This is a genomic window from Paenibacillus sp. Marseille-Q4541 (genome assembly GCF_018310695.1).
GTDB lineage: Bacteria > Bacillota > Bacilli > Paenibacillales > Paenibacillaceae > Paenibacillus.
In genome coordinates this window covers 57,672-115,342 of the sequence record NZ_JAGXCY010000011.1, presented here as the reverse complement: position 1 = coordinate 115,342, position 57,671 = coordinate 57,672, and the positions used below count along the sequence as shown (strand labels likewise).

Genomic DNA, 57,671 nt, shown 5'->3' with positions numbered 1-57,671 from the left:
GTGATAGCGATCTGCAATCGATTTTGGAGATACACCCTCTTTATTCGCTTGTAATGAAATGGGTGTTCCGTGACAGTCACTCCCCGATACGTAGAGTACCTTTTCTCCAGTTAAACGATAAAAACGTGCGATCACATCACCTGTCAGTAATCCTGAAACTCTTCCCAAGTGCAGTGAACCATTCGCATATGGCCAAGCGCCTCCGATGAAAACGTTCATGCTCCATTCCTCCTTCAATTTAATCTGCGCGCAGTAAATTACGATAAAACACAAAAAGCTCCCGTCCCCTAAAGGACGAGAGCATAGCTCACGTGTTTCCACCTCAATTTACCGCTTCCTCACGAAAAACGGCCTCCACAAGTACGTCATCTTTTTGATACATGTCATTAATAGATGATTATACCCTGGCACGATAACGGGCGCACCCGGTGCAGCCTACAATCTTCTCTGAAGAAGAGTTCGATGCACAGCTCTGAGACCATATTCGGTGGACGCTTCTTTACTCCTTTTCAGCTGCCGGAGCTCTCTGTTCAAAGAAGAGTGTCTTCCCTACTCTTTCTCGTCATTGCTTTTTGTTTTTACTGTTGTGACTATTATATCCACATTATCCCTAAATGCAACAACAAAAATAACACTACCTTTCAAACAATTCCTTTTTTTCTTCTTTTGATAATCCAGTAAAGAACTTTTTATGTAACCGTAGTTCTTTCTCTTTTTTAGGAAATACTTTTTCTAACCAAGTGACTGCCATTGGAGTATGTTCGGGTTGAGCATTAATTTTTTGTAAAAACCATTCATATTCTTTTACAATTTCATCAGTAAGAAGCTTTACATCTTTGTTTCTGCTTTTATAATCTAGCTCGGCAAGTTCATTTGCTGTGATATGATTATTTATCCTTTTGATCACACCAATTTCAGAGGGCATCCGTTGTTCATTTACTGACACAAAATAATGGATATAATTAGGCAATCTAAAACGCCCTTTTTTAGTATCTTTGTTATTTGAAATATATAGCCAGTCCCCTTTGTTTGAGTAACAATTCAAATCAGGTTCATGAATTGCAACTAACATTTTTTCATACTTTTTCATAATGCACCTCTTATACTGTATTGGTCGGTTGTGCAATCCCGTTCTGGTACTTCCTATCGCACAATCGTTCCTTGTGTTCTCTAACCTTATAAAAAAAAGGGACCCTCTTTACAAAAAAGAAGGTCCCTTTTAGGTAGAAGAAAATAGCTTGCGAATATCCTATAGTGCCATCAACTATGTTTTAGAAGGGCGAATCGTCAGCAGAGTGTCTTTCCCTTAGTACCTTCGCCAGGCCTTCCAAATCCAGTCCATCCACATAGAATGCCGTACGGACGAGCTGTGGTGAAACAAACTCATCATATTTACCGAGATAAGGAGCTTCATCCGGATCAAGCAGCGTACTTGCATCCTTGTTGTTCTCAAGTTCTGAAAGAATCGCATTTAGAACCGCTTTGTCATCTGTATTACCTGCTACGACCATATAGTACGGTTCCATCGGAACGAGGGAACGAAGTTCAAGACGACCTGCTAGATTATGCTTGAGCATTCGCTCTAATGTCCGAAACTGCTTACTGCCAGCCCACGGTAAAATAAAGAAAGAGTCTCCACCCGCAGGAATGACAACACTTTTCAGAAGACCACTTTCTCTAGCGAGTCTTCTAGCTCTTTCCAATCGATTTTCTGCACTGGGAGTAAGATATGGATATAGATCACTGCTCGCCAGAACCTCGCGCATTTTCTGAATAACAAGGGTGTGAATGTCCCCTCCTGCACCAAGCCACAACGTATCCACCTTGCCTTTAGCAGACTTTACATATAATGCTTTGTGCTTCGTGTCCACTTCTTCTACTTTCCAAAGCTTCCCTGCCAAAGAGAAACAATATCCTGGAGGCGGGACGGTCGTAATGGAGCCGATTTCTTCTGACCCGTTGTATACAACATGTTCTTCATCGTCTTTAAATACCGCATAGAATCGATAGTTATTTACGATCTTTTCCCCGCCAAGACCGATAATGAGACTTCCTTCGTCTGTACGCTGGATATGATCTATATCCAAAAGATATTGCAGGAACCGTTTGTATTCAGCTGGTTCAATCTCTCGAAAAGACGGTAACGTCAGCACCGCACGAGCAAGTTCCGCTGGTTCAGCCTCGCCCATACTTTTGAGTGTACTCATCGTTTGATGATAAAGTACACCTACTGGTTTCTTACGAATATAGACGGGTTCAACCCACTTATGCCGTACATACAATTCAGTTACTGCGATGGCGCGAAGCAAAGTCCACGGCATACGAGCCGGAAGCTCTGCTTCCTCGTCCTCTTCCTCAGGGCACAAAAATAACATCTCCGAAGCTTGGTCTCCCCGGCGACCTGATCTTCCAAGCCGCTGCACGAAGCTGGAACAGCTATAAGGTGCGCCTAATTGAATGACGCGTTCCAGCTCACCAAGATCAATCCCGAGTTCCAGTGTTAAGGTGGCCGCAGCTACGGCCGGACCTTGTCCAGTACGAAGCGCCGTTTCTGTCTCTTCACGCAGCATCGCAGAAATGCTGCCATGATGAACGTGGAACACATCGCGCTGTTCTCTTTTTGCGGCAATTCTTCTAAGTTCAAGCGTTGTTAATTCTGCATCGGTACGACTGTTCGTAAATACAAGCGCCTTTTTCAGGTGAGTCACATCGTATATATAATCGTAATAGGCTTTTTTAGCTAGCTCCAGTTGCTCAGCCTGTTTCTCATCTCTGGCATCCGGGAATGAAAAATGGTCAATGGAAATTCGCAATTTGCGTCTTCCCTGAGGAGACACGACCTCAACAGACTGCGGGGTTCCCGCTCCAAGCCATCCAGCTGCAGCATCATAGTCACTCAGTGTAGCAGATAACCCAATTCTTCTAGGAGAACAAGACGTCATTCGCTGAATCCGGCTCAGCTGTGAGAGGACCTGTATTCCGCGGTCAGCTCCCATAAAAGCATGAACTTCATCAATGATAATGTACCTGAGATCATGAAAAAGCGCAGGAATCGCATTTGGACGATTCATCAGTAACCCTTCTAGCGATTCAGGTGTAATCTGGAGCACCCCGGAAGGTTTTTGCATCAGTTTGGTCTTCTCCGCTTGACTGACATCTCCGTGCCAATGCCAGACCGGCACTTGTCCTTCTTTTAGCAGATCACTGACCCTTTCAAACTGATCATTGATCAGTGCTTTCAGAGGACCTATATATAAAATACCAACTGATTCTGATGGATCATTATAAAGTTCAGTTAACGCAGGAAAAAAGGCCGCCTCCGTTTTGCCCGAAGCCGTGCCTGATGCGATGAGCAGATGATGATCCGTATCAAACAGCACACGGCATGCCTCGCCTTGTGCTTCACGCAGCGTTTCCCATTTCTTCTTATAAATAAATTCTTGAATAAAAGGTGCCAATCTCACGAACGGCCCGCTGCTCATAGTTCAAACTCCGAAAATAGATCATCCAGATCGTCGCCTTTAGCAGAAGTACCCTCTGTTTTTCTGCTGCTAGCAGAAAGAGCTTCCTTCTCGCCTAACAAACCTTCAAAAGTCGATTGCGGATGCTGATGCAGTGTATGAAGAAGATCCATGAAGTCTCTAACTACTTCACGTGTCGTTAGCATTTCTTCAGCACCGAGTCGCCCTACAGCAGCTTGCATAAAAGCAATCATTTGTTCATCACGTAGCTGTGCTTCATATCCAAAATGCATAGCATGAATATCTCGTAGTTTTTGCAGCAAAATGAGAATCTCTTCATGGGATAACAAGTCCAGCTTCAAAATGGGGGATGTGTAGGTTTTGAGTGCTCCTCCTCCGTAACGTCCATCAATGAGTCTTGAACGAAGGGCATCATAACTAAACAGACCTCTTCGTTCATCCTCAACAAATTGTGGAGTCCCGCCCATGTAAATTCCTAAATGCTCGGCTTTGCCCTGCATCGTATCATTAAACATCGTGAGCAGTTTCTCATAATTACTCTGTCTTGATATGGTGTTCGTTATCTTGTAAAGGTTTACCCCTTCATCAATGAACAGCAGCAATCCTTTATAACCAATTTTTGCAGCAAATTCAGACCATAGTTTCATATAGTCGTACCAGTTATCATCATCAATAATAACGCCTACACCAAGCTCCTTGCGCGCTTCTGTCTTGGTAGGCACTTCCCCCCTGAGCCAACGGAGAGCAGCAGCTTTGCGGTCTTCATCAGCGAGTTTATATCCAGACCAGTAAGCTGCAAGAACCTTAGCAAAATCAAAACCATGAACGAGGTTTTGCATTTCATTCGTGACCGCATATATTTTCATTTCAACCGCTTCGTTCATTGCCGGATCGTCAGGGCGCAGACCACTACTGCTCATAATCTCCTGCTGAAGAGCAGCGATCCATTTTTGCAGCATGATCTCTAAAGCACCGCCATCTGGTCTTGTCTTCGTTGACAAATGTGTCATCAGTTCACGATAGGTTGCTAGACCCTGACCTTTCGTCCCCACTAGACGACGTTCCGGAGATAGATCCGCATCTGCCACTACAAAGTCACGGTCCATCGCATATCCTCGTATCATTTGCAGCAAAAAGCTTTTTCCGCTTCCGTATCTGCCTGTAATTAATCGGAAAGCAGCCCCTCCTTCTGCAATATTGTCCATATCTCGCAGGATCGATTCGACTTCAGGTTTACGCCCGACCGCAATATGTTCTAGTCCTACTCGCGGTACTACACCTGCAGTTAGAGAATTGACGAGAGCTGTCGTCAAACGCTTTGGTATTTTCAGTTGTTTCATGAAGCTGTTCACCTCTATTCTTCTATATATCGCAAAGTTTCTAGTACATGTACATATTCCTCTGTTATCTCTTCACCATCAATTAGAATATCACCAATGATCTCCATAGAAACTTCGTTAATTTCTTCTATAAGTAAAGCAGGCATAGAGCCGACCTGATTAGCGATAGCTTGTAGTGCGGCAGAACCTTTGTTTTCCCTTAGTGTATAAAGAGCTTCCAGGTGGTATGGTTTCAAGCGTTCAACGAATTCCTGCCACTCTTCATCTAAATCGTTTGTTTCCCACATGATAAGCGGGTCCTGTCCTTTTTCACGAATATCAGGAGTACTTTTCGTGCTAACAGTCTGACCGCTATCACTCTCATCCCTGTAATGATGGTTAGATAAGTCTACCTCATCAACATTAGATCTTGACGATAATCCGTTCTCTTCCGCACGGTTAAAACCAATATCAGCTATAGCATCAAAGTCCATTTCTGTTTGTATCGTTTGTAAATCTTGGACCTTTGATCTACTTTTTTGTTTTTCCCCATCTTTGTAGGTCCGCAGATTCGATGTAACTTCTACCTTCGCAGGATCACCGTGACTCTCTTCCCCTGAAGGAGCTTCCGTCATTTCATAATCCGTCATCAGCATATCACGAACTTCTTCCGACTCTTCCTGTAAACGTCTTAACTTCTTCGTGTTAATGGTTACTGCTGGACGAGCAGCCTTGGCTGTGTTTACTTCGCGTTCTTTTATTTCTTTTGTTAAATAGCGAGATATTAGCTCCTCTACCTCGGATTCTAGTTGTACTCCGCGAAGTCGCCCCTTAAAACCGGCAAATTCACGCAGCTTATTTTCCGTAAAACGAACAAGCTGCGTTAAATAAGCGCGGAGTGGAGCATACTCGCTGATCGGAGTCACCTTAACTTCCATGTGTCGTCCGTAAAAATCATGATCATATACTGCACTGCGGAACAACGCTCTCTTTCTTGTTACTATCTGAGGCTGGAATCTATCTATCAAGCGTGTCCCTTTCCTTTTCATCCAGTAACGGTCGACTAAAGCAATCACCTTAGGTGCATAAGATTTCATATCTTTACGGCCTTGTTCCTTGAAAAATCGGCTTTGTTCTGCATCGTAATCAATCAGCATAAACAGCAAATCCCATGTCAAAAGAACGGGATCAGCTGTAAACCTGCGCATCCACTCTCGCTCTTTCAACTCATCAGACATCTTCCGCGGAAGTTTGTCCATGAGCTCTGTATATGGCATTTCAAGCCCATGTACAAGACAGAAATCATATAACCATTCACGCATATAAACATCGATTTTTTTCTCTCGCTGTCCATAACCAAACCAGACTTCATCGAGCAAGGCGAGCCCTTCCTCAGGAGTAGACCAACCTACCCCATGAATCAGTTCATAAATGTATAGGAATAGATACGATAAATCAGTATCCGGATATCTGCCCAGTTTTACTTCCTTACGCCAGTAGAAATACCATTTCTTCTGAGCTGGAGACATTTGCTCATAAGTCGGCCAGTAAGCTCGGTATGAAACAAATGCCGCTTCTGAACAAGTCATGGATTCAAATTCTCTGGCTTGCTTCACAAACGTCTGCTCGCGTGTAAGGAACATAAATTGCTTCTCCCAATTGGCATCACGATCAAATGTTTGAGGAGCCACCACCCGATTTCCACTTAGCTTAGCATCTTCCTTAGGCATTTCCAGTGGTTTTACTTTATCTATATCAAAAGCAGGATCTATAGATCTGTCATATATAGGTGAAGGTGTAGTGATTCTTTTCCCTTTCTTTATCGAGAAAGAATCTTCACTAGATCCCTCATCCCAACTGTTCCAGTCTTCCACCTGCATATCATCCAGAAAATCAAGCCCGTCCCAATCCGAGTCAATCGGTACATACGAAAGATCTTGTATCTCCGTCTCGTGATCGGTGTTATTCCGAAGAGCATCTTCTCGCTTTGGTATATCCGCTTCCTTCTCTTCATCCGTCCACTCATACTCCGCAAACCGTATCTCCTTATCGGTTCGAATGGACTGTTTTGGATCTTTATTAGGTTGTTTCGTTATTCGTTCATTATCATTCGTATTATTATCCATACCGTCTGTACCTCCATCACGCTTCCATTATAACAAATCCCTTCCTATCAAAGGAGTGTTAAAATGTCTCCACTTCTGAAGGAACAGCGGATGAACTGCTCAAGGATTTATTTGCAAAACACGATATTTAAGTAACACTATCGGTCCTACCAACATCAAACCAGATCGTGTGTTCCCATATTATCATACAGATCTTTACTCAGTCTAGCTTAAGTAATGATAAAAAAACCATCAACCATTTTGAATGATTGACGGTCTATTATTGTTTATTCTGTTTTAATGTTCTCTCCTCGTTTCACATACCAGCTATAGAAATGACCTGCTGATTTTAGCGGCACATCCTTGATCTCTTGTGAAAGGGCCGGTCTATTTAATGTATGGATGGTAGCAACACCGTATAATCGTTGAACATATCCCCGAGTTACTTTTACTTCTATAATTTTGTCCCGCTTGGAGATGAACAGATGCGTCCCAAATCCACCACTTCTGAGCTGAATGAATTCCTCATCCATGACATATCTTGTGTTCCAGAAATCTAGTATACGCCACAAGTAGATCCATATAAGAAGCACGACAGAAAGAATCCACCAAGAAAGATCATATCCAAATAAGGAAGGATCAATGTAATACAGCGCGACCGTAACGATGATCCACAGCCAGCTTGGTCTAAACATTCGAATCCATAAAGACTTGCGGGGAAGTTTCTCCATTTCCTCAATCACTCTATAAGAAGGCAATAACTCAGAAATCAGGGAGTACGCTTCCTTGACAGGCAAAAAAGGATAAAGTGAATTCACTTCCTTAGAAGTATCCCCTGTTAGACTTACTGTTGTGAGCTTCACTTCAGCCAGTCCCATACACCTTTTCAAAAACGATTGTGAAATGTCAATTGCCTGCACCTTTTCTTTGGAGATAGAAAAAGTACTTTGCTCCACTAGGCCTTTGGAAATATAGATTCGATCTTCATCGGATGATATTTCATATTTACCATATTTAAGAAAAGTCGTTACAATACCAAGACCCGCTGATATCACAAGCAGACCCAGAATGACAATGGTTATTAGCCACCAAGATTGAATGACATTAGAGAAAACACTCTCCGCTTCCTCTTCGATATTAATCCAATCTTTTATAAACGAATAGATGGAACCTACGATAGGGATCAATACAAAGAAACTAAGGGAAATAAAAGAAGCCTTGAACAGTTCCTTTTTAGTTGATGTGTAGTGGATGGTTTTCTTTTTCCCGTGATCCACTTCTCCATGACTCATCAATCCTATATTTTCATGATGCTGTTCTTCTATTACATTCCCTGTTACATTCGCAGTCTGTTCATCCTGACCTAAGTTTGATTGTCCAGTCCACAATATTTCAGAGGAAGCTAAGTCTTGTGATGAGGGATCATCATGGTCTCGGACTGTTTTGCTTGTAAGACTTTGATGTAGATGCTGTTCAAGTGAGTTCGCTTCTGCTTTGGTAAGCACACGAAACACTACGGCTGCATCATCGCCTTTCATCCCGGTTTCAAATCGAATCGAAGTTACGTTAAAGATACGATGAAAATAGGAAGAATGACGCTGTACATTTTGAATTTTGGAGAATGGAATTGTTTTTTTCGTTTTTGTCAGCATTCCATGCTGGAGATGAAATGCCGCATCATCTAGCAGGTATTCACTTGTTAGCCATTTCCATAGGATGACAATGAGCGTAATAACAATTGCCGCATAGAAAGCATACCTTCCATAAGTAATGAAGTTAGAATTGGAATTGACTTGAATAATAAAGAGAAAAATGATAATAGAAATGGAACTTTTAAATACATTCCACAGTTCCAGTAGCATCGTAAGAGGATGATATCGCTGTGGTTTACTCATTCATCCACCTCTTTAATCTTAGCGAAATGCGCAATGTTATCTCTTAGCTCCAGAGCTACCTCTTTAGGCAATGCAGGAATCTTATGAGAAGAACCCATCGTTTCAATATCTATGGCGTATAGATCATATTTTCGCAATAGTGGACCTTGCCTTGTAGATACAGCTTGGATCTTCGTCATTGGCACCAGTTGATTGACTTCCGTCATCGTTCCAAACTTCAGCTGCAAAAATTCAGAAGATACATCATATCTCCACCGATGATAAAGAACATACGGTCTAATAAAAATAGACCAGATGGCAACTAGAATTGAAATACCCGCGAGTCCATATAAAATCCATCCAATCCATACAACCCAAGAGAACCTGATGTCCAGATATATCAAAATGCCTAGTATAATAAAAGCGATTATATTCTCTATCGTTTCTTTGATCATCCAAACCTTTATTGCATCTTTGGATAAAAGATTTTGCGGTTCTGGAATTGGTGTATGCATCATTTCACTCCTGACCTGTCGCACAATTTGGGATTATGTAATATCTACAATGTAACAGGTATACTTTTGTATTTCAATATAGTTTTATTGTTTATCGATAAATTTATATTGATTTACGAAATCCAAAAGTTTATCATATTTTATATTACATTTGATGCTTCAAAAGGAGATTTATTCAATGTTGAAATCGAAAAAATTATTTAAAGCAGGCTCCATTCTATGCATGATTTTATTTTACCTCACAGCCCTCGTTGGTATTTTTATTGTGGGAGAACATGTAGCTCATCTGTGGTTTCAGGATAGTTCTTTTACAACCTTTCTAGGTCCTTTTGAACCGATATTCAGCTATGCTGATCTTTACTTTTATGAGGAGCCTGAACTTTACAGCAGCACCTCTTTTCTTGCTCTGTCCTTTGCTTCCGGTATCTTATCCATTGGAACGGCGCTTCTTTTTCTCTGGTATTTGAGCAAATTTCTTAAGAACCTTAATAAGGACGGTTTATTCATGAAAGAGAATGTACCCATCCTTTATAAACTAGGTATGGTTAATCTGATCCTCGGAACCGCATTTGTTTATCTTGATGGCTATCTATTGAAACAAGCTTTACAAGAACTCGAGATTGTCAATGCGGATATGGTATTCACGGACTTCTCGTATTGGGATAGCCTTATAAGCGGATTCATACTTATCCTATTTGCCTCCGCTCTAAAAAGTGCCGTCCACGCTGTCGAAGAAAACAAAAATACAATCTAATGGTAAGTAGGCGATCACAATGATACGTGTTAAGTTAGATGTAGTCATGGCTGAACGAAAAATGTCTCTAAATCAACTTTCTCAGTTGGTTGGTATTACTCCGGCGAATTTATCGATTCTCAAAAATGAGAATGGGAAGGCCATTCGTTTCACTACACTAGATGCCTTATGTAAAGCACTCGATTGTCAGCCAGGTGATATTCTGGAATATATACCAGACATAGAACAAATTCAGAAATGAAACCAGCTATATGGCTGTAAATGCAACTCAAAAATAAAAGGAGTACTTCATCATGAAGTACTCCTTTTATCACTTTATGAAGACAGTTTCGTTGTATCAAATGCAGGGTCCGGAATCATATTTTTCTGTCGATAAATCGAGAGAATCAGTCCAATCGCTGCTGAATCAATGAATTGATTACTTCCTCCGTAACCGATAAAAGGGAGCTCCATGCTAACAAAAGGTAACCATCCAAATGCCATAAATACAGGCCAAATAAACCTCAAACTAAAAAAGAATACTACAACATAAACAAGTTGTTTTCCGTATGATTCTTGGATCTGAAATAGTAATTGAGCTACATATGCAAGAAACAAACCAATTAGAATGATGGTAATTAAACCAAAACTCCATCCAAAACAATAGATCAAATAAGGAAATAGAGAATCACTCTGTACATGGAGGAGATTAGGATTATTAGATGCAAATCCATGCCCAAACCAACCCGCCGAACGAATGACTTCCATCGTTTTCATCTGAAGGTAGGCGATCTCTCCTACTGGATCAAGATAAGTCAGGAATCTTTCCTTAAGTGTATTCAGATGAGGAATCATAAAATAAAACATAGCCAAGCTTGAAATCACCGTGAATACGATAAACTGCTTAGCATTCTTTTTGGTTAGCCACGTTATCATAATAAACCCAGCCAAGTACATTCCGCCGTAAAGAACAGAATTTCCTATGTAAGTGAATAACGAGAGAGGGATAACTCCTCTGTAACCAAGTTGGAATATGATGCCCTTCCATCCCATCTGCTTTATTGGCTTCATTCCTGCTAGGGCCAGCAAGAGCAATAATACAGAAACATATAGCATATTTATACTAATAGGACCTAATGCCAGGAAACCTTTTACACCATTAATCATTTCTCCTTGTGATAGCACTACAACATTCATGAATAATACGACCAGAAAAATATCATTGGAGTACTTTTGAAGCTTAATATAATCGAAGAAATAAAAACCAATAAGAAATAAGAAACTTATCACCATCTGAGTTGATTTTCTTGGTATAAGATCACTTATCATAGATGAACCAGAGACTTGAATGCTGCTTGCACCCAGAACCCCAATCAACGAAATGAATACTACAAGGAGTAGCAGTTTCCAATTGAGCAACGGTTTATGCGTGTCATTCAGACTTCTGCCTATAAGATCTGGAGATCCCATTTCATCGATAGCAGTCAGTGCCGAGGTTGCCTGAGAATTCCCTGAGAGTTGTAGTACTTCCATCCGCTCTTCAATATGATTCTTTAACTCCTCACGAATCTCTGGCCGCATCTTCTTTGCCTTGATATGACTACATACTTGATCCAAAAAATCATTAACTACTTCATTAGCATCACGGTTGTGCACGTTATCCTCCCTCCCCAATCACAGTATCTACTGCGGTACGGAACCGAACCCATTCTTTTGTCTTTTCCTGCAGTTGACTCTTACCCTCGTCTGTAATCTGATAATATTTGCGTTTACGACCATCCTGCTGACTCCAATAAGAGTTCAGTAAGCCTTCTGACTCGAGTGTGTGAAGTATGGGGTACAATGTGCCCTCTTTCATCACAAACACCTGATCAGACTTCTTCTCAATTTCTTTAATTAATTCATAACCATACATCTCTCGTTCATTTAATACGGTCAGCAATAAAATTACTGTGCTCCCTTTAAGGAGTTCCTTGTTCACAGACAAATTGCCATCTCCTTATCTCTATACATCGGATATCTATGTATCGTTTATCTATGTATAATGTAATACAAATTTTACCTTTAATCAAGAAAAAATACCCAGTAATGTAGATACCAGGTATTTTGTAACAACGAATCGCCTCCAATAAATAACATTGAATAGTATTGTCGATTTTGCTTCTGAAAAATAAGCTTATGTACAAAAAAAAGCGACCGGAACGGTACCGATCGCTTTTCATCTAGTATAGACTATGTTTATTTCATTTTCCGGTATATCTTCTCATCTTCATCAACAGCCTCATAATAACGAGTATGCTCATTGAAGAGCATCGATTCTTTATCTCCAAGGACCAATAACCCAAGCGGGGCTAGACTCTCATGAAAAAGAGTATGAACTCTGCTTTGTAAAAGCTTGTTGAAATAAATCATCACATTGCGGCAAAAAATAACATTGAATTCATTAAACGATTGGTCTGTCACTAAATTATGACGAGCAAACACAATATTTTTCATTAAGTCGGATTGAAATTTAACGGAATCATGCCTCGCTGTGTAATAATCGGAGAACTCTTTCGTTCCTCCTGCTTGTATATAGTTCTGCGTGTAGAGCTTCATATTTCGTAATGGAAAGATACCGTCTTGCGCCTTTTCTAAAGCTGCTTCATCTATATCGGTTGCATAGATTCGGGCTCTATCATAGAGCCCTTCCTCTTTCAGTAAGATCGCCATCGATAATACTTCTTCTCCAGTAGAACAACCCGCATGCCATATTCGAATATGGGGGTAAGTCTTCAAATAAGGAACTATTCTTTTTCGAAATGCGAGAAACATCGAAGGATCTCTAAACATCTCGGTTACATTCACGAAAAAGAAAGGGAGTAATTGTTGCATCCGTTCTGGGTGATGGATCACTTGTGCAATTAATGTAGATATTGATTCTTCACCTAAGGAATTCATTCCATGGCGGATTCTACGCGCTATCGAATCATAAGCATAATTTCGAAAATCATAACCGTACATTCGATAGATCGCTTGTAAAAGTAATTCGATCTCAACTTTCTCTCTCTCAAGCGAATTATGAACGAAAGGAGAATTTTTAATATTGTCATTCACGTTTGAGAACATTGCTTCCTCCTCTATGTGTATAGCCATACTTTCAGTAGGGAAAGCAGTTTCTCTACATCAATTGGTTTGCTAATATAATCGGAAGCACCTGCATCAATACAACGTTGACGGTCTTCTTTCATTGCTTTTGCGGTGAGAGCAATAATCGGAAGCGAATGGAATTCCTCCATAGAACGAATCGCCCTCATCGTCTCATAACCGTCCATTTCCGGCATCATAATATCGGTGAGTATCAGATCAAAATTCGGATCTTGTTTCAGTACTTCCAAAGCTTCCCGGCCGTTTTCCGCAAAAGTGACACTTAAATTGTATGATTCAAGTACACTCACAAGTGAGAAAATATTACGAATATCATCTTCAATAAGTAGAATTCGTTTTCCTTCTAATGCATCTTCATTATTATATAATTTTTTCAGAATATTGCGGCGATCTTCCGGCAAATTAGCTTCAACCCGGTGCAAGAACAAAGCAGTTTCATCAAATAGACGTTCTTGTGATTTTACATTTTTCACAATAATGCTCTCTGCATATTTTTTAAGTTCAATTTCTTCTCTCATGTCTAATTCTTTACCCGTATAGATAATAATCGGCAGCTGTTTCAAATTTTCATTCCGGCGAATTTGGTCAAGCAGATCAAAACCTGAAATATCGGATAGTCCCAAATCCATAACCATACAATCAAAATGCTCTCTGTCCAGCTCTCTCAAAGCTTCTGCCCCAGTCGATACCGCAGTGATAGCAACATCGTCATGTCCAATCAGTTCAACCATACTTTCCCTGAGCACATCATCATCTTCAATAATAAGCAGGCGTTTTAGATCCCGATTAATAAACGATTCAATCTGACTCAGAGCGTCTTCGATCTGGTCTTTGTTTACTGGTTTTTTCAGATAAGCCATTGCCCCCATTGTTAGGCCTTGCTTAGACTCATCAACTACCGATATGATGTGGACCGGTATATGGCGGAGTTCAGGATGTTGTTTTATTCTTTCCAGAATCGTCCAACCGTCTATAACAGGGAGCTGAATGTCTAACATAATGGCATCTGGTTTATAAGCATGTGCAAGAGCTAGCCCCTTATCTCCCTGCAATGCTACAATCCCTTTGAAATTGCGGGAACGCGCGATATCCAGCATAATTTCAGCGAAATTCTCATCATCTTCAATAATCAGAATGACTCGATCTCCTGGCGCAAGATGATGACGGTCGTCTTTCAAATCCTCATCGCTCAGTAAATCCGGATTGGAAATTTCAATATGAGGAACCAGCACATTTTCCGAAACCTTACTTTCCACCTGCACCGTATCTGACACAGCAATCTCCTGTGAAGTAACATGGCCTGCAGTCTGTAATTCTGGAACATACAAAGTGAATGTGCTCCCCTTGCCTTCCACACTATCGAATTCGATATAACCACCGATCAAGGAAGCGAGTTCTCTGCTAATGGTCAGACCGAGACCCGTGCCACCATATTTGCGGCTCGTTGATCCATCCGCCTGTTGAAACGCTTCGAAAATGGTGTCTCTTTTATCAAGTGGAATCCCAATTCCCGTGTCCTCAACAGTGAACGTAATCATATTACTTTGGGTGGAATGCTCAACAAAAGGAATTGTGTGATGGGTACGGCTCAAACTTAAAGTTACTGAACCGTTGCTAGTAAATTTAATCGCATTGGATAATAAGTTTTTTAATATCTGCTGTAAACGATGCGAATCAGTAATGATCGAATCAGGAAGATTTTCTTCCATATGAATATGGAATTCAATTTGCTTCTTAAGCGCCACAGGCTGGAAACTACGCCATAAGGTTTCTTTCAGATCGTCAAGAAGTACGGGTTCCATTTCTACTTTCATTTGACCAGCCTCAACTTTGGATAGATCAAGAATATCGTCAATGAGACGAAGCAGATCATTACCTGAGGAATGAATCGTCCGAGAAAAATCAACTTGTTTCGTCGTCAAATTCCCTTCCTTGTTGCTCATCAAAATTTCAGATAAAATAAGCAAACTATTAAGCGGTGTTCTCAGTTCATGTGACATATTGGCAAGGAATTCGGACTTATACTTGGAAGCTGTAATTAAATCCGAAGCCTGTTTCTCCAAAACATAATTTTGCTTCTCTATTTGTTCCTTAATTTCTTCGATTTTGCGCATATGTGCTTCTACTTGCTCTGTACGTTGTGTCAGATCCAGGTTATTTTGCTCCAGTTCTTCTTGCTGGCGTTGTAAACGTTCTTCTGAGCGCTTCAAGGAATCATTGGACGCCTTCATCTCATCTTGTTGTGAAATGAGCTCCTCTGACTGGGTCTTCAGTTCTTCAGTTTGAACTTGGAGTTCCTCTGACATCACCTGAGATTCCTCTAGTAGACGTTTCACTTCCATTTGAGATAGCACACTGTTAATGGCAATTCCTATCGTACTTCTGATCTGATCTACAAGTTTCAGTTGAAGATCAGAAAATGGATGTAACGAAGCGAATTCGATCACACCCTGAACTTCACCTTTGTACTCAATCGGGATGATCAAAATACTATTTGGCGCGGAATATCCAAGTCCAGTTGCAATTCTGACATGATCGTCAGGAACCGAATCCAGCGTTATTATTCTCTTCTCAAGAGCTGCTTGTCCTACTAACCCTTCACCCATCTGGAATTGTTCCGTACCCGCTTCTGGTCCAGAAGCTGCATAGGATGCAGTCTTTATTAAGTAATTCCCTGAACGAAGATAGAAGACCCCATAGGATGCCTCTAACAAGTGAGCAATTTTTGTTGTGAAAGCATGCGAAAGATCTGATAATTCAGATGCTCCCTGATAAGATACAGCTACTTCCCCAATGCTTGTCTGCAGCCAGTTTTCGTTCTCATGGCGTTCGAGCAATCGATTGGTTGCCTCACCCAGATCCCTTATCTCGTCTTTGCTTTTTACATTGATCCGTTTTGACTTTTGACTTCCTTCTGAAGAAGCAATATCCGTTATAGCGGATATAACTTGTTTAATAGTTTGTACAATCGATCTGGAGATGAAAGTAGACAACACTACAGATAGAACGATCAAAATAAATAAAGCTACGTATAGTACGATTCTAAATTCCGCATTCTTTTGATCTAAATCAGCTATACGAATCTTGGTTAGGTTTTTTTCTGTATTTCGAAAATCATCAAGTTGTAGCCGTAATTGATCTATTATTTGCTTACCTGGATCTGCTTCGTAAAATGCAATAACCTCTTGATTCTGGTTTTGTCTCTTCATTGTGATCACAGGTTGCCCAGCAGTCTCAATCCATTCTTTAATATTCTCTCTAATCTTATTGAGCTCATCTTGTTGACTTGGATTATCTGTGATCAGCTCATACAAATTTTTGTAATCTGATTCCCATGCAGACCTAGCCGATTCATATGGAATTAAATACTTCTCATCGCCTGTTAATGCAAACCCTCTTTGACCTGTTTCCATATCCAGCACGTTCTTCTCAATCTTATTGGTCAGATTATGTACCTCAATGTCATGATCAACAATAAAATTCATTTCGTATTGCATCGATGAAATCCGGTTGGCCAATAAAAAAATAGAGGTACCGAGGCATACGAGTATAATGAAATAACCAATCATAATTTTAGCGCCGATTGTAAATTTCGGTTTGTTAAACATCTTTCACTTCTCCTCCGTTTAATAAAGCGTTCTTACATAGTTCCAATAAAGTAAAAGAAATCTTACATACGGATCGCAAACAAACTCACAAAAAAAAGAATCCAAGAAATGTGTAAGGATTCTTCCTGTTAGAATAGAGAGACTTGAACGAATATTTTATATGACTACTAATTATTTTCTTCCTAACCACGCATTGTCATGTTGCCTCTCTTTTTAGTCTACTTTAAAAATTACCGTTATGTCTATATTTCTATAATGTTATCCTGCGGTTTAGATTCCCACCTCTGTTTAATTAGCCCGCTAACAATATAGGATATAACAATCGCTAAAGTGTAAGCAACTAGATCGGACACACCGAAGAAGCCATGACCTAAGATCAACTGGAGAAAAGCATCTTCACGAAGCATATTGATCCACGGTGCATGATATAACTGAGAGAACTCTATTACATAACAAAACAATAAAGGTATCCATAGTTTATAAAGACGGGGAACATGTAAGAAAACAAATGAGAACAAAAAGAAAATGAGTACAGCCCATAAAAAATCACCGATAAATGGTATTGAACGAAAAGTTAATCCTAACATAATAATTAGGATACAAGTCATTCCAATGATGATTCTTTTCATATGAAATGCCCCCCTCTATTCAATGATATAGAACGATATCTATCAAAAAAGTTGATATACCATTAAAACAAAAAAAAGAACCCTATATTCAGGATTCTCACATCATACCCTACTGATTACTTATTATAAAGAGCGTCTATCGCCATTTGCTCCATTTCTTTGGAACCAGAAAGCAGGGCATATTCCGCAATATCAATTGGATAACTGGCAACCAGTTCTATAATATGTTCCTTCATTAAAGCCCAGGTATAACCACCCGCTTCTTTATAATGCTTAATAAGCCTCTCAAGATCTTTCTCTCCAAAAGCCTTGTAATGAAAAATAAAGTCCCTTGAACAGTCCGTTACTTTCACTTCTGTCCAATCGATCAGACCTGTCACTTCTGCTTGAGCATTAATCAATGTATGACCAGCATGAATATCTCCATGAATAAGCCCTGTTTCTAACGGCCACATCTCTTTGTTATTAATCCAAGCTTGCCATCTATTCCAGAGCGAATCGACTACTCCGTATTGTTTCTTAACCACGTCCATTCGTTCCGCCATAAGTGACCTAACTTCTTCCGAAGTATGCACTGCCAACCCGGCTCCTGCCGCTTCTGTTCTGGGTATCTTGTGAAGTTTCGCTAGGATATGTCCTAGCGACCTATGATAGGCGTCTGGAACATGCTTTTCATCCATTTCCCAAATATAATCATGAATATGATGGTCAATGGTTCCAGCTGGTGTGCCCGACAGCTTTCGATATGCGATAAGATCATTCTCATAGACGGACCAGTTCGGAATCTCAAAATTCAGGTTTATGGATTGAAGGAGATCTAACGCTCTTTTCTCTACAACCGTTCTTGGCATGACGTCATCTCGTCTTGGAATCCGAAGCACCCATTCATTCCCTTGTTCATCCTGCCCGTATACGACTTGAAAATCCATCCCTGATTCATTAAATTTTAAAGTTTCGCGCTTCACTCGAATACCGTGCTTCTTAGCCAGTTCTTCGATTTGGATTCTTTTTCCATCTATACTTTCATTCACAGCAATCACTCCTTTACTACCCCTTACCCTTATTTTAAATATTGCTACTCATAAGGGAAAGGTAGAGACTTTTCTTAAAATAAACCTTACCAGACAGCCTCTTTCAGTAATGCGGAAGTATATGGATGAGTAATTCATCTTAGCTTTTCATAGAGAGGTTCGCTACAACGGGATAATGGTCGGATGGATACCGTCCTTCAAATGATCGTCTATCGACGAGCACGGAATGAACATCCCAATCTTGGCTCACGAAAATATAATCAATAAGTTCTCCATCTGTTCCTCCCTTGAAATCATGGAACGTGCCTCCGATATTTTCTTTACTGTGGGTTGAAAGGAACGTATCTTTTAACTGCGACCGCTCACCTGATAGATCTAGTTCTCCTCTCAAAAATTGAATGGTTTGATCATCAGGTGTACTGTTGAAATCTCCTGTTAAGATGATTGGAAGATACTTACCTTCCTGTTGCTGTTGAATCTCTTTCGTCAGAAGCTTCGCTCCTTGCATTCTTGCCTCATGACTAAGGTGATCCAAATGCGTATTGTAAAAAACAAATTCCGATCCCGTGTCCTTTTCACGAAAATGAACCCACGTACAAATCCGCGGACAACCACTATTCCAGCTGATAGATCCCGCTTGATCAGGGCTTTCAGACAACCAGAACTGTCCATCCTCTAGTGCTTCGAGCAGCAACGTGTTATACAAAACGGCACAATGCTCATCCTTTTCCCCACCCAATCTGCCGCTGCCCAGCCAAGCATATCCAGGTAAGTTGCTTTGAAGTTGATTTAGCATTTCATATAGCCCTTCTTGCGTACCAATGACGGATGCCTTATGGGATGAGATCACTTCCGCTACCTGGTTAACTCGATTTGGCCAGCTGTTGACTCCATCCCGTGGTTCGTTATACCGAAGGTTAAATGTCATCATTGTATGATTCATAAGTTAGCACCTCTATCTTAAGTTTGATCATCCAAAAAAATTTTAGCTGTAGCTACGTATAAATTGTCCGATTCTTCTTGCAGCTTCCTCTAAACGCTGCTGATCCTGTACAAGTGCAATACGTACATAACCTTCGCCTTCCGTACCGAACGCATCTCCAGGAATGACAGCTACCCCGCTATGGAGCAGTAGTTCCCTAGCAAAAGAACGCGAGTTCCATCGATTCGGTTGTTCACGAAATGGCCCCGGAAGTGCCGCCCATAAAAACATCGTTGCGCAAGGTTTCGGAATCTCCCAACCTTCATTAGCAAGAGAATCAATGAACACATTACGGCGTGCTTCGTATAGAGGGGCAACACCAACATAATCTTCTCCCTCGGATATGGCATGTTCTAAAGCCGTGATTGCCGCTTGTTGAACCGGTTCAAAAACGCCGTAATCGATATTTCCTTTTAAATCTCTTAGAGACTGAATAGCCTGTTCATTACCAACAAGGAAACCAATTCGGCAGCCTGCCATATTGAAACTTTTGGAGAAGGAATGGAACTCAACAGCGATGTCCATGGCTCCCGGTACACTTAAAATGCTCATCGGCTCATAACCATCAAACCCCATCTCCGAATAAGCCATATCGTGCACAATGAGTACATTCCACTTCTTCGCTTTGGCTATTAACTTCTCAAAGTAATGCTGATCTGCTGGGGCTGCAATGGGGTTGCCAGGAAAGCTTAGCAAAATAAATACAGCCTCATCCCATATTTCATCAGGAATAGATTCAAGGTCCGGCATAAAATCATTTTGTTCCCTAAGCGGAATTTCAAAGGGTCTTACCCCTGCAATAGCGAGTGAACCAGCATAAATGGGATACCCAGGGTTTGGAACCATAGCGAGATCCCCTGGATTACAGATTGCCTGAGCCAGATGAGCGAGTCCATCTTGTGAACCCATCAAGGATACGATTTCCGTATTCGGATTAACCTTTACCTGAAAGCGGTGGGACATCCACTTCGCTGCACTGTTTAGAAATGATTCACTTCCGCTTGATTTGGGGTAAGCGTAGTTCTCCTCTTTCAGGACTTCCCTGCTTAACGACTCTCGTATGATGAGAGACGGTCCTTGGTCAGGACTGCCTATACCTAAGTCAATAATATCCTTACCCTTTGTCTTTGCTTCCTCTTTCCAGCTTGCCACTTCTGCAAAAATGGATGAACCTAGATGGTCCAATTTTGTAGCGCGCCATGTGCGGTGAGTATGTTCAGTATGTATCGTCATGAGGACTCCACCTTTTATTTTTTTCCAATTATAACATGCAAAAAAGAGCCGGAGGTAAAATCATACAATTCCTCTGACTCTTACTATATCCTTACAACTCAAAATCTTCTATTCCCAAAAAATATGATGATTGCCTTTCAGCCTAGCGAGACCCTCTACAAAAAAATAATCCCCGTAGATTAAAGGAACATCTACATTTTGCTGATGAGGATAATGACTTGTACCGTGCATAATCAAACCTTCTTCCTCAGGATGATCAAATGTACTATAGCTGGTATAGAGTGACTCTAAGATACGCTCACCCGCACGCTGGTAAGTTGCCCCCTCCGATTCAGGAACTAGTGTGGATAAAAGTAACAGCCCGCAAGCGGCACATGCCCCTGCTGAAGAATCTTTGAGATGCCTGGACTCCTCTGGTGCACGGAAATCCCAGGCTGGAACAGCGTCTTCCAGAAGCTGTGAAAGAAAGAAGTGAGCCGTTTGTTTGGATGCGTTCAAGTATAAGGAATTTCCCGTATGATGATATGTAAGAGCAAGACCATATAGTGCCCATGCATTACCTCGTGACCAAGCTGATTCTGGTGCATATCCTTGGCCACCGATGTATTCAGCGACTTCCCCTGTATCTGGATCAAACCGCACAATATGACGAACAGATCCATCAGGCCGGATGAAATGATCTACCACTGTATTCATATGTGCATTAGCAACATGTGCATATCTTGGATCCCCACTTTCCCGAGAAGCCCAGTAGAGTAGAGGCACATTCATAGAGCAATCAATTATAGCTAGTCCCGTGTTAGACTCTTGCGGTGTCCACGGATTCCAAGCTCTTATGTAATTTCCTTTCAAATTAAACCTTGCCATTAAATAATTCGCAGCTTTGAATGCGCGCCGACGTGATACCTCACCACCTTGTAGCTTGTAGTTAGCCAGGCTGGTCAAGGTCCACATAAATCCGATATCATGGTCTAGACGATCATAACCATCCAGTACTTTGTCCAGCTGCTCCTCACATTGTTCTGCAATGTTGCGAAATGTTTCTTCCCCGCTTCCTTCATATAGAACCCACAATAAACCTGGCCAGAATCCAGCCGTCCACCATGCAGGATCTTCAAGTACATAGGTACCCTTTTGACTCGCATGAGGGAAGTTTGCACCAATTCGCTTTGTGGTAATGAGTGCTTTTTCAACCGTTTTTTGAAAGGCAGTATCAGCCCATACTTTAGCATTTGCAGAATTCATCTGATCCTTCATCGTTTTGGTCATTTTATATTACACTCCTTCTACTCTAAATTGAACATATGAGATGAATAATGTAACCGCTCTCTTTCCCTTCTAAATTCTAACATGAATAGTGAAAAAAGGGGGGGCGTTTCTGAAGGATATCAACCGAAAAAAATACCGTCACCTAAAGGGACGGTATTTTGCACTTTATTTTTCATACTACTTTTGACCCTCAAAGAGAACCTTCATCTTCTCATGTAACAATTGAATAGCTAACTGTACTTTATCACTCGGTGTCTCCAGATAACGATCGCCCATCGTCATTTCACAGGAGCACTCTTCCTCGTTTACTACCTTTAGATAAGGTACCAACCCGACACCGGATTGTTCGTAAACTTCCATAAGAAGAGGTTCCACCTTCTCCATTGGTTGAAGAAAATGAAGATGAAACATATTGGACACAGGGATTTCAGGCTTTGTTGTTACTCCTTTACAGGTTTGATACAAGCCAGCCAGTTCAACAGCAGCCTTATAATAAGATTCCATTTTGCCAATCCGCATATCAAAATAATAATCAGAACTAATAATATAAGGATAAAGACTAATCAAATCTCCGCCGTGCCTTCTTTTCCATACCTTCGATTGAATCGTGAATTCCGTTTCTCCTGCGAGGATCGCACCCGCAATGCCTCCGATTCCTTTATAAAAAGAGACATACACACTATCGAATAAAGAACAGATTTCAGCAGCTGTCTTCTGATAGTATGGCATTACTTCAAAAAGTCTTGCTCCATCAAGGTGTAGCTTTATCCCTTTGGATCTACAGTATGAGGAGATTGCCTCCAGTTCCTCGTAGGTCGGGAGCACTCCTCCTATTTCTCTTTGAGGAAGTTCAAGCAGCAAACAGGCTATATCATCAGGCATGTTATGTACATCTTCGAGTGTAATGATCCGGAGCTCATCGGCAAGGAGAATAGATTCAATATGATGAAGTTCCTTAAGTCCATCTTCCTCATGAATTTCAAGATGGCATAGCGGATGATAAGCTACCCTTTTGATCTGTTTTTCATCACACCATATGCGGAGTGCGATCTGCTGGGCCATCGTGCCGCTAGGAAAAAATACAGCAGATTCTTTTCCTAAATAATCTGCCATTTTCCGTTCAAAATCTTCAATGATTGGGCCACCGCCATACTTGTCACTTTGTATGCTTGCATCTATCTGTTTCAGTGCATCTGTAAGCATCTGTACACTTCTGCCAGAATGACCTCCCAAAGGGTACGTTGTCTCAGCATATGCTTCAGGTAGAGAAAGATGTTTAGTATTCATTTGACGAAACCTCCCTATAGTATTAGCGCAATGATCTATCGTCTCTTTCATAATAAATAAATTACATAGGAATAACTACCTGTTCTTCACAACCTATGATAAACGCTCAAACCCTCGAATTGTCAGATGCATAGAATAGGTTAGAAATAATGAAGGGGGTGAACTACATGAGCGAAGGTTACGGTGGTGGAGTTTGGACCAGCACAGCAGCTATTCTTGTTTTGTTCATTTTGCTTGTTATCATCTCTAAGGCTTTTTCGTGGTAATCAGTAAATAACCTCATTGCTATTAACCCAGAAGCTTGTGAACCAGTTCAATCGAAATTATCTTATTCTGGTTCTCGAAGCTTCTGGTGTTCTTTACTATAAAGTACATAAATAGAATTTAATCAATTATTTTATGATAGAATACCGTAGCATCCATATCGCCGTTTGCAGACTTCGCAAACTTAGGTATCATTCCCGAAGCAATATATCCAAGTGACAAGTAGAGGTCGTTCGACGGATCACCTTCTCTTGTATCGAGCACTAACAGAGATCTATTCTCTTTCAAAGCAAGTTCTTCAGCCTTCTTCATTAAGGTGCGGCCTATTCCTTGTCTTCGAGACAGCGGATGTGTCATCAGTTTAGCAATTTCTGCTCTATGTAACCTCTATCGTTAACGTAAGATTCATCTAAACGCCTCCTATCTTTTTCTAGCGTAATCATACTTCAAAGACTATAATTCGTATAACGAATCTTATGTATTACTCTCATTCATTTTATCGATTACAGGAGACAAAAGATGGATACAGGTCAATTAGAAGCATTTCTATGTATATGTAAAGCGGGGATATCCATCCTGCCTTATGCAGAGAGAATGCTGCACTAAACCAGCCCACCAGTGAACCATTTATACGCCTATTACCTACAGATCACAAAGAAAACGAAAATGTAAGACTAGCTCTTGAACTTCTTGGCGTTACCTCAAAATAAAACAAGCGTCTCCTCTGTAGTAAAGAGAACGCTTGTTTTTTGATACCTTTATTTTTTCGGCATTTGTGTAAACAGCAAATTGACAGGAAGGTTACTTCCCGGTGCAGCTGTCAACAAAATTTCTACTTTTTGCTCATAATCACCGGTACGATACAGAACCGCTTGCTCATTCGGAGCGCTGACTTGACCTTTGGAATAGATAGCAGTAATGTCTCCATTTACCATCGCATAACCAGAGTACTTTCCTCCACGTGGGTTAAAGGAGATTAATGTATTTGGTGCGACGCGATCCAGTGTAATTTTGTATAAGACACCAAAGTTACCTGCATTGGATGCTTCTACACCCATCATTGGATCCATTCCGGTAAGGTTTGGATCATCTTGATTATCACCCAAAGGAAGACGCTGCGAAATTGCTCCTACAGGTTCTGAATAACGAATAACACGTGTGGAATTCGGATACGTTCCGCGATTGTGAACGCCATCTCGATCAAGAATTGGCAACTTATCAAGAACAGCTAAAGGATCCAGCTTTTCATCAATCATAATGACATTGTATTGTATCGGATAATCACTGCTCATATCCGAGAATAACGAGATAACGCCACCTGGTTTCATCACAGATTGATTCAGTTCAGTCATAACAAGCTTGCTTTCGCCAGGTGCCAGCGTTACGGATGAACGTTTACTTCCATCTTGCATGGACTGGAAATAACGTTCAACAGAAGATTTACCCGCTGCAGTCGCGATTGGGCTCGGGCCCGCAAAACCAAGGTTTTCTGTTTTGATGGTGGCTGGTGTAAAGTTCGTGTTGGTAGCAACAACGTACATTTTTACATTTTTGCCTACATTGTTCACATGGTGAATCATGAATCGAGTGTTACCCACAGCTGTTTCTTGGTATACAATACCTTCTGTGTTGACTGTCTCTGGGCTGTTACTACGAATCAATGTGCTTGGCTCATCATTATAAGTGTAGGCAACTTTCGGCCATGAAGGAACTGCTGATCCATCAAATACAAATTTTTCGCCAGCCGGCAAAAACATACGGTTAAACTCATCTTGACTGTAGAGTGTATCGCTAGTAACAACAATCGTCTTTTCATAGGATGCAGTTTGGCCACTATCGTCGGTTACCGTAAGACTAATTGTTTTTGGACCCGGAGTGAAAAATGCATAAGCATTGTTATTCCAATCGTGTTTTACAATTTTTCCGTCATCTGTACTTTGATCCGTAATCGTAATGAATTCACCCATTTTGTACTCTTCTTTATCCGTTGTAAATATAGCGACTGGTGGAAGATTAGGCTGTTTCACTTCGATCGTTACTGTATATGGATCACTCCATGTACCGTTGGAATCCTGAACGGAATAAGAAACTGTGTACTTTCCTGCTGTTGCAAAAACATCCTGTTTCCCTTCCCATCGTTCATCTACAATGGGTAATCCTTGCGGAGAGGAGGATTCTGTGGTGTATGTAACTTCCGTTTGTCCTGCCATAATCTCACCAGGCTGAATTGTGAACTTGGCAACGGGCTTAGTCGCCAGATTCATTATGACTCTTTTGCCTACGTTATCGACTTTATATTTAATATCCAAAGCCGCTGTAATCGCGGTCAGAGGAACCATAAATGTATTTTTCGTCTGGTAGGAAGTACCTTTCATCGTTTTAGTAACGCCATTTACGGTGTATTTGCTGCTGTCTGTCTTGAAACGAAGTTCATTCACACCGCTAACAATGACCGTTTCCTTCGTTTTCTTGTCGTAGCTTACTTTGTAACCTACACGATCCACAAGGGCACGAATGGGAACGTAGGATACTCCTTTTTTTACTTGCATCGGCTGAGGAGCGTTATAAGTAACTCCACCTTGTTCCATTTTGGTACTGTTAAAATAAAGAATGAGATCGGTCGGTGCTGCTTGATTCGTTACCGTTGTTTCCTTTGTTTCTGTTGTCTCGGCTGTTTCTGCTGCATTATCCTCACTATATACTTCCTGTGATACAGTTGCGTTAGGATAGACAGTAGTACTTGCCTCTGCACTTACCGGAATCGCTGTTGCCACCTGGGACAAAGCTAAAACGGTCAGCATTGATAGTTTCTTCAGTTTCATGCTTAGACTCCTTTTGATTCTATTTTCTATTCTCTTCGAATGCATCTACTATTAGACGCTCATTACCGGAAAAAGTTTCTAATTAAATGGTATAAAAATAGGTTAGTCTACAATATGTTCCAAAAAACTCTCTATTTATTTATTTTATTCTCCTAAATTAAGCACTCAATAATAAAAAAGGAACAAACAAAAATCGTTCGTTCCTTTCAACGCTAACTGCTATACGTGTATCGTCCTTACTTCCTCTTGCGGCAATTTCATTAGTTTCTTCATACTTACATAATAAGCGATTCCTAGTGGAATAACGGCTCCTATCCAAGCAAGGGGATTGGCGAGACTTGCGCCAAGAAAACCAATTTGTGCGGTTAAGAATATGGCTGCAACTACTCTCATTGCAAGTTCCATAATTCCCGCCACAGTCGGAATCATGCTCTGACCAAGTCCTTGTAATGTAAACCGATATATGAACAGTAAGGAGAGCAGCAGATAGGCGCTTCCATTCGATATAAAATAAAGCCGTGATAAGGATAATATTTCTTCTTGATCAGCGCCTACAAATAGCCCTACACCCGCTGGTCCAAATAATATGACGAGTATGCCGACAACTACACTGAAACTCCCGGATACCCAAATACACTGTCTAACGCCAAGGCGTATTCGATCCAACTTGCCTGCTCCATAGTTTTGAGCTACGAAGGTTGCCATCGTAACACCAAATGAACTCATGGGAAGTGTGGCTAACATATCAATCTTCTGGGCTGCGGTATAAGCGGCAACTGACGCGGAACCCAGTCCATTTAGCGTAATTTGAAGTATAATGGCTCCAATTGCAATGATCGATGCTTGAAATCCCATGGGAAAACCAATCGTTAAATGCTCTTTAATTAATTTCTTGTTCATTTTCCAATCTGCATTCTTAAATTGAAGCAGAGGAATCCTTTTATGGATATAGTAAAGGCATAACACACTTGCGGTAAGCTGAGCGATGACCGTAGCAAGGCCTGCACCTGCTACACCCATGTTAAATACGAGAATAAAAAGAAAGTCGAGCGCAACATTCACCACACTAGCGATAACCAGGAAGAGAAGCGGTGTTCTGCTATCGCCAAGCGCACGCAATAAATTGGACAATAAATTAAACATGACGGCAGCACCTATCCCCCAATTGATGACAATGAGATATCGATAAGCATCGTCAATAATTTCTGGAGGAGTCTTCATCATGATCAACACTGGCTTCGTAAAGATAACACTTATAATCGTGAGAAAGATTGTAAATACAGCACTAATGATCATGCTGGCCCCCACACTTTTTCGTATCCCTGTAATGTCGTTTGCCCCATATCTCTGTGCTGTGACAATCGATAAACCAGCTGTCATCCCTTGTACGAACCCGATTACAAAGAACAGGATGCTTCCCGTAGAACCCACCGCTGCAAGTGCGTTCACACCGATCGTTCGACCTACAATAAACGTATCCGCCATATTATAAAACTGTTGGAAAAGATTACCGATGATTAGCGGAATGGTGAACGCGATGATCAATTTAATTGGATTGCCCTTCGTTAAATCTTTCATGGTTTCTCCTTAGCTATGTACTATGAATCTCTTGGTATCTCGTGGTATTCTAACACATATTTTTACAAATAAAAGCCCCCTAATGAAATCATTTCATTAAGAGGCTGTTGTAGTTTTCTTATATGCCAAATTGCACTCTTTTTTCACGATCTGGATCTTGCACCACTTTCGTCGCCGTATTGAAGATCATAGTAGACCTCTCCTCTTTCGTGTAGGGAGGCCACATCAGGTCCTTCAGGTCTGGTGATTCTCCTTTTGCAAAGGCAATCCAAGCATCCTGCATATGGTACGCCAGTTTTTGCATAGAGTCATTTGGGATGATCTTCATCGATTTAAGGAGGTGTAGATTGTTAAATACAAAGACGATTTCAGCTGCATGAATAGCCTTGTTCAATAGTGGATGACCATTTAGTGCCCAATCAAAACGATACATATACACTGGGGCATGTTCCGTCTGTGCCGCCGCAAACAGGACGGAAGAACGCCAGAAGTAAATATCCGTCATCAGCTGTGCCTGGCCATCGGTTGTTTTGGGATAGCGGTAAGCAATTCCTTGTTCATCCCTGATCCCAGTCATCAGTTCCATAGCTTTCACGATATCGTCATCATGAACGATAGGAGTGTCTGGACGGATAAACAAAGCTCCTTCGTCAAGATTCGTTCCGATAAGGAGCCGGACACCACCTGCATCCCCATCCTCGATCGCTTGAATAGGAGATTTCGGAAGTGTCGCTTGATCCACGACAGGCTCAAACAGCAAAGCAAGGCCTGCACCCGTCTGTTGTTTTAGCCGTTCTCCTGCAGCTAAAATTTGCTCAGCTGGTAAGGTTTTCAGTTGGTGTACCTCTGCAGAACTGACACCGAGGGTCTCCAGCATTCCAGCAGTGACCTGAGCCGCTTGTTCTGCGGATAAATGCTGCGAGGCACCGCTTTGCATGATTGTCTGTTTGAATAGTCCTTTTGCTTTTGGCATCGCTAGCAGAGCAGCGATGCTCATACTTCCTGCAGATTCACCGAAAATGGTAACTGCGTCCCCGTCGCCTCCAAAAACAGCAATATTGTCTTTCACCCATTCTAATGCTGCAATCTGGTCAAGTAGGCCAGCGTTGGATATAAAAGATTCACCAAGCGGTGATAAATGCATAAACCCAAAAGGTCCCAGACGGTAGTTAATCGTCACGACGATAACCTCTCCGCGCTTCACGAATTGTGTTGCATCATAGAACGGAGTACTGCCTGACCCGGTAACAAATGCCCCTCCGTGTATCCATACCATAACAGGCAGCTTCTTACCTGAATCATGTTCGGGTGCCCACACATTTAGATAAAGACAGTCTTCTGACTCCTCCGGTTTATAACCGGGAATACTGAATAAACCATCTTCCATTCTTGGCTGAATACTCTCTGGCCCAAATTGAAAAGCCTCTTTGACTCCTTCCCAAATATCAGGATGTTCAGGAGCTTCAAAACGCAGCTCGTTTACTGGAGGTTTGGCATAAGGTATTCCCTTCCAGACGGATACTCCATTTATATTTTGTCCTTTTAGCACACCATATTTAGTACTTACTTGAAGCTCTCTCATCTTCGTATTCATCCTTCCTGTCATAACAAAAAGCACTGTTCAATGAGATGTACAAATGGATTACGATGTAAATCATTAGTTACACCCTGTACTCTGAACTTGTGCCCTCGTCATATTGCCGTAATTTATTGATTTGCTTTACGTATTCTTTGCAATTGGCCAATATGTCTAATTTCATGATAGGCAATAAAATGTGCCCACTGATTGGCATTTAGTTCAAAGCCAGCAGGGTGAGGATATTTCAAATCGTTCGTGTTTCGTTCTCCAAGCTGATGAATGATTTGTTTCGATACAGCTCGAATCTCATTCAGCTTATTTATCGCCTGTTCATAGCTCAGCTGACCACTAGGTCTAGCAGGTGCTGGCGATTCTAACTTTTTTTCAATAATACCGCTCTCTTTAACAATATCCATAACATCCGTTTTCTTTTCGCTCAAAGGTTCAGACGGAAGAATCGGTTCAGCAACAAGGGCCTTTCCCAATTGATACTGGATCATTGCTTCAATCTTTCCAAGATGGTCGATTACTTCGGTAACACTCCAGCCTTCTTTTACTTCTCTAAGATCTTTCTCGTCAGGCCCGAAAGAATCTAACACTTCAAGCAATTGATTTCTTACCCCGTCCATATAAGGGATGATTTCGCTAAACTGTACCATACTTATTCCTCCGATTCATTTTCATATTCCGAATGAGAGCATTCATTGTAGCCGCTTGTTGAAAGGCGGTTCCATGATGACCAAGAAGAGTGAGCTGGCGTACGTAGGCAAAAGAAAGCTGAACCCACCTTTTTCACCCCAAATTTTTATACTCCGGTGTTTTCTTCAACTGCTCGAAAAAATGTTGTTTGGCTTTCCGGTAACTTTCCATGTCTTTTCCGTCAAAGGAAGCTTTCAACTGATCATATTGCTCTCGGTACCCTTCATTTATTAATAGTACGTCCCGGAACTTATGGAAAACATCAAATTCAGAATGACATACGGTCAGCTGAACTCCAAGTGGCAGAATCGTATCATTCGTATAGAAAGAACGAAAAGAGGAGGTCTGCACGCTTCCTTCATTCAATTGATATAAAGCATTCAGTACACAAACCGCTTCTTCAAATTCTTCCTTCTGTACTCGAACCTGAATATCAACGTCACCTTTAGTTAGCGTGCCAGGGATTGCCGAACTTCCTACATGCTGAATGTCTGCATGCGGAAGTCGTTCCTTCATCTTCTCATTTTCCTGCCAATATAGTTCTATGGCCTTATCGTTATATTCATTCCTTGCAAAACTCACAGTTTCCATAATGCTTCCTCCTCTGAAATAAAGAATAGCAATGAATTCTATCAATTTAAACGAATAGCCGGATAATCAAACATTCTAAGTAAGAGTGAGATACTCCTTCTAAATTGGTAAATAATGACGTTATATTCTATAATCTAGTAACCGACAAGAGGGGATCAGGGAAGGGAGTGTTAGAGTTAGATGTTTTTGAAAATAAAAAAAGTAGATGCACCGATCATCTGCATCCTTTGTTTTTTTATGATCTCCAGCATTCTTTTGATACATAGTGGAATTCAATATAAACTGGAAGAGTTTGCTGGATCAGAATTAAAAATGTTCTATTATTACCTGCTAGGTTTTGCAGCTTTAATCATCACTGCTTTATTTCCCTACAAATTAATCCTGAAATATTATTGGTATATTTATGGAGCAGGAATTTTATTGCTTATGTATGTTACATTCTTCGGCAAGGTCATCAATGGATCTAGAGGTTGGATCTCAATTCCTTATTTATTCAATGTTCAACCTGCTGAGGTATTTAAAATCATACTTATTATTAGTGTCGGCGGAATCCTCGCGAAGCAGAAACATGAACTGACCTTCTGGAAAAATATTATCCCCGTTTCGCTAGTAACGCTGCTGCCCTTTCTCTTGGTTCTAAAAACAAATGATATGGGGAATGCACTCAGTTATATTGTCATTTTGATCGGTATGTTATGGATGGGGAATATAAAAAATACGCACGCACTTATTATCTTTTTACTGATGGCAGCAATCATGGTAGGTGGACTGAAGTCTTATATTACGTTTCACGATCAAATTGCCGCCTACTTATCTGAAACAGAAAAAGGACACTGGCTTGATCGAATTGATCCATGGCTTATGCCAGAATCCGCAAGCAAAGATGCTTCTTATCATACGAATAATGCCAAACTTGCGATCGCTTCCGGAGGATTGCTTGGGAAAGGGTATATGCAAGGCTCAATGGTCCAAGCAGGTTATGTTCCGTATACCTACTCGGATTCCATTATTGTGGTAGCGGCGGAGGAGTTTGGATTTTTAGGTTTATCTCTGTTGTTATTTCTTTATTTCATTCTTATCTATCGACTCATATGTATTGCCTTGGAAAGTGTAAACAAAGAAGGTCCAATTCTGATTATTGGTGTTATCGCAATGTTCATCTATCAAATTTTCGAGAATGTTGGAATGTTTATCGGTCTTATGCCTTTAACAGGGATTACGTTACCTTTTCTTAGTTATGGAGGTTCCTCCCTCATTATTAATATGTTATGCATCGGCATTGTACTCAGTATTCGAGTAAATGATGGCGAATCAGACGAGGTATTTCAGCCCAGCAAAAACTTAAGTGCTACCGTAAACTGATTATTGAAAAGGAAGCTTAACCGAAACAGAAGGCCGAAAAGCCTCCTTATGGATTTCATCTATGATTATCATAATATTAGTAATTATATGGATGAGAAGCGCTTCAAACCAAGCAAACCCAATCATAGGTCTCTTGCTATCCACTTTTTATGGTTTCCGCACCTACAAGGAGTGGAAGTATAACCGGGCATCCAATAATCATGTAATATTCCTTATTTTGCTCGTAATTGCTATCATGTTTACGTTCATTATGTTTCTTTTTTGGCTGATGTATCGCACTATATATTAAAATTGACCTTAAAAGCATCCATCATAAAAGGGACACGTTCTACGTGTCCCTTCGTTCAGCTTATTAGCTTCAACTGTGCCAATTCCATAGTTCTACGTCTTCTACCAATTTCGTTATATCCGTGTTCCTGCAATGACTCGAACCTTCTCACTTGTTAAGTGGACGGTATTGATTAGCTAAACGATTTAGGAAAATCGATACCTGCTTCGGGATATTTCTCTTATTCGGCTGCACCCATCCCACATAAGAGGAAGACATCTCTGGAATCGCGAGAGGTAAGGTTACGATTTCAGTGCTAGAGAAATCTGCATGTTTGCTAAATGACAAGTCAAAACCAATCGTAATAGCAACATCTTCTCGAACAATTTTCTGGATGACAGAGGTCTGATTTGTTGAAAATAACAAATGACCTTTCCCATAAGTTTGCTGTAGATCCTCGTAAAATTTCTGCAGAAGTTCGTCTTTATATAATACAACCGGATACTTCAAAATTTCTTCTGGCGTAATGGAATTCTGTAGGGCGAGTGGAGATTGCCTACTTACTCCAACAACCATGTGCTGCTTAATAAGCTTACCAAAAAGTAAGGAACTATGCTGTTTGGTAAGCTCTTCTTCAAAAATAATAAGTCCCACGTCAAGACGATCCGCTTTAATCTCTTGAATGATATCATGTGTGCCCATCTCAAATAATTCAAGCGTGACATCAGGAAATTTTTTATTAAAATCAATAATTGCATCGGTATAGATCAACGTTGGAAGTGGAATCGTCGCAAGTCTAATTACACCTGTAAGCTGCTCAGAACGGTCCTGGGCTTCTTTCTTCAGTTCATCAAATGCATCGAGCACCCGGTATGCTTTGGATAAGATTCGTTTTCCATCCTCTGTTGGAACGGCTCCTGCACGAGATCTTTTGAACAAAGGAAAACCTAATTCGTTCTCCAGACTCGTAATCGACTGGCTGACTGCAGATAATGTAACATTACAAGATTCGGCTGCTTTTGTAAGAGAGCCTGTTTTGGCTGTCTCCGATATATATAAAAGTTGATCGAAATTCATAAATCCTCCCTTTGGATTAAACTTAAGTATAAATTAACTATGGTTCAAATACTTTAAATATGATTAACACTATAATGAGTATATACTGAATCTAAGCTAAACAAAAGCAATGATCTATTTCACAAACTATACCCATTGCAGGTGGTTATTAGGATGAGTAACGAAAAAAGAGTTGCCGTTATTACAGGTGGAGCGAGTGGAATCGGCCGTGAAACCAGTCTTGTTTTTGCTAAAAAAGGAGACCGTGTCGTTGTTGCCGACTTTAACGAGACTGGCGGTAAAGAAACCGTTGCAATGATAGAGAAAAACGGCGGTGAAGCTACATTTATTCAGGTTGATGTGTCCAATTACGAGAGCGTAGAATCCCTCATAGAACAAACGGTTGGGATGTACGGTCGTATTGATGTGATGTTCAACAATGCTGGGATTGGAACACCGACTCCTGTTGCTGACCTTGATTGGAACTCCTACCACCGTATCATTAATGTCAATCAACACGGGGTAGCACACGGTATTGTAGCAGCGAGCAAAAAAATGAGAGAACTTGGTTCCAAAGGTGTTATTATTAATACCGCTTCCGTATTTGGATTCCTTGCTTCTCCAGGTACGTTCGCTTATCATGCAACCAAAGGTGCCGTTATTATGATGAGTAAATCAGCTGCATTAGAACTTGCACAATTTGGTATTCGTGTCGTTGCCGTAGCTCCAGGCGCCGTTGACACTCCAATTATTCAAGGTTACAAAGATCAAGGCCTAGCTGATGAAATGGCTCGTAAAGTAATGGGCGGTCAATTGACTCAACCCGAAACTGTTGCTAAAACCGTATATCTCGTTTCCTTAGAAGACGCGGATTCAATTAACGGCAGCGTAGTAATGGCTGACCAAGGTTATGCTTCCTTTAAATAAAAGGGTTCCCCTCATTCGATTAAAAAAAGATGACTTTCGGTCTTCCGAAGGTCATCTTTTCATTTATCTTGCTAATGTATATTCGCTTTATACTGGGATGGGGTGACTCCAGTCCACTTTTAACGAGTTCATTCTTCCACTCAAATACAACCATTCGATGTTCTTTAGCAATACGCTGAAGACTCACCATAAACGGAGTTGCTCTAAGATGGACTTCTTGCTTACTAAGATAAGAGTTCATCTTAAACATGTCAAGCCAGCTATCAACCAAATCAAGTGCTTTTTCATAACTTCCATGTCGAAGATCATCAAATATATGTTGTTCTACTTCTTCAAACCACTCTATGTCAAGTAGAGCTTCTTTTGCAGGAATTATCCCTCGATTTTTCCTAGCTTTTGTCATGCTGAGTATGATTATTCCAATCCATGCGACACTGCTGCCTAACTTTATCCTGTTTAACAAACTGGATATGTTAAATAATCTATTTACATTGATCCTGCCGTACTCGGCATTTTCGGAGTGATATTTAAAATCATCTTCCCAATCACAAAACCTGCACTCGCTACAATCTGCGTGCTGAATTTTATTAGTACTTGGAATGAATTCATTATGGCGAACACGTTTCTGACAAGCGAGGATATAAAGACAATTCCATTCTCGATCATGAAATTTGCCGGAGAGTATTCTTCTAACTATGGAGCTCAGTTTGCTGTCATGACGATAATTGCGCTGCCGACCATTCTGATCTACCTCTTGTTCACAGAACAGATGACAAAAGGGATCACGGCGGGTGCAGTAAAAGGGTAATCCTTGCTCTAAAGACCACCTCATTCATCGAATGAGGTGGTCTTTTCTCTTCAAGTGCCTGATTCAACTCTTACTTCATTTGATGCCTTCGCACGATGGCTCCTATTGTTCTACTAAATCCTCCGAAACCTCAGCTTGATCTAAGATAGCTGCATTGATGCCGTTAATAAAAGCGATCGCACTTGCCTTAATGATATCCGTATCCATGGCTCGCCCGGTGTAAGTTTTCCCCTCATAGGTGAGCTGGAGATGCACACGCCCAACCGCTTCTTTTCCTCTGGATATACTATTTATTTTGTAATGAACTAGCTGAACATCGAGATTTGTTAATGTTTTAATGACGCTATATAACGCATCGATAGGTCCGTCACCGATTGAGCTTCCTCTCAGCACTTCTGCCCCTCTTTTAAGTTCAACACTGGCTGTTGGATACTGGTCATTCGTCACAACTTGGAAAGATGTCAGTTCATATAAATGTCCTCTAGTTTCCGGTTTGTTCAAATGTTCAGTAATCAGATAAAACACATCATGGTCATACACTTCTTTTTTAGCATCCGCCAGTGTAATGAACTGCTGGAACAAGAATTCAAATTCTTCAGAGTCGGATACGGAAAATCCCATGCGCTCCACCGCATTTTTAAACGCATGCCGCCCGGATCTCGCAGTGAGTATGAGCTCCATCTTCTCTCCGCCCACTTCCTCAGGTGACATAATCTCATATACATTTTTATCTTTCAACAAACCATCCTGATGAATGCCAGAGGAGTGAGCAAACGCATTATCACCCGTAATCGCCTTGTTCACTTGGACATCCAGCCCCGTTAAATGGGTTAACAATCTGGAAGTTTGCAAGATCTCTTTCGTATGAATTCGGGTCGAACAGCCATAAAAGTTTTCTCGCACTTTGAGTCCCATTACGACTTCTTCAAGAGATGTGTTACCGGCTCGTTCACCCAGCCCATTGATTGTACACTCCACTTTTTCCGCACCATTCTTAATTGCACTCAGCGTATTTGCCGTTGCCATACCCAAATCATTGTGGCAATGAACGCTTAGAATAACTTTATCGTTTAGATTCTTGAGACGTTCATTAATTCTTCTTACCAAATCACCAAATTGTTCAGGAACGGCATAACCAACCGTATCAGGGACGTTAATGATCGTCGCTCCTGCTTTGACCACTGCCTCAATCGTTCTCCATAAGTATTCAAAATCGGACCGTGAAGCATCCTCTGTCGAATATTGCACTTCTGGAAGCAGCGTCTTCGCATATTTCACCGCATCCACACCCATCTGCATGACAGCATCCTCTGAGCGGGCAAATTTCTTCTCTAGATGAATATTTGAGGTTCCAAGCACGATATGGATGAAAGGATTCTGTGCCAGTTTAATACTTTCATAGACTGCATCGATATCGCTTTTCACTGCACGTGCAAGTGCAGTGATGGAGATTTGATCTCCTACTTTTTTGGCAATTTGCTGAACCGCATGAAAGTCACCCTGGGATGAGGCAGGGAAACCTGCTTCGATCATGTCTACATTAAGACGTTTCAATTGCTGCGCAAATTCAATTTTCTGCAAAGTGTTCAGTTTCGCTCCAGGAACTTGTTCTCCATCTCTCAGGGTCGTATCCAGTACCAATACATTACGGTTTGTCATTAAGATTCCCTCCTCAAGGAAAATATGAATGTAATCCATTTTATGTGAACACGAGGTTTGCTAAACCCGGAATTTAGCAAACAAAAAAACCCCGTCTCTGTAATAGAGACGGGGTTACCCGCGGTACCACTCTAATTCATCTCATATCCATTACTTACGAACGGATATGAAACAATCTTTGTTCGATGGCTATAACCATCTATCCCTGTAACGGCGGAAACCCGGCATACCTTACTATATTCAGGCAGCTGTTCATAGACGAGTTCAAAGTGATCCCTGCTACCGTTTCGCACCTACCAACGGCTCTCTGAAAGAGTTCCTCACTTCTACTATTTCTAATCAGCACATTTGAATTTTCTATTGGTTAAATGGAAGTATATTGGTATTCATTTCCTTTGTCAACCCTGAATCACAGTAGCTGATTCCATAGTTAAAGCTTCAGATGGCTGTTTCTCCATCGTTTCTGCCTTACGCAAATACTTTTGACCTCTCCATCTCACATAAGATAAGATTCCCCTCAAATACTCATCAGCGATCATACAAGAATAGATTCCGATCAGGCCAAAGCCAAGATGAATTCCTACAAAATAGGACATTCCTGTCGCGATGATCCACATAGAACCGAGTGAAATATACATCGTAAATTTGGTGTCGCCGATTGCATTTAGCGAGTTTCCAAGAGCCATATTCAGCATTTTGCCTGGCTGTAGAATCAGGTTCATCCCAAGCAGGGAAGCACCAATCGCAATAATGGTTTGATCATTCGTAAATAGACCAAGAAGCTGTTTTCCAAAAATAAAAAGGATAAATGCGTTTACAACCACATAAATCGCTCCGACCCCTAACGCACGATATGCACTACGATAGGCTTCCCGAATTCGACCTGCCCCGAATAGATGGGCAATTTGGATCTGTGCAGCCATCGCGATGGAAGATCCAAGCAGGAAACAGAACGACTCCAGCGTATTCATATACGTACGGGCAGCAAGTTCTGCGGCACCGAGTGTCGCAATGAACGAGTAAATAATGAGCTGAGAGAATACCCAACAAGACATGTTCACACCAAGCGGCCAGCCAATTTTCAGTATTTCCCCGAATAAGGGCCGATTAAAAACGGCGAGCTCTCTCCATTTGATCCGGTAATCAAAAGATCGTAGGAACATCATTAGTAGTAAGATAACGGCGAGCAGGCGACTCGCGACGGTAGATATAGCCACACCCGTTAATCCCCACTGTGGAAAGCCAAATGCTCCAAAAATAAATGCATAATTCAAAAACACATGAAGGACATTCATCCCGAGAGCAACATACATAGGACCTTTCGTATTACCTGTGTTCCGAATGACCGTACTCATCGTTGCCATCATGGCAATCAGAACCATCCCACCACCAACAATAGAAATATAAATACCTGCAAGCGATAGCAAATGATCTGGTAATTGCAAAACAGTTGCAATGGACTCTGGCGCAGCAATTAAAACTACACTACATACGATACCTAGAAGGGTCGTGACGGTAAAAGCCATAATTCCAATTACGCGTGCATCCAACTTTTTATCTGAGCCTAGCTTCTGTGCTATCAGTATTCCTGCGCCACTAGCTACGGTGGTAAAGAGAACCGTCATCGCTTGAAATAGTTGATTGGAGAAACCGACGACAGCCACCGCATCATCCGAAATACGACTGACCATCAAGGTATCCACTGCACCCAGAAGGAACTGCAGAAATAACTCAATAAAGATCGGCCATGCAAGCACCCACAGGCTAAATTTTTTGTTATCCATATCTAGTATTCCAACCTCCGATGAAAAGTAACTATGCAAGTATAAATTCATTATAAAGCGCTTTAACTTTTCAAATTATAGTTGGTATAATGGATTTATAATATCATTTTCTGAACTCATAATTATAAATTTAAAACCTTCAATACATCGGAAAGGGCATACATATGACAATACTACATTTCACAGTGCCTCCCCTGCCAGAGTATATTATCAGCGGTCTTTGTAAAGCCCCTGATGCAGGTAACAGCCCAACCGAAAGAACATTGGTATTTTTGACCTTTTGGTTGTGATCCATGGTCAACTCGATGTGATGGAGAACGGTGAAAATTATGAAGTAGAATCAGGTATGTATCTTATTTTGAGACCTGACGCACATCACTATGGGACCAAGGAATGTTCTATAGATACTACCTATTACTGGCTGCACTTTCAAACGAGCGGGGAATGGAGTGCTGATAAGCTACAGATCCATCAGAAGGAAGACGTTAATGAACTTCAAATCATGACCCCTAATTATTTTACAATTGAAATCCCTCAATGTGGACGCTTGTCGCAAATGGAACGTACTGAAGAACTGCTGGAGACGTTAACAGGGCTCGTGCAAAGTGGGCATCAGTCGCAGGCGCTCTGGAAACAGCAGGTCCTTTTTCAAGAACTGATTGAGCTCCTTGCTGCTACCGGGGAAAAATCCAAGTCCTCTCCATCTTCTGCCTGTGCCGAGAAAGCTGCAAGTTACTTGCGCAAGCACTTCAGAGAAGAGTTCAAAGCACAAACTATGGGAGTTCAAATCAATTTTCATCCCGTCTATATTGCTCGCTGTATGCAAAAAGAGTATGGATGTTCTCCTGTTGAATACCTTTTGCGGTATCGAATTGAACAGGCCAAGCTTTTACTTGTACAGACGGATTACACTATTAGCCGTATTGCAGAGGAAGTAGGGTTTAACCAAGCCGCTTATTTTACCTTATGTTTTACCAAACAAGAAAAAATCTCCCCTCGAAAATATCGCCAACGATTTTTTATGGATTAAAAAAAGAGGCAATCTCTTACTCTATAAAATTAAAGACAAGGAAATAGATTAGAATACATTCATATCAAGAGATTGTCTTAAATGCCACTTATTATCTAAAACACGAATATTACTCTTCTCTTTTTTCATTAAAATACTAAATAATATAGAGAAACCAAAACTATAATCTCCATAAAAACGAACATTATAATAAATTTGTTATTTTATGTTCGTTTCCGCCTGATTTAACCTCTTGAAAATCATATTCCACATTTGATATATTTGATATCCTCGATAACACCGTTGTTATTGGGAAAATTAATGTTCATGAGGTGGCATAGTGAATTATTTGTGGGGTTCGTTAGGGATTTTATGTATTTTGGGCATATCGTTTCTTTTTTCCACCAACAAAAGAAAAATTAATTTCCGTACCATTGCAGTTGCTTTAGCCATTCAAATTTCATTTGCTTTTATTGTTTTAAAATGGCCATTAGGTAGAGCTTTTCTACAAAAGGTAACGGATGGGGTCAATGCAGTAATCGGATACGCTAACGAAGGAATTAACTTCTTGGTTGGTGGGATTTATACACCTGAATCAGGCATTACCCATGTTTTCTTATTTAATGTTCTAGGTATCATTATTTTCTTTTCTGCTTTAATATCCGTTTTATATTACTTAGGTATTATGCAATTTGTGATCAAATATGTTGGAGGCGGACTTTCTAAATTACTTGGGACTAAAAAAGCTGAATCTTTTTCCGCAACTGCAAATATCTTTGTAGGTTGTACAGAAGCTCCTCTCGTGATTAAACCTTTCATTGATAAATTAACTACTTCCGAATTATTCTCCGTTATGGTCTGTGGATTGGCTTCAGTATCGGGTAGTGTGTTAGTAGGTTATTCTTTGCTTGGTGTACCTTTAGAATACTTACTTGCCGCAAGTGTTATGTCTGCTCCAGCTGGATTAGTACTAGCTAAAATCATGATTCCTGAAACTGAACAAAGTCAAGAAGATGTTGAAGGATTTGAAATGGCAAAAGATGAAGAATCATCAAATGTGATTGATGCTGCTGCAAATGGTGCATCTACTGGTCTTCAACTTGCTCTTAACGTTGGGGCTATGCTGCTTGCTTTCATCGCTTTAATCGCTCTAGTTAATGGTATTTTAGGTTTTGTAGGAGGTTGGTTTGGATTTGACCAATTATCCATTGAGCTGATTTTGAGCTATCTATTTGCTCCTTTGGCATTTATCATTGGCGTTCCGTGGGATGAAGCTTTGATAGCAGGTAACTTTATCGGTCAAAAATTAGTAATTAATGAGTTTGTGGCATACAGCAATTTCGCTCCAATTATCGATACTTTATCTCCAAAAACAGTGGTGATTATAAGCTTTGCACTTTGTGGTTTCGCTAACATTTCTTCCCTAGGAATTTTACTCGGAGGACTTGGCAAACTGTCACCTAAACGCAGACCTGACATCGCTCGTTTAGGTGTAAAAGCCATCATGGCAGGCGCATTAGCTTCTTGTTTAAGCGCCGCTATTGCAGGTATGATTATCGGTTAATAGAAAAACGACATTACTTTCTCAAAGTAATGTCGTTTTTTCTTCTACTTATTCACTATCAAGTTCAATCGTATTTAAACTTGCGTATACATGAGGTTCAAAACCTTCTGAAGGTTCCCCTTCTGGGATCGTAACGTGAAAAACAAATCCATTACCATCCATTTCTTTTACAATATATTGATGTGACGTCCCATTCGCTTCTTCTTTTGCAGTAAGGAACAGTGTCGAATCCTTCATTGCTTCAGGTCTCTTCTCTTCTGTAAGTTCTTCAACGGTACCATACTCAGAGAGCTGGTTCGTTCCTTCTTCTTTAAGAGATTCAAGGTTAGCACCCGAAGAGAGTTTCTCTACTTTCACTGCATAATTGGGATCCACGTCCATCGTTAATAAACCTGTCTCTGGATTAAAAGTGAAACTATCAAACACATATAGGGAATATCCATCCGCCGCTGGAATCAGACTCGCTTCCTTCTTCTCCGTCATGCCTTCTAGAGTAAGCGTTAGTTCTTTCGTTTCAGGACGACTTTCCGAATCTGTGTTTCCTTCACTTGAGCCTGTGCCACTGTCTGAACCTGTCTTCGTAATCTCAGCAAGTACTAACTGTTTTACATTTTCTTCCCCTTCGATTGCCTTCTCTTCATATTTGATTGAAACGGTGTCGTTCTCTTGAAGACCAGCAACCGCCTCTTGCAAGGATTCGTCAAATTGGAACTCTGTCGGCTCCCCGTTATCAAGAACAATTTCTACGGTATGCGGATCTGCCAGTCCAGTAAATGTTCCACTTGCTTCCTTCAGATTCACTTCCGGCTCGGAAGGCCTATTACTCTCCTGATCTGAACCAGGGTCTGGTGAAGGACTGCTCCCACCATTCTGCCCACAGGCTGCCAGCATAAGTGCTAAGAGTGCAACAAGAACAGCTGACCCTCTTTTTGTGCCATTTCTCATAGTAACACCTCCTTATGTTAAATAAACGCGAGGAAGTACAAATGAGTTGCGTTTAGTACGTATAAATCTATATATGATGAGACAACTAGTAGCTCGCATACCTATTCGATGCCCAGCCTCCTTGAAAAATCAACCTTTTCTTTTTTGAACTGAATAAGCTATAATACCAAAAGAACCAAACATCCTACGTTTGTTTTGAAGGAGGGTGAATATGCTAAAGAAAACAAGCCGTCAGTCGCTGACAGAACAGATCGCTGATCAGATTGAACAATTGATTGAATCGGGTGAATGGCCTGTAGGGAAGCGAATTCCGCCTGAGCCTCAATTGATGGAAGAGCTGCAAGTTAGCCGCAATACGCTAAGAGAAGCCATTAAAGCGTTGACTCATGCAGGACTCTTAAAAACAAGACAAGGGGATGGAACCTATGTCTCTGCTTCCAGCGCTCTTGGTCCTGTTTTACATAAACGGGTTCGAAAAACGGATTTTATCCGTTCTCTAGAAGTACGTTATGCATTGGAACGGGAAGCGGCCTATCTTGCGGCAGACAGAAGAACAAAGCAAGACCTTGAACAAATTCGTTCCTGTCTCGATCATCGAAATGAAGCAATACGTAATGAGCAATACGAAGCTTTTGCCGAGTGGGATGTAGAATTTCACCGGGCAATTGTAGCCGCAACAAGAAACGACCTTCTTATGGATCTATATGAACATGTTACAGGTGCGCTCAAAGAAATTGTCACTGAGATCTCTGTTATCTCTGGTATCGATGATCACTTTCAGGATACGCATGAACAACTGATGAGAGCAATAGAAGAGCAAGATCAAGCACGAGCTGTAGATGCTGTCCATAATTACATCGAAGAATCTAAACTACATTTTATTAAACATGGAGGCAGCAGTAATGAAATCAACTGAAAAAACCGCTTCAACGCGGCTGGAATGGAGAATGAGCGAAAGTTTCATTCTTGTATTAGCACTTATTCTAGTAGGAGCTAATCTAAGGGCTCCCATTACTTCCATAGGACCTTTACTCGGTTCAATTAAGGAATCCACCGGAATTTCTAACACCTTAGCAGGCATGATTACAACGGTCCCTCTGCTAGCCTTCGCTATTCTTTCCCCGTTTGCATCGAAACTGGCACGCAAGTTTGGCATGGAAAAGGTTATTTTATGTGCGTTACTATTTATAGCTTTTGGAGCAATTGGTCGAACCTTTTTCGGTGCGGGATCTCTTTTTTTAGGCACACTACTCGTCGGACTTGGTATTGCGGTATGTAATGTTCTTTTACCCGGCTTAGTCAAACAAGAATTCCCTGATAAAGTGGGGGTGATGACCGGTGCTTATACCCTTTCTATGAATATATGTGGTGCTCTCGCCTCGGGAATCAGCATTCCTCTGGCAGTTGGGCTTGGAATTGGCTGGAAAGGTGCTCTCTCCTGTTGGGTAATCCTTACCCTTCTTGCCATTGTGAGCTGGTTACCGCGTATGAGATCAGTACGCCGTAGTGCAGCTGTTTCTGCATCTTATGAATCTCACGTGAACATGTGGAAGTCTCCTCTTGCTTGGCAGATCACGATCTTCATGGGACTTCAATCTTTTATTTTCTATAATATCGTTACTTGGTTGCCAGAAATTCTTATGGACCGGGGAATGGTGGCTGACACAGCGGGATGGATGTTGTCCCTCACTCAGTTTGCTATGTTGCCATTTACCTTCCTCGTACCGATCCTGGCAAGTCGGATGAAGAGTCAGCTTCCGCTCGTGTATGTCACTGCCCTGCTGTATACCGCAGGTATTCTGGGTCTAATCTTCGGAAATACGGCCCTCGTTCCTCTATGGGTTTCACTCATTGGAATTGCAGGCGCCTTTTCCTTTGGTCTCGTTATGATGTTCTTCAATCTTCGTACCAAAACGGCTGGGGAAGCAGCCGAATTATCAGGAATGGCCCAGTCCATTGGGTACCTCATGGCGGCAGTAGGTCCTATGATGTTTGGTTATTTGCACGATATAACGGCTAATTGGACAATTCCACTTTTACTATTGTTTGCAGCGAGTATGATCATATTCCTCTGCGGGCTAGGGGCTGCCAAAAACAGATTCGTTAGCGAAAATAAATAAATTGTAAGTTGTGAAATAAAAAGAGCGTATTCTCTTCGTACTCCTAGAGATACGCTCTTTTTTTATGTTTTAATCATTCACTTCAATAGCGATCCCAAAAACGTTGTTTTGCCATCGCTTCCGTAAATTCCTTAGAAAAAGAATCCGGAGAATGCTGAATGATAACGCCCGGTTTACCCACGACTCCAAGTTCCCTAAGCAATTTCTCTCCCGAAGGCGAACTGCCAATCGGCTTAAAATGATTATACGATTCCACAATAAATGCTCTTGCCCTATTGTTAAAATAGGGATCTGCGTTGTCACTGCCAACAAGGTAGAGCCCATCATACAAGAGCGGAGAACCGGTAAGAAAACTTGCATTTACTGTCCACTGCTCTCCTTTATCATCTCGAATCATCCCATTTCTAACACTGACAATTACTGGTTTTAATCCCGATCTTATTAACTGCTCGAGGATGCGTCTCGTCTCATCTCCTTTAAATCCTTCATCCACCATCACGCCTACTTTCAGTGTGTTTGGAAGGAAGCGAGTATTCGCCATACTAAGTGCTGGACTCGAATCCGTTACAGGAGACTCTGGAACATCCGCAGGTTGTAATGTCAAATTCTCACCAACACGTACAGCGAGCACCCTGTCAATATGAGCCAGCATATCCACGAGTTTCTGACGTACTTCGATCGAATTTACTTTGCCCAGTTCAAAGGAATAAGCATCAATGATATGGTGTTTCTCCACTTCGCTCATGCTGTTCCAGAACAATTTAGCTTGTGAATAGTGATCCTGAAAACTAGGGGCTGTTGCTCGTACTTTGTATCCATTAACTAAAGACGGATAAGTTACAAAACCTCCTTCCGTTCCGGGAACGGTGAATGGAGTATTATCAGCGAGTGAATTTTTATGATAAGCAACTTTTCCTTTGTCAATGACATATCTAGCGTCTCCATCCCTTTGGTTATTATGAACTGGACAGACAGGTCTATTAATGGGGAGTTGTTGGAAATTAGTTCCAACACGATAGACTTGAGTATCTGTGTAAGAGAATAATCTGCCTTGTAGTAATGGATCATTCGTAAAATCGATCCCTCTTACGATGTTACCCGGATGTAAGGCAACTTGCTCCGTCTCAGCAAAGACGTTATCCACATTTCGGTTAAGCGTCATCTTGCCAATGATACGAACAGGAACAATCTCCTCTGGCCACAGTTTAGTCGCATCTAGAATATCAAATGTAAATTTAAACTCTTCTTCTTCCTCAATGACCTGCACACCCAGTTCCCATTCGGGAAAGTTACCTGCTTCGATATTTTCCCAAAGGTCTCTTCGGTGAAAATCTGGATCTGCTCCTCCCAACTTCTGTGCCTCATCCCATACTAAGGAATGGAGTCCGAGTAGAGGCTTCCAATGAAATTTGACGAACCTCGATTTTCCATGCTTATTCACGAAACGGAAGGTATGTACGCCAAACCCTTCTATCATCCGGAAGCTGCGCGGGATCGTCCTGTCCGACATAATCCAGATGGACATAGCAGCGGACTCCTGGTTAGAAGTGATAAAATCCCAGAACGTATCATGTGCGGTCTGCCCTTGTGGAATTTCGTTATCCGGCTCCGGTTTCAGCGCATGAATCAGATCAGGAAATTTAATTCCGTCCTGAATAAAAAAGATGGGGATGTTATTACCTACTAAATCGAAAATCCCTTCCTCGGTATAGAATTTGGTTGCAAAGCCGCGTACATCCCGATTCGTTTCGTTGGCTCCCTTGGAACCTGCCACTTCGGAGAATCTAAGAAATACAGGGGTTTTCACGTTTGGATCTTGCAGAAAATGGGCCATTGTCAATTCTTCTTGAGATTCATATACTTGAAAAACACCGTGTGCTCCGTACCCCCGAGCATGAACCACTCGTTCCGGAATACGTTCTCGATCAAAATGAGTCATCTTCTCACGCATAAGAAAATCTTCAAGCAACGTAGGACCACGATCGCCTGCATTTAATGAATTTTCATCATCTGAGATTTTGACTCCCTCATTAGAACTAAGCGGTTTACCGAAATTTTCACGAACAAACGGCTGTAACTGTTCTGTTTTTTTGTTCTCATTTTTCCGATCTTCGCTCATGTAATCACCTCAACATTATATTTACGAAGACATAAGTAAGATCATTACTACTAATTCGATTTTATAAGCCTTTACTAATCCTAACCATTTATTGCTTGGACCTTGTGCAAATACAAAAAAACGAAGACCAATGTCTTCGTTTTGCTGCTTTTACTATTAAATTGCACCCTACCTTCTAACATCAGGAGAACAGTCCCACCATTGTAGCTGTCAATATCGAAACCATCGTAGCTGCAAGTAGCATTTTCAGTCCAAAAGTAGCTACGACTTTTGCCTTTTCTCCATTCAAAGCTTGAATGGAACCAGAGATGATCCCAATGGAACTAAAGTTTGCAAAAGAAACGAGGAATGAAGAAACGACAGCCACGGTCTTCGGGGAAAGCTGACCAATTAACGGTTGGAATTCAAGCATAGCTACAAATTCGTTGGTTGCAAGCTTGGTCCCCATAATGGTTCCTGCTGTTCTCACCTCTTCCCCAGGAATGCCCATCATATAAGCAATTGGACTGAATACATAGCCTAACAACTGAGTAAAAGACAGCCCGATAACTGAACTAAGTAACCCATCGACGAGAGCTATCAGACCAACATAAGCTACTAACATTGCAGCTACGATAAGCGCTATTCTCCCCCCATCAAGTGCCCCTACGGATACGGCTTCAAAAAATGATTTCGAAGTAGTGGCATCTTTAATGTCAATTACCTCTTCTTCTACTTCTTTTGTAGGGGCGATAATGGAAGTAATAATTAGCCCAGACAGTGCATTCAGCATCATAGCTACCAGAACATACTGCGGAGGAATCATGGTGATATATGCACCCATGATCGAAGCGGATACACTCCCCATCGCAACAGTGGATACTACAAACAATTTATTATCATTCATTTTATCCAGATGAGATTTAATGGCTAAGAACGATTCGGATTGTCCGAAAAAAATACTGTTTACACTGTTGAACGTAACTACTTTTGATAATCCAGTAATCTTAGCCAAAGCACCGCCTATGTATTTGATTGCTATTGGCAATATTCTGATATAGGTAAGGATCGAAAGAAGTGTGGATGTGAAAATGATCAGCATAAGAACGTTAATAAAAAACACGCTGCCATCATCCGGTACGAGTCCACCAAGTACAAATCGAATTCCTTCATATCCATACTCAAGAACGTTAGAAACACCATTCGAAATAGCTTCCACAATTGTGTTACCAAAAGTCGTTTTGAACATCAGCAAAGTTACCAAAAATTGAATGACAAACAATACGCCGATGGCCTTGTAGTTGATATTCTTTTTATCGTTGCTCATTAGATAGCTGAGCCCGAGTAATAACAGTATTCCAACGATACCGATGAGAACTGACATGAATAACAAGCCCCTTTTTCCAGAAGTTTTATTGTCTTTTCGGGTAATGGCACACAAAAAAGACCACCGCACGATTACATATCGTATGGTGGTCATATTGACTCTTATTTATTCTTTACTATAAAAATCAATTCATAGTTGAGTCCAATGAAGATGCCTATAATTTTGCACGAACCTTTTTAAATGATATCAAGCGGTACCTTGTTAGAAGGCGCTGGGAAAGCATGATCGAGTTGTTCAAGATCCTCTTTCGTCAGCATAACTTCATACGCTGCTGCGTTCTCTTTTACATGCTTTTCACTAGAAGATTTGGGTAAGGCAAGAACTTGTCCAGATCTTACACACCAAGCAAGTAGCAACTGAAATGGGCTGATGTTGTGCTTCGCCGCTACTTTTGTAACGATCTCATTTTGTACTAATTCCTTCCGCAAACTGCCTCCTTGTGCTAAAGGGGAATACGCCATGAGCGGGATGTTCCGTTCCTTATGCCAAGGCATGAGATCCACTTCAATCCCTCTAGAACCGAGGTGGTACAGCACTTGATTTACCATGCAATGATCTCCATTTTTTACTCGTAACAACTCCTCCATGTCCTTCGTATCGAAGTTCGATACGCCCCAGCGGGCAATTTTCCCATCTTCTACGAGGCGTTCCATTCCTTCAACCGTCTCTGCAAGTGGAATGTCACCTCTCCAGTGTAGCAAATACAGATCAAGGTGATCCGTTTTTAATCTTCTAAGACTCTGTTCACAGCTCGTAATCATCCGGTTTTTTCCCGCGTTATGCGGATATACTTTGGACACAAGGAATACTTCATCCCGTATCCCGTGAATGGCTTCACCCACTAATTCCTCAGACAGACCCTCACCGTACATTTCGGCTGTATCAATAACATGCATTCCGAGTTCAACACCCCGTCTGAGTGCTGCTATTTCTGTATTCCTTTTCGATGGATCATCTCCAATATGCCATGTCCCTTGCCCTATTGCCGGAAGCACTGTACCATCTGGAAGCTTTACCGTTTGTCTTTTGATCATGTTCATTCATCCTCTCTCATGTTTTCGTTATGCAGATCACGGCAGACTGATCTCTATGGTGATCTTGCTCATTTGCCTTTCTGCAATGGTGAGTATAAGATAATTTGTTGAACCACCTTTGGTTATGTCTACATTACCCTAGATTCGAAAGGAAATATCCCTCTAACAAAAGATTTATTATATTATTTTTATAACAGACACTATATAAGATTGATGCAAAAGAAAGGTATGATCCCAATGATTCACATTTTAGTAGCCGATGATGATGTACATATTCGTGAGCTCGTTCATTTTTATTTATCTGCAGAAGGTTACACTGTATTCGAGGCAGCTAACGGAGATATTGCTTCCTCTCTTCTTTCAACCGAACAAATTCACTTAGCTGTTATTGATGTCATGATGCCTGGTAAAGACGGGTACCAGCTCGTTGAGGAAATTCGAACTTATTACGATGTTCCCGTAATTTTGCTTACTGCCAAAGATCAGCTCGTTGACAAAGAAAAAGGATTTGCCGTTGGAACGGATGATTATGTTACGAAACCTTTTGAGCCAAAAGAACTCATCTTCCGCATCAAAGCACTGCTTCGGCGTTATCGGATGGTAAACTCGCAGAAAATAAAGCTTGGCCAAACGATCATCGATCGAGACAGTTATGAGGTCTATTGCGAGGATCAACTCCTCATGCTACCGATGAAAGAATTTGAATTATTGTCTCAACTTGCAAGCTACCCTGATCGGATTTACTCCAGAGAAGAGCTGATTCATTTAGTCTGGGGTGCTGACTTTAGCGGGGATGATCGCACAGTTGATGTACATATCAAACGTCTGAGAGAACGATTCCAGCATCGAAGCGAGGATTTTGTCATCAAAACAATTCGAGGAATTGGTTATAAACTGGAGGACTGCTCACATTGAAAACTCTGTACCTTCGAATCGTACTTACCACCGTTCTGGTAATGCTGCTTAGTAGTCTAATGGCGTTCGTTATCTCTAATGCTTATTATCAGTTCAATCTTAAACCATACAATGATGAGAAAATGACGGACATCACATCAGATATCATTCATTTCTATGAACAGAATCCTGAAGTCAACCTCCCTGCCTACCTTACAAGCGTTGGAGAGCTCGGATATCAAATCTATCTTGCTGAAACCGTTGATCAAGGAACATTTTATGGAGGCGCTTTTCGAAAAGAAGATCTCAGGACGGATAAAATTCAAAAGGTGCTAAATGGATACGTATATCATGGGATTGTTGCCTTTCCTGTAGGGGTCTTTATTACAGGATTTTTTGACAATGCACTAAGCAATTCTATTGGAATGCCTATCGTCGTTGACGGACAGACACAAGCCCTTTTTGTTCGTCCCAATGTTGAGCTGCAATTCGGTGAAATGCGTATTTTCTTTGCACTCCTTCTTGTCCTGACTACACTGATCAGTATCTTACTTGTATTTGTCAGCACAAGATACATTGTAAAACCTATCTCTCGCTTAACTGAAGCGACGAAGCAGCTTGCAAAAGGTACCTATCATTTCAAATTGAATGTAAATAGACGTGATGAGATTGGGATGCTTGCGAATCATTTTTCACAAATGGCCAAAAGCTTGGAACAGCTCGAATCGATGCGGCAAGAGTTCGTATCTAACGTATCACATGAAATCCAGTCGCCTCTCACCTCCATTCAAGGTTTTTCCGAGCGTTTGAAGTCCGACCAGTTAACAGAAGAAGATCGTTTGCATTATCTTGATATTATTTCTGCCGAAAGCCGCAGACTCTCCCAATTAAGTAAACAGCTGCTCACACTGGCTTCCCTGGATAAAGAAGATTCAATTATGGATAAACAAATGTATTCTGCGGCGGATCAGATCAAACAGGTAGTCTATATGCTCGAATGGAATTGGCGAGAAAAAGATATCGCAATGGATCTTCACCTCGCTTCCGCTCCAATATACGCCGATCCGAAATGGATGCATCAGGTATGGGTTAATTTGATTACCAACAGTATTAAGTTCACAGAACCAGGAGGGACTGTACGAATTCGGAGTTATCAAAAAGAGCAACATTATTGGATTGAAATTGAGGATACCGGCATTGGAATGCACGACGAAGAAATCCCTTATATTTTCAATCGATTCTACAAAGCAGATAAAGCAAGACTACGCACCGAAGGAAGTAGTGGTCTTGGGTTAGCTATCGTTAAACGCATTATTGATATGCATGATGGGAATATTGTCGTTCAGAGTCAATTAGGTAAAGGAACTCTCATTCAAATATCGATTCCTATCTCCTCCCCGGAATAATTTATTCCAGGGAGGTTTATTGGCATGGTTATCTGTAATACGCTGTTCATGCTCCGTTCATATTCCGGCTCGATACTTAAGTGGTAGGTGAGATATCAATTCTCACAAAATATAGAATGCTTAAGGAATGGAGTTGAACCGTATGTTTTTGGCTTTACGAGAAATGAAACACTCAAAATTACGCTATCTTCTGATCGGACTCATCATGGTACTCATTGCATGGCTCGTACTGTTTGTATCCGGTCTTGCCAAGGGTCTCGGCAATGACAATGCTTCAGCTCTGCAAAATATGGACGCAGATTATATCGTTCTGCAGAATGAATCCGATTTGAGGCTTAATCGATCCCTCTTATCGAATGAAATACTGGATCAGGTAAGATCCATAACGGGTGAACAAGGTGCTACACCGCTCGGTCTACAAATGAGCACCTTAACCAAAGAAGGTTCTAATACCAAAACGGATGCTACCTTCTTTGCCATTGATACCAACAGTTTTATCGCACCTACCATTGTAGAAGGTAAAATGATTGATAATAAATCTGCTGAAGAAGTCGTGGCGGATGTTACTTTGAAGGAAGAAGGATACGCAATCGGCGATCGCATTGAAGATCAATCTTCCGGCAAAACCTTCACGATTGTAGGATTTTCAGAAGGTCAATCTTATAGCCACAGCCCAGTCATTCATATGAATATGGCAGGATGGTTTGCCCTTCATGATGCGGATCCAAACAGTAAAATCTATCATTTTAATGCGATTGCCTTGCAGACTACCCAAGACAATGCAGATCAAATAAGTCAGATTAAGGACATTGAAGTTATCGCCAAAGATGATGCGTTATCTGGAATTCCGGGTTATAAGGAAGAACAAGGTTCGCTTCTGATGATGATTGCTTTCTTGTTTGTCATTGCAGCTTTTGTACTGGCGGTATTCTTCTACGTCATTACTATTCAAAAAATGAATCAATTTGGCGTTCTTAAAGCCATTGGTGCCAAAACGGGATATCTCGTGCGGAATGTAGTATCACAGATTTTGTTATTAACGATCGTAAGTCTCGTGGTAAGTATTGCTCTAACTTATGGGGTAGCTGCCATTCTTCCGGCAAGTATGCCATTTGACCTGAGCCCATCACTCGTAGCTCTTTGTTCTGTCCTGTTTATTGTTGTATCCATTCTCGGATCACTATTGTCACTATATCGTGTTGCCAAAATTGACGCTATCGAAGCAATTGGGAGGGCTGCATAATGAACACTGCGAATATGAAATTACAACTAGAGAACATTACGAAAACATTCGGAGATGGAGATTCCTCCATTCAAGTACTGAAGAATGTAACCCTGAATGTCAAAGCAGGAGAGTTTATTGCGCTCGTTGGTCCATCTGGATCCGGGAAAAGTACGTTCCTCTCTATTGCAGGTGCGCTTCTGGCACCTTCGAGTGGACGAATTGTGATTGGCGGTCAAGATCTAAGCCAGTTCTCTGAAAAAAAAATGAACGAAATACGGCTAGATAAAATAGGATTTGTATTCCAATCCGCGAACCTCATTCCTTATCTAACAGTGAAAGATCAACTTCTTTTGATCGCTGAATTGTCTGGTAAGAAAGGGAAAGCAGCCAATCAAAAAGCCGATGAGATGCTGAAAAGGCTTGGCTTGGCGCATCGAGCACATGCTTATCCAGAAAACCTCTCCGGTGGCGAACGTCAGCGTGTCGCGATCGCTAGAGCTTGGATGAATGATCCTGAAATTCTGCTTGCTGATGAACCGACTGCAAGTCTTGATTCAGAGCGAGGCCGTGCTGTAGTAGAAATGCTTGCACAAGAAGTAAAACAAAGTAATAAATCCGCAATCATGGTTACGCATGATACTCGTATGCTTGATCTCTGTGACCGGGTCGTATATATGGAAGACGGAGTGCTGACTGAACAGCCCGCATTCCAGCATTAATCTATATCAGACAGCAGCAGCCTTTTCATGAAGGCTGCTGTTTTTATTTTGACCGTAGATTAGATCAGGACACTCATTCGATTTTCAGTACACTTCCTTGTAGAATAGACATATGGATTCAATTTTGAGGTGATCTTATTAATGCAGATTGATTATACGGATAAACAACCCAAAACTTTATTAAATAAAGGGACTGGCTTTCTAGCAGGTTACTCCCACTCTCTCAATCCATATACCGGCTGCGCTTTTGGCTGTTCCTACTGTTATGTACGCAAAATGCCAGTTTCCTTGTTTCGGGGAAAAGAGTGGGGAACGTGGGTTGATATCAAAAAACAAAGTGCTGCCTTGCTGCAAAAAGAGCTGATACGAGAAAAGAAAAAAGGACCCGTTACGATCTTTATGTCCTCCAGTACGGACCCCTATCAACAGATTGAATATAAAGAAGAAATCACTCGATCTTTACTCGAAGTCATGACCGGGTATCCTCCTGACTTTTTGCTCGTTCAGACACGGAGTCCACTCGTAAAAAGAGATATTGACCTGTTAAAACAGCTCGGAACTCATGTACGGGTTAGCATGACCGTGGAAACAGATCTGGATGACGTTCGCAAGCATTTTTCTCCATCCGCTCCTCCCGTTCAAGCACGTTTGAATGCACTTCAAAGGCTGCGAGAGGAAGGCATACCTACACAGGTTGCCATAGCCCCCGTCCTGCCTAGTAGTGAGGCATTTCCTGAACTTCTCCGCCCTGTGGTGGACCTAGTATGTATTGATGACTTCTTCATGGGGGATGGAGCTCAAGGAAAACGTACTCAGCAGCTCGGAATACGTGCCAAATATGAAGAGCTTGGCTTCAGCGATTGGTACAATCGTGAAGCTTACAAAGTAGTTGTATCCCGAATGCTTGAAGTTTTTCCAGAAGACAGAGTACGAATCAGTCAAGAGGGATTTGCTCCTTTCTAATTGTAACGGGACTGTATTTATACTGATTGACGATGAAGGATTCGATTATATAATGAAAAGAACGCCATGAGATAATATCTCATGGCGTTCTTTTTTATGATGAGCGTAGCCCAGCAAGTTACTTAAGCTGACTCTTTCATTTCTATTGTCGAACTCGTTTGCGCACGTTCTTTTCCCATTAGGAATACAACAACGACAGCAATCGCAATCGGTATGATCGCAATCTGAAACACATGTGTAATGGAATCAGACATCGCTTGAGTAATCTTATCAAGTACCTCAGGTGGAATTTTTGCACGTCCTTCTGGTGTGAAAATTTCTCTTGTATTCATTTCTCCACCACCAAAACCGGTACTATTTCCACCAAACGCTTCACTAAGACGTTTCGTAAAGGAATGAGTCTGAACCGTTCCGAAGATTGTAAGACCAACCGTCATACCAAACGAACGTAGGAAAGAGTTCGTTGAGTTCGCTGTTCCGCGAAATCTTGGTGACAAGTTGTTGATCGACGCGGTCGGAAGCAGTGAGAATGAGAAACCAACACCGAAACCGGCAATAAACATATATATCGTCAAAACAAGTCTTGTCGTATCCGGTGTCATGGTCGATAGTAAAATCATCCCGATTAGAAAACTGAAGACAGAAAAAATCATCAGCGTACGGAACCGCACTTTGGACTGCGTAATCCCACTAATCATGCTACCAATAACCGTTCCAATCACCATTGGCATCAGCACAATTCCTGCGTTCGTTGCAGATCCTCCATATACGGCTTGCACAAAGATCGGAATAAATACGGAAAGAATAATAAAGGTTGCACCATAAATAAAGGCAAGTGCTTGTGATGCTGCAAAGAGACGTTTCTTAAACATCCAAAATGGAATGATCGGCTCTTCAGCCTTCGTCTCTACGAAAATAAAGATGATAAAGGACACAACAGCAACCGCAATTAACGAGATGATAACAGCAGAATCCCAAGCATATTTACCGCCGCCGAGTTCCAGCGCAAACATAAAGCATACAATCGCAAGTACCAGTGTAAAGGCACCCGCCCAGTCAATCTTCTGTTTCCGATGTTCCAATGTCTCCTTATAATATTTAGCAATGAAGAAGATCGATACGATCCCAATCGGAAGATTAACATAGAAGATCCAGTGCCAGCTAAATGTATCCGTCAAGAAAGCACCTAACAAAGGTCCAACAACACTCGACAGTCCAAACACTGCACCTAAAAGCCCGGTCATCTTACCGCGTTTTTCAGGAGGAAACAGATCAAAAATAATCGTAAAAGCGATTGGCATCAAAGCACCGCCGCCTATACCTTGAATGACTCGAAATGCGATTAACTGTCCCATACTTTGAGACAATCCGCAAAGTGCTGAACCCACAATAAATACGACGAGACCAAACAAGAAAAAACGTTTCCTACCATACATATCTGACAATTTACCGTAAATCGGCATCCCTGCCATCATTGCTACCATATAAGCTGCGGTAACCCATATAAACTGATCATAGTTACCAAGGTCACCTACAATCGTCCCCATCGCTGTAGCCACAATTGTGTTATCAACGGCTGCAGCAAAAATCCCGAGTAACAGACCTGCTGTTACAAAAGAAGCTCGCTTCTTCTCCATATTTTCATCTCCTGATTCTTATCTAAATATTACATGTGGATGGGATTGTTATTCCTCTCCACCTTGTTCACTCAATAGCTCCATTAGCTGATTTTCAAGCCAGGAAATCTCTGATCTAACGAAATGCAGACGATGGTTTATTGTTCTTAAAATACTTCTGCGTTCGCTCTCACTAATGGCGGTATTACTTGAAATCATCTGCAATCCATAATCATAGTGCTCTTGAAGAAAACATAAATACTGTCTGTATTCCTCGAAGATCTGCTCTTGATGCCGGCTAGATATATGATGGAGATTTGCAAATTTGATATCAAAAACATCTTTTGCATCGGCATTATATATCGTATTTTCGTCCATTAAATGCAAAAACTGTTCTTTGCCTGCTTCCGTAATACGATAAATCTTCTTGTTTCCATCTTTGCCTGACATCTCTATAAAATTGTCTTTTTCAAGTCTTTGTATGAGCGGGTATAGTACCCCCCAACTAACTTGCCTTGTTGGACCTATAATTCTAGATAAAATCTGATGCAGTTTGTAGCCATGCATAGGTCTATCCATCAGCTCACCCAGAACAAATAGTTCATACAACGAAAATAGCCTCCTTGTTTCAATTTGTCACGCCATCCGGACAAATATATCGTAGCGATATATGACTTTATTATAATATATCGCTGCGATATAAAAATCAATACTTGAATTGCACCACAAAAAACCGCCTGTAGTTATATCAGGCGGTTTACATTTTAATGAATTGCCAATTTACGAACTGACGCTTTTAGCCGTATTTTCTGGAAAAAGAGCTAGTTTATGAAGCATCTTCTGACTCGATTCATTAAGTCCTTTTAAAGTCACTTCATTTCGATTCTCGTAATATTTAAGTGTTATTTTATCAATCGCACCGACACCGGAGTCGTCCCAAATATGGGAGTTCGTAAAATCAATGACGATATGCTGATCCTGCACTGTCGTATCGAATGCTTTTTCAAAACTCTGCGTAGAGGCAAAGAATAGCTGACCTTTTACATGATATAAATGTAAATCGTCTTTCTCTTGTCTGACGACTTCAAGTTTTGAAATCTTGGCTACAAAGAAAATGGCACTGAGCAGAACACCTGCGATAACCCCTTTGGATAAATCATGGGTCGCTACAACGATGATAACCGTTACGAGCATAACAAAGGCGTCCCCTCTCGGTGCTTTTTTCAAATAACTAAATGAAGACCAGTTAAAAGTACCGATACATACCATAACCATGATCCCTGCGAGTACGGGCATTGGCATAAGTACGACAAGATCACCAAGAACAAGAATTAGAAACATGAGAAAAAGTCCAGCGACCAAGGTAGATAACCTACTTCTTCCACCCGATTTTACGTTGATGACCGATTGACCAATCATTGCACATCCAGCCATTCCTCCAAAAAAACCGTTAATGAAGTTTGCAATCCCTTGCCCTCTTGCTTCTCTATTCTTGTCGCTGTTCGTATCCGTCATATCATCAATAATGGATGAAGTCAGTAATGACTCAAGCAGCCCTACAAGCGCTAATGCAAAAGAATAAGGCATAATAATTTGTAGTGTATTCCATGTCAAAGGCACATCAGGAAACAAAAAGGCAGGCAACGTTTGTGTAATGGTGCCCATATCTCCTACGGTTTGGAGATGAACACCTGTCATGACCGAAACTACAGTTAGCACTACAATGGCAATAAGAGGTGCAGGAATAGACTTTAGGAACCGCGGTACAAAATACAAAATAAATAGCGTACTTCCTAAAAATAAATAGGTCATAGAGGATTTTCCCCAGAAATAAGGAACCTGAGCCATAAATATAAGAATAGCGAGCGAATTTACAAAACCGATCATTACCGCTCTAGGTATAAATTTCATGAGACGAGCCACCTTGAATACACCAAGCAAGAACTGAATAATCCCTGTTAATATAGTAGCTGCAAGCATATACTCAAGTCCGTGATCCCTCACCAGCGGAGCTAACACAAGCGCCATTGCACCCGTTGCTGCTGATATCATGGCTGGCCTTCCACCTACAAAAGAAATG

The 57,671-nt window shown here is 41.2% G+C and carries 48 protein-coding genes, 2 pseudogenes and 1 other annotated feature (2 of these 51 cut by a window edge); of the genes and pseudogenes, 16 read left to right on the top strand and 34 right to left on the bottom strand.

The window, feature by feature from the left end; all coding sequences use genetic code 11:
• The 7 genes from metG to KFT32_RS13775 all read right to left on the bottom strand — a co-directional run.
• Positions 1-219 carry the beginning of a methionine--tRNA ligase gene (metG, locus tag KFT32_RS13805; protein WP_211747799.1) on the bottom strand. The gene continues 1,431 nt to the left of window position 1, outside the view, so the window shows 219 of its 1,650 coding nt (coding positions 1-219); it begins with the start codon at positions 217-219; its stop codon lies off the left edge, out of view.
• Positions 220-634: 415 nt separating this feature from the next.
• Positions 635-1,090 carry a hypothetical protein gene (locus KFT32_RS13800; protein WP_211747798.1) on the bottom strand — a complete coding sequence of 152 codons (456 nt, stop codon included), beginning with the start codon at positions 1,088-1,090 and terminating at the stop codon, positions 635-637.
• Positions 1,091-1,271: 181 nt separating this feature from the next.
• A complete protein-coding gene (locus KFT32_RS13795) occupies positions 1,272-3,482 on the bottom strand; it encodes a DEAD/DEAH box helicase (protein WP_211747797.1) in 2,211 nt (736 codons plus the stop codon).
• The gene (locus tag KFT32_RS13790) at positions 3,479-4,822 is read right to left on the bottom strand and encodes an ATP-binding protein (protein ID WP_211747796.1); all 1,344 of its coding nucleotides are present in this window, start codon (positions 4,820-4,822) and stop codon (positions 3,479-3,481) included. Before KFT32_RS13790 ends, KFT32_RS13795 begins: the two co-directional genes overlap by 4 nt.
• A gap of 14 nt (positions 4,823-4,836) precedes the next feature.
• Positions 4,837-6,927, bottom strand: coding sequence for a TerB N-terminal domain-containing protein (locus tag KFT32_RS13785; protein WP_211747795.1), 2,091 nt, complete (start codon positions 6,925-6,927; stop codon positions 4,837-4,839).
• A gap of 266 nt (positions 6,928-7,193) precedes the next feature.
• Positions 7,194-8,801 carry a PH domain-containing protein gene (locus KFT32_RS13780; RefSeq protein ID WP_211747794.1) on the bottom strand — a complete coding sequence of 536 codons (1,608 nt, stop codon included), beginning with the start codon at positions 8,799-8,801 and terminating at the stop codon, positions 7,194-7,196.
• Entirely contained in the window at positions 8,798-9,295 is a 498-nt protein-coding gene (locus KFT32_RS13775; protein ID WP_211747818.1) for a PH domain-containing protein, read from the bottom strand. The genes KFT32_RS13780 and KFT32_RS13775 overlap by 4 nt, the downstream gene beginning before the upstream one ends.
• Before the next feature lie 178 nt (positions 9,296-9,473).
• On the opposite strand from KFT32_RS13775, the gene KFT32_RS13770 reads away from it, so the two are divergent.
• Together KFT32_RS13770 and KFT32_RS13765 are read left to right on the top strand one after the other, a co-directional pair.
• Positions 9,474-10,049: a DUF2975 domain-containing protein gene (locus KFT32_RS13770; RefSeq protein ID WP_211747793.1), complete on the top strand. Its 576-nt coding sequence runs from the start codon at positions 9,474-9,476 to the stop codon at positions 10,047-10,049.
• A gap of 19 nt (positions 10,050-10,068) precedes the next feature.
• A complete protein-coding gene (locus tag KFT32_RS13765; RefSeq protein WP_211747792.1) occupies positions 10,069-10,290 on the top strand; it encodes a helix-turn-helix domain-containing protein in 222 nt (73 codons plus the stop codon).
• Positions 10,291-10,364: 74 nt separating this feature from the next.
• Here the strand turns inward: KFT32_RS13765 and KFT32_RS13760 are convergent, their stop codons facing one another.
• The 10 genes from KFT32_RS13760 to KFT32_RS13715 form a co-directional block, all read right to left on the bottom strand.
• On the bottom strand, positions 10,365-11,684 hold the full coding sequence (locus tag KFT32_RS13760; RefSeq protein ID WP_211747791.1) for an FtsW/RodA/SpoVE family cell cycle protein: 1,320 nt from the start codon (positions 11,682-11,684) through the stop codon (positions 10,365-10,367).
• A gap of 1 nt (position 11,685) precedes the next feature.
• On the bottom strand, positions 11,686-12,015 hold the full coding sequence (locus KFT32_RS13755) for a PadR family transcriptional regulator (protein WP_211747790.1): 330 nt from the start codon (positions 12,013-12,015) through the stop codon (positions 11,686-11,688).
• Positions 12,016-12,266: 251 nt separating this feature from the next.
• Positions 12,267-13,136: a CheR family methyltransferase gene (locus KFT32_RS13750; protein ID WP_211747789.1), complete on the bottom strand. Its 870-nt coding sequence runs from the start codon at positions 13,134-13,136 to the stop codon at positions 12,267-12,269.
• A gap of 11 nt (positions 13,137-13,147) precedes the next feature.
• Entirely contained in the window at positions 13,148-16,783 is a 3,636-nt protein-coding gene (locus KFT32_RS13745) for a response regulator (protein WP_211747788.1), read from the bottom strand.
• A gap of 242 nt (positions 16,784-17,025) precedes the next feature.
• Entirely contained in the window at positions 17,026-17,412 is a 387-nt protein-coding gene (locus KFT32_RS13740; RefSeq protein ID WP_211747787.1) for a ribosomal maturation YjgA family protein, read from the bottom strand.
• A 116-nt stretch (positions 17,413-17,528) separates the two neighbouring features.
• Complete coding sequence (locus KFT32_RS13735) at positions 17,529-18,431, bottom strand: macrolide 2'-phosphotransferase (RefSeq protein ID WP_211747817.1); 903 nt, start codon at positions 18,429-18,431, stop codon at positions 17,529-17,531.
• 151 nt (positions 18,432-18,582) lie between these two features.
• Positions 18,583-19,386 carry an endonuclease/exonuclease/phosphatase family protein gene (locus KFT32_RS13730; protein ID WP_211747786.1) on the bottom strand — a complete coding sequence of 268 codons (804 nt, stop codon included), beginning with the start codon at positions 19,384-19,386 and terminating at the stop codon, positions 18,583-18,585.
• 42 nt (positions 19,387-19,428) lie between these two features.
• Complete coding sequence (locus KFT32_RS13725; RefSeq protein WP_211747785.1) at positions 19,429-20,658, bottom strand: aminotransferase class I/II-fold pyridoxal phosphate-dependent enzyme; 1,230 nt, start codon at positions 20,656-20,658, stop codon at positions 19,429-19,431.
• 108 nt (positions 20,659-20,766) lie between these two features.
• On the bottom strand, positions 20,767-21,927 hold the full coding sequence (locus KFT32_RS13720) for a glycoside hydrolase family 88 protein (protein ID WP_249435879.1): 1,161 nt from the start codon (positions 21,925-21,927) through the stop codon (positions 20,767-20,769).
• Positions 21,928-22,104: 177 nt separating this feature from the next.
• On the bottom strand, positions 22,105-23,214 hold the full coding sequence (locus KFT32_RS13715) for a threonine aldolase family protein (protein ID WP_211747784.1): 1,110 nt from the start codon (positions 23,212-23,214) through the stop codon (positions 22,105-22,107).
• A gap of 167 nt (positions 23,215-23,381) precedes the next feature.
• On the opposite strand from KFT32_RS13715, the gene KFT32_RS13710 reads away from it, so the two are divergent.
• A complete protein-coding gene (locus tag KFT32_RS13710) occupies positions 23,382-23,480 on the top strand; it encodes a YjcZ family sporulation protein (protein WP_211747783.1) in 99 nt (32 codons plus the stop codon).
• A gap of 118 nt (positions 23,481-23,598) precedes the next feature.
• On the opposite strand, the pseudogene KFT32_RS13705 reads toward KFT32_RS13710, so the two are convergent.
• The 6 genes and pseudogenes from KFT32_RS13705 to KFT32_RS13680 form a co-directional block, all read right to left on the bottom strand.
• Positions 23,599-23,862, bottom strand: a pseudogene (locus tag KFT32_RS13705) (GNAT family N-acetyltransferase); the annotation flags it as partial.
• Between the two features lie 374 nt (positions 23,863-24,236).
• On the bottom strand, positions 24,237-26,300 hold the full coding sequence (locus KFT32_RS13700) for a stalk domain-containing protein (RefSeq protein ID WP_211747781.1): 2,064 nt from the start codon (positions 26,298-26,300) through the stop codon (positions 24,237-24,239).
• A gap of 219 nt (positions 26,301-26,519) precedes the next feature.
• Positions 26,520-27,878 (bottom strand): MATE family efflux transporter, encoded by a 1,359-nt coding sequence (locus tag KFT32_RS13695; RefSeq protein WP_211747780.1) that lies wholly within the window; start codon positions 27,876-27,878, stop codon positions 26,520-26,522.
• 118 nt (positions 27,879-27,996) lie between these two features.
• On the bottom strand, positions 27,997-29,460 hold the full coding sequence (locus KFT32_RS13690) for a carboxylesterase/lipase family protein (RefSeq protein WP_211747779.1): 1,464 nt from the start codon (positions 29,458-29,460) through the stop codon (positions 27,997-27,999).
• Positions 29,461-29,585: 125 nt separating this feature from the next.
• Positions 29,586-30,116: a DinB family protein gene (locus KFT32_RS13685; RefSeq protein WP_211747778.1), complete on the bottom strand. Its 531-nt coding sequence runs from the start codon at positions 30,114-30,116 to the stop codon at positions 29,586-29,588.
• 133 nt (positions 30,117-30,249) lie between these two features.
• On the bottom strand, positions 30,250-30,747 hold the full coding sequence (locus tag KFT32_RS13680) for a GrpB family protein (protein WP_211747777.1): 498 nt from the start codon (positions 30,745-30,747) through the stop codon (positions 30,250-30,252).
• Positions 30,748-30,927: 180 nt separating this feature from the next.
• Between KFT32_RS13680 and KFT32_RS13675 the strand changes: the two genes are divergently transcribed.
• Both KFT32_RS13675 and KFT32_RS27675 read left to right on the top strand, forming a co-directional pair.
• On the top strand, positions 30,928-32,109 hold the full coding sequence (locus KFT32_RS13675; protein ID WP_211747776.1) for an FtsW/RodA/SpoVE family cell cycle protein: 1,182 nt from the start codon (positions 30,928-30,930) through the stop codon (positions 32,107-32,109).
• Positions 32,110-32,143: 34 nt separating this feature from the next.
• Positions 32,144-32,398: pseudogene (locus tag KFT32_RS27675) on the top strand (hypothetical protein); the annotation flags it as partial.
• A 147-nt stretch (positions 32,399-32,545) separates the two neighbouring features.
• Here KFT32_RS27675 and KFT32_RS13665 read toward each other — a convergent pair.
• Positions 32,546-33,454 carry a LysR family transcriptional regulator gene (locus tag KFT32_RS13665; protein ID WP_211747774.1) on the bottom strand — a complete coding sequence of 303 codons (909 nt, stop codon included), beginning with the start codon at positions 33,452-33,454 and terminating at the stop codon, positions 32,546-32,548.
• Between the two features lie 153 nt (positions 33,455-33,607).
• Between KFT32_RS13665 and KFT32_RS13660 the strand changes: the two genes are divergently transcribed.
• Entirely contained in the window at positions 33,608-34,360 is a 753-nt protein-coding gene (locus tag KFT32_RS13660) for an SDR family NAD(P)-dependent oxidoreductase (RefSeq protein ID WP_211747773.1), read from the top strand.
• A 19-nt stretch (positions 34,361-34,379) separates the two neighbouring features.
• Here KFT32_RS13660 and KFT32_RS13655 read toward each other — a convergent pair whose 3' ends face one another.
• A complete protein-coding gene (locus KFT32_RS13655; RefSeq protein ID WP_211747772.1) occupies positions 34,380-34,763 on the bottom strand; it encodes a hypothetical protein in 384 nt (127 codons plus the stop codon).
• A 207-nt stretch (positions 34,764-34,970) separates the two neighbouring features.
• Between KFT32_RS13655 and KFT32_RS13650 the strand changes: the two genes are divergently transcribed.
• Positions 34,971-35,168, top strand: a complete 198-nt coding sequence (locus KFT32_RS13650) for an ABC transporter permease family protein (protein WP_349304909.1) — start codon at positions 34,971-34,973, stop codon at positions 35,166-35,168.
• A gap of 102 nt (positions 35,169-35,270) precedes the next feature.
• On the opposite strand, the gene KFT32_RS13645 is transcribed toward KFT32_RS13650, so the two are convergent.
• Both KFT32_RS13645 and KFT32_RS13640 read right to left on the bottom strand, forming a co-directional pair.
• Positions 35,271-36,827: a 2-isopropylmalate synthase gene (locus tag KFT32_RS13645; RefSeq protein WP_211747770.1), complete on the bottom strand. Its 1,557-nt coding sequence runs from the start codon at positions 36,825-36,827 to the stop codon at positions 35,271-35,273.
• Between the two features lie 101 nt (positions 36,828-36,928).
• Positions 36,929-37,179: a binding site (T-box leader), on the bottom strand.
• A 46-nt stretch (positions 37,180-37,225) separates the two neighbouring features.
• A complete protein-coding gene (locus KFT32_RS13640) occupies positions 37,226-38,611 on the bottom strand; it encodes an MATE family efflux transporter (protein WP_249435878.1) in 1,386 nt (461 codons plus the stop codon).
• Positions 38,612-38,897: 286 nt separating this feature from the next.
• On the opposite strand from KFT32_RS13640, the gene KFT32_RS13635 reads away from it, so the two are divergent.
• The gene (locus tag KFT32_RS13635) at positions 38,898-39,641 is read left to right on the top strand and encodes an AraC family transcriptional regulator (RefSeq protein WP_481856335.1); all 744 of its coding nucleotides are present in this window, start codon (positions 38,898-38,900) and stop codon (positions 39,639-39,641) included.
• Between the two features lie 319 nt (positions 39,642-39,960).
• Complete coding sequence (locus KFT32_RS13630) at positions 39,961-41,184, top strand: NupC/NupG family nucleoside CNT transporter (RefSeq protein WP_211747769.1); 1,224 nt, start codon at positions 39,961-39,963, stop codon at positions 41,182-41,184.
• Positions 41,185-41,232: 48 nt separating this feature from the next.
• Here KFT32_RS13630 and KFT32_RS13625 read toward each other — a convergent pair whose 3' ends face one another.
• Positions 41,233-42,129 carry a hypothetical protein gene (locus KFT32_RS13625; RefSeq protein ID WP_211747768.1) on the bottom strand — a complete coding sequence of 299 codons (897 nt, stop codon included), beginning with the start codon at positions 42,127-42,129 and terminating at the stop codon, positions 41,233-41,235.
• Between the two features lie 211 nt (positions 42,130-42,340).
• On the opposite strand from KFT32_RS13625, the gene KFT32_RS13620 reads away from it, so the two are divergent.
• Both KFT32_RS13620 and KFT32_RS13615 read left to right on the top strand, forming a co-directional pair.
• Complete coding sequence (locus KFT32_RS13620; protein ID WP_211747767.1) at positions 42,341-43,045, top strand: FadR/GntR family transcriptional regulator; 705 nt, start codon at positions 42,341-42,343, stop codon at positions 43,043-43,045.
• On the top strand, positions 43,032-44,249 hold the full coding sequence (locus KFT32_RS13615) for a CynX/NimT family MFS transporter (protein WP_249435877.1): 1,218 nt from the start codon (positions 43,032-43,034) through the stop codon (positions 44,247-44,249). Before KFT32_RS13620 ends, KFT32_RS13615 begins: the two co-directional genes overlap by 14 nt.
• 82 nt (positions 44,250-44,331) lie before the next feature.
• Here the strand turns inward: KFT32_RS13615 and KFT32_RS13610 are convergent, their stop codons facing one another.
• The 3 genes from KFT32_RS13610 to KFT32_RS13600 all read right to left on the bottom strand — a co-directional run bounded on the left by KFT32_RS13610 (position 44,332) and on the right by KFT32_RS13600 (position 48,768).
• Positions 44,332-46,368, bottom strand: coding sequence for a catalase (locus KFT32_RS13610; protein ID WP_211747766.1), 2,037 nt, complete (start codon positions 46,366-46,368; stop codon positions 44,332-44,334).
• A gap of 181 nt (positions 46,369-46,549) precedes the next feature.
• On the bottom strand, positions 46,550-47,731 hold the full coding sequence (locus KFT32_RS13605; RefSeq protein ID WP_211747765.1) for a NupC/NupG family nucleoside CNT transporter: 1,182 nt from the start codon (positions 47,729-47,731) through the stop codon (positions 46,550-46,552).
• Positions 47,732-47,910: 179 nt separating this feature from the next.
• Entirely contained in the window at positions 47,911-48,768 is an 858-nt protein-coding gene (locus KFT32_RS13600; protein WP_211747764.1) for an aldo/keto reductase, read from the bottom strand.
• 237 nt (positions 48,769-49,005) lie between these two features.
• Between KFT32_RS13600 and KFT32_RS13595 the strand changes: the two genes are divergently transcribed.
• The 5 genes from KFT32_RS13595 to KFT32_RS13575 all read left to right on the top strand — a co-directional run bounded on the left by KFT32_RS13595 (position 49,006) and on the right by KFT32_RS13575 (position 53,975).
• On the top strand, positions 49,006-49,683 hold the full coding sequence (locus KFT32_RS13595) for a response regulator transcription factor (protein WP_211747763.1): 678 nt from the start codon (positions 49,006-49,008) through the stop codon (positions 49,681-49,683).
• Positions 49,680-51,068, top strand: coding sequence for a HAMP domain-containing sensor histidine kinase (locus KFT32_RS13590; protein ID WP_211747762.1), 1,389 nt, complete (start codon positions 49,680-49,682; stop codon positions 51,066-51,068). Before KFT32_RS13595 ends, KFT32_RS13590 begins: the two co-directional genes overlap by 4 nt.
• Before the next feature lie 142 nt (positions 51,069-51,210).
• A complete protein-coding gene (locus tag KFT32_RS13585) occupies positions 51,211-52,311 on the top strand; it encodes an ABC transporter permease (RefSeq protein ID WP_211747761.1) in 1,101 nt (366 codons plus the stop codon).
• Positions 52,312-52,325: 14 nt separating this feature from the next.
• Positions 52,326-53,012: an ABC transporter ATP-binding protein gene (locus tag KFT32_RS13580; protein WP_211747813.1), complete on the top strand. Its 687-nt coding sequence runs from the start codon at positions 52,326-52,328 to the stop codon at positions 53,010-53,012.
• Positions 53,013-53,153: 141 nt separating this feature from the next.
• Positions 53,154-53,975, top strand: a complete 822-nt coding sequence (locus KFT32_RS13575; RefSeq protein WP_211747760.1) for an SPL family radical SAM protein — start codon at positions 53,154-53,156, stop codon at positions 53,973-53,975.
• Between the two features lie 122 nt (positions 53,976-54,097).
• On the opposite strand, the gene KFT32_RS13570 is transcribed toward KFT32_RS13575, so the two are convergent.
• From KFT32_RS13570 to KFT32_RS13560, 3 genes are all read right to left on the bottom strand, one after another.
• Positions 54,098-55,612 carry an MDR family MFS transporter gene (locus tag KFT32_RS13570; RefSeq protein ID WP_211747759.1) on the bottom strand — a complete coding sequence of 505 codons (1,515 nt, stop codon included), beginning with the start codon at positions 55,610-55,612 and terminating at the stop codon, positions 54,098-54,100.
• Positions 55,613-55,660: 48 nt separating this feature from the next.
• Positions 55,661-56,200, bottom strand: a complete 540-nt coding sequence (locus KFT32_RS13565; RefSeq protein WP_211747758.1) for a PadR family transcriptional regulator — start codon at positions 56,198-56,200, stop codon at positions 55,661-55,663.
• 171 nt (positions 56,201-56,371) lie between these two features.
• Positions 56,372-57,671 carry the 3' portion of a SulP family inorganic anion transporter gene (locus KFT32_RS13560; protein ID WP_211747757.1) on the bottom strand. It continues 164 nt past the right edge of the window, so the window shows 1,300 of its 1,464 coding nt (coding positions 165-1,464); the start codon falls outside the window, past its right edge; it ends in the stop codon at positions 56,372-56,374.

Excerpts from the sequence above, each read along its gene's own strand:
- KFT32_RS13710 (WP_211747783.1), top strand. The coding sequence starts at position 23,382 with ATGAGCGAAGGTTACGGTGGTGGAGTTTGGACCAGCACAGCAGCTATT.
- KFT32_RS13800 (WP_211747798.1), bottom strand. The coding sequence starts at position 1,090 with ATGAAAAAGTATGAAAAAATGTTAGTTGCAATTCATGAACCTGATTTG.
- KFT32_RS13650 (WP_349304909.1), top strand. The coding sequence starts at position 34,971 with ATGGCGAACACGTTTCTGACAAGCGAGGATATAAAGACAATTCCATTC.
- KFT32_RS13715 (WP_211747784.1), bottom strand. The coding sequence starts at position 23,214 with ATGAATACTAAACATCTTTCTCTACCTGAAGCATATGCTGAGACAACG.
- KFT32_RS13615 (WP_249435877.1), top strand. The coding sequence starts at position 43,032 with ATGAAATCAACTGAAAAAACCGCTTCAACGCGGCTGGAATGGAGAATG.
- KFT32_RS13720 (WP_249435879.1), bottom strand. The coding sequence starts at position 21,927 with ATGACCAAAACGATGAAGGATCAGATGAATTCTGCAAATGCTAAAGTA.
- KFT32_RS13605 (WP_211747765.1), bottom strand. The coding sequence starts at position 47,731 with ATGTCAGTTCTCATCGGTATCGTTGGAATACTGTTATTACTCGGGCTC.
- KFT32_RS13685 (WP_211747778.1), bottom strand. The coding sequence starts at position 30,116 with ATGGTACAGTTTAGCGAAATCATCCCTTATATGGACGGGGTAAGAAAT.
- KFT32_RS13795 (WP_211747797.1), bottom strand. The coding sequence starts at position 3,482 with ATGAGCAGCGGGCCGTTCGTGAGATTGGCACCTTTTATTCAAGAATTT.
- KFT32_RS13695 (WP_211747780.1), bottom strand. The coding sequence starts at position 27,878 with ATGAAAGATTTAACGAAGGGCAATCCAATTAAATTGATCATCGCGTTC.
- KFT32_RS13610 (WP_211747766.1), bottom strand. The coding sequence starts at position 46,368 with ATGAGCGAAGATCGGAAAAATGAGAACAAAAAAACAGAACAGTTACAG.
- KFT32_RS13675 (WP_211747776.1), top strand. The coding sequence starts at position 30,928 with ATGTTTTTGAAAATAAAAAAAGTAGATGCACCGATCATCTGCATCCTT.
- KFT32_RS13745 (WP_211747788.1), bottom strand. The coding sequence starts at position 16,783 with ATGTTTAACAAACCGAAATTTACAATCGGCGCTAAAATTATGATTGGT.
- KFT32_RS13700 (WP_211747781.1), bottom strand. The coding sequence starts at position 26,300 with ATGAAACTGAAGAAACTATCAATGCTGACCGTTTTAGCTTTGTCCCAG.
- KFT32_RS13570 (WP_211747759.1), bottom strand. The coding sequence starts at position 55,612 with ATGGAGAAGAAGCGAGCTTCTTTTGTAACAGCAGGTCTGTTACTCGGG.
- KFT32_RS13665 (WP_211747774.1), bottom strand. The coding sequence starts at position 33,454 with ATGAATTTCGATCAACTTTTATATATATCGGAGACAGCCAAAACAGGC.
- KFT32_RS13645 (WP_211747770.1), bottom strand. The coding sequence starts at position 36,827 with ATGACAAACCGTAATGTATTGGTACTGGATACGACCCTGAGAGATGGA.
- KFT32_RS13780 (WP_211747794.1), bottom strand. The coding sequence starts at position 8,801 with ATGAGTAAACCACAGCGATATCATCCTCTTACGATGCTACTGGAACTG.
- KFT32_RS13600 (WP_211747764.1), bottom strand. The coding sequence starts at position 48,768 with ATGATCAAAAGACAAACGGTAAAGCTTCCAGATGGTACAGTGCTTCCG.
- KFT32_RS13725 (WP_211747785.1), bottom strand. The coding sequence starts at position 20,658 with ATGACGATACATACTGAACATACTCACCGCACATGGCGCGCTACAAAA.
- KFT32_RS13655 (WP_211747772.1), bottom strand. The coding sequence starts at position 34,763 with ATGACAAAAGCTAGGAAAAATCGAGGGATAATTCCTGCAAAAGAAGCT.
- KFT32_RS13785 (WP_211747795.1), bottom strand. The coding sequence starts at position 6,927 with ATGGATAATAATACGAATGATAATGAACGAATAACGAAACAACCTAAT.
- KFT32_RS13575 (WP_211747760.1), top strand. The coding sequence starts at position 53,154 with ATGCAGATTGATTATACGGATAAACAACCCAAAACTTTATTAAATAAA.
- KFT32_RS13740 (WP_211747787.1), bottom strand. The coding sequence starts at position 17,412 with ATGAAAAGAATCATCATTGGAATGACTTGTATCCTAATTATTATGTTA.
- KFT32_RS13625 (WP_211747768.1), bottom strand. The coding sequence starts at position 42,129 with ATGAGAAATGGCACAAAAAGAGGGTCAGCTGTTCTTGTTGCACTCTTA.
- KFT32_RS13690 (WP_211747779.1), bottom strand. The coding sequence starts at position 29,460 with ATGAGAGAGCTTCAAGTAAGTACTAAATATGGTGTGCTAAAAGGACAA.
- KFT32_RS13680 (WP_211747777.1), bottom strand. The coding sequence starts at position 30,747 with ATGGAAACTGTGAGTTTTGCAAGGAATGAATATAACGATAAGGCCATA.
- KFT32_RS13770 (WP_211747793.1), top strand. The coding sequence starts at position 9,474 with ATGTTGAAATCGAAAAAATTATTTAAAGCAGGCTCCATTCTATGCATG.
- KFT32_RS13640 (WP_249435878.1), bottom strand. The coding sequence starts at position 38,611 with ATGGATAACAAAAAATTTAGCCTGTGGGTGCTTGCATGGCCGATCTTT.
- KFT32_RS13620 (WP_211747767.1), top strand. The coding sequence starts at position 42,341 with ATGCTAAAGAAAACAAGCCGTCAGTCGCTGACAGAACAGATCGCTGAT.
- KFT32_RS13775 (WP_211747818.1), bottom strand. The coding sequence starts at position 9,295 with ATGCATACACCAATTCCAGAACCGCAAAATCTTTTATCCAAAGATGCA.
- KFT32_RS13750 (WP_211747789.1), bottom strand. The coding sequence starts at position 13,136 with ATGTTCTCAAACGTGAATGACAATATTAAAAATTCTCCTTTCGTTCAT.
- KFT32_RS13730 (WP_211747786.1), bottom strand. The coding sequence starts at position 19,386 with ATGAATCATACAATGATGACATTTAACCTTCGGTATAACGAACCACGG.
- KFT32_RS13585 (WP_211747761.1), top strand. The coding sequence starts at position 51,211 with ATGTTTTTGGCTTTACGAGAAATGAAACACTCAAAATTACGCTATCTT.
- KFT32_RS13595 (WP_211747763.1), top strand. The coding sequence starts at position 49,006 with ATGATTCACATTTTAGTAGCCGATGATGATGTACATATTCGTGAGCTC.
- KFT32_RS13660 (WP_211747773.1), top strand. The coding sequence starts at position 33,608 with ATGAGTAACGAAAAAAGAGTTGCCGTTATTACAGGTGGAGCGAGTGGA.
- KFT32_RS13790 (WP_211747796.1), bottom strand. The coding sequence starts at position 4,822 with ATGAAACAACTGAAAATACCAAAGCGTTTGACGACAGCTCTCGTCAAT.
- KFT32_RS13580 (WP_211747813.1), top strand. The coding sequence starts at position 52,326 with ATGAAATTACAACTAGAGAACATTACGAAAACATTCGGAGATGGAGAT.
- KFT32_RS13765 (WP_211747792.1), top strand. The coding sequence starts at position 10,069 with ATGATACGTGTTAAGTTAGATGTAGTCATGGCTGAACGAAAAATGTCT.